Origin of the sequence: Rhizobium sophoriradicis (assembly GCF_003939025.1) — a bacterium.
GTDB lineage: Bacteria > Pseudomonadota > Alphaproteobacteria > Rhizobiales > Rhizobiaceae > Rhizobium > Rhizobium sophoriradicis.
In genome coordinates, this window is record NZ_RQIH01000010.1 from 1 (window position 1) to 56627 (window position 56627).

49 protein-coding genes, 2 pseudogenes and 1 riboswitch (1 of these 52 running past the window's edge) are annotated in these 56627 nt (G+C 63.2%); of the genes and pseudogenes, 19 read left to right on the top strand and 32 right to left on the bottom strand.

The window, feature by feature from the left end; all coding sequences use genetic code 11:
* Positions 1-991 precede the first annotated feature (991 nt).
* The 3 genes from EFR00_RS17640 (at position 992) to EFR00_RS17650 (ending at position 3948) form a co-directional block, all read left to right on the top strand.
* Positions 992-1930 carry a sialate O-acetylesterase gene (locus EFR00_RS17640; RefSeq protein ID WP_077992823.1) on the top strand — a complete coding sequence of 313 codons (939 nt, stop codon included), beginning with the start codon at positions 992-994 and terminating at the stop codon, positions 1928-1930.
* Between the two features lie 153 nt (positions 1931-2083).
* Positions 2084-2833 carry a cysteine hydrolase family protein gene (locus EFR00_RS17645; protein WP_077992825.1) on the top strand — a complete coding sequence of 250 codons (750 nt, stop codon included), beginning with the start codon at positions 2084-2086 and terminating at the stop codon, positions 2831-2833.
* A 482-nt stretch (positions 2834-3315) separates the two neighbouring features.
* A complete protein-coding gene (locus EFR00_RS17650) occupies positions 3316-3948 on the top strand; it encodes a hypothetical protein (RefSeq protein ID WP_077992827.1) in 633 nt (210 codons plus the stop codon).
* Positions 3949-4520: 572 nt separating this feature from the next.
* On the opposite strand, the gene EFR00_RS17660 is transcribed toward EFR00_RS17650, so the two are convergent.
* From EFR00_RS17660 to EFR00_RS17670, 3 genes are all read right to left on the bottom strand, one after another.
* Positions 4521-7304, bottom strand: a complete 2784-nt coding sequence (locus EFR00_RS17660) for an EAL domain-containing protein (protein ID WP_077992832.1) — start codon at positions 7302-7304, stop codon at positions 4521-4523.
* 390 nt (positions 7305-7694) lie between these two features.
* Positions 7695-8069, bottom strand: coding sequence for a response regulator (locus tag EFR00_RS17665; protein WP_009993071.1), 375 nt, complete (start codon positions 8067-8069; stop codon positions 7695-7697).
* Positions 8062-10254 (bottom strand): PAS domain-containing sensor histidine kinase, encoded by a 2193-nt coding sequence (locus EFR00_RS17670; RefSeq protein ID WP_077992834.1) that lies wholly within the window; start codon positions 10252-10254, stop codon positions 8062-8064. The genes EFR00_RS17665 and EFR00_RS17670 overlap by 8 nt, the downstream gene beginning before the upstream one ends.
* A 785-nt stretch (positions 10255-11039) precedes the next feature.
* Here EFR00_RS17670 and EFR00_RS17675 point away from each other — a divergent pair.
* A complete protein-coding gene (locus EFR00_RS17675) occupies positions 11040-11642 on the top strand; it encodes a hypothetical protein (RefSeq protein WP_077992837.1) in 603 nt (200 codons plus the stop codon).
* Between the two features lie 320 nt (positions 11643-11962).
* On the opposite strand, the gene EFR00_RS17680 is transcribed toward EFR00_RS17675, so the two are convergent.
* From EFR00_RS17680 to EFR00_RS17700, 5 genes are all read right to left on the bottom strand, one after another.
* A complete protein-coding gene (locus EFR00_RS17680) occupies positions 11963-14095 on the bottom strand; it encodes a beta-galactosidase (RefSeq protein WP_077992839.1) in 2133 nt (710 codons plus the stop codon).
* 17 nt (positions 14096-14112) lie between these two features.
* The gene (locus EFR00_RS17685) at positions 14113-15258 is read right to left on the bottom strand and encodes an ABC transporter ATP-binding protein (protein ID WP_077992842.1); all 1146 of its coding nucleotides are present in this window, start codon (positions 15256-15258) and stop codon (positions 14113-14115) included.
* Between the two features lie 37 nt (positions 15259-15295).
* Positions 15296-16147: a carbohydrate ABC transporter permease gene (locus tag EFR00_RS17690; protein WP_077992844.1), complete on the bottom strand. Its 852-nt coding sequence runs from the start codon at positions 16145-16147 to the stop codon at positions 15296-15298.
* Entirely contained in the window at positions 16147-17031 is an 885-nt protein-coding gene (locus EFR00_RS17695; RefSeq protein WP_077992847.1) for a carbohydrate ABC transporter permease, read from the bottom strand. Before EFR00_RS17695 ends, EFR00_RS17690 begins: the two co-directional genes overlap by 1 nt.
* Before the next feature lie 206 nt (positions 17032-17237).
* On the bottom strand, positions 17238-18512 hold the full coding sequence (locus tag EFR00_RS17700; protein ID WP_077992849.1) for an ABC transporter substrate-binding protein: 1275 nt from the start codon (positions 18510-18512) through the stop codon (positions 17238-17240).
* A gap of 203 nt (positions 18513-18715) precedes the next feature.
* On the opposite strand from EFR00_RS17700, the gene EFR00_RS17705 reads away from it, so the two are divergent.
* A complete protein-coding gene (locus EFR00_RS17705; RefSeq protein ID WP_077992851.1) occupies positions 18716-19924 on the top strand; it encodes an ROK family protein in 1209 nt (402 codons plus the stop codon).
* Between the two features lie 302 nt (positions 19925-20226).
* Entirely contained in the window at positions 20227-20613 is a 387-nt protein-coding gene (locus EFR00_RS17710; protein WP_009993065.1) for a cupin domain-containing protein, read from the top strand.
* Positions 20614-20715: 102 nt separating this feature from the next.
* Here the strand turns inward: EFR00_RS17710 and EFR00_RS17715 are convergent, their stop codons facing one another.
* Positions 20716-21171: a DUF4168 domain-containing protein gene (locus tag EFR00_RS17715; protein WP_009993066.1), complete on the bottom strand. Its 456-nt coding sequence runs from the start codon at positions 21169-21171 to the stop codon at positions 20716-20718.
* 182 nt (positions 21172-21353) lie between these two features.
* Positions 21354-22217, bottom strand: coding sequence for a DMT family transporter (locus EFR00_RS17720; RefSeq protein WP_077992853.1), 864 nt, complete (start codon positions 22215-22217; stop codon positions 21354-21356).
* 180 nt (positions 22218-22397) lie between these two features.
* On the opposite strand from EFR00_RS17720, the gene EFR00_RS17725 reads away from it, so the two are divergent.
* Complete coding sequence (locus EFR00_RS17725; protein ID WP_077992855.1) at positions 22398-23819, top strand: aminotransferase-like domain-containing protein; 1422 nt, start codon at positions 22398-22400, stop codon at positions 23817-23819.
* A 270-nt stretch (positions 23820-24089) separates the two neighbouring features.
* On the opposite strand, the gene EFR00_RS17730 is transcribed toward EFR00_RS17725, so the two are convergent.
* Both EFR00_RS17730 and EFR00_RS17735 read right to left on the bottom strand, forming a co-directional pair.
* On the bottom strand, positions 24090-24491 hold the full coding sequence (locus EFR00_RS17730) for a response regulator (RefSeq protein WP_039620654.1): 402 nt from the start codon (positions 24489-24491) through the stop codon (positions 24090-24092).
* A 10-nt stretch (positions 24492-24501) separates the two neighbouring features.
* Complete coding sequence (locus EFR00_RS17735) at positions 24502-26196, bottom strand: sensor histidine kinase (protein ID WP_077992856.1); 1695 nt, start codon at positions 26194-26196, stop codon at positions 24502-24504.
* Between the two features lie 346 nt (positions 26197-26542).
* Between EFR00_RS17735 and EFR00_RS17740 the strand changes: the two genes are divergently transcribed.
* Positions 26543-27076 carry a GNAT family N-acetyltransferase gene (locus tag EFR00_RS17740; protein WP_009994128.1) on the top strand — a complete coding sequence of 178 codons (534 nt, stop codon included), beginning with the start codon at positions 26543-26545 and terminating at the stop codon, positions 27074-27076.
* A 299-nt stretch (positions 27077-27375) separates the two neighbouring features.
* Here the strand turns inward: EFR00_RS17740 and EFR00_RS17745 are convergent, their stop codons facing one another.
* Both EFR00_RS17745 and EFR00_RS17750 read right to left on the bottom strand, forming a co-directional pair.
* Complete coding sequence (locus EFR00_RS17745) at positions 27376-28008, bottom strand: Vgb family protein (RefSeq protein WP_077993081.1); 633 nt, start codon at positions 28006-28008, stop codon at positions 27376-27378.
* A gap of 28 nt (positions 28009-28036) precedes the next feature.
* Positions 28037-29257, bottom strand: coding sequence for a hypothetical protein (locus EFR00_RS17750; protein ID WP_009994585.1), 1221 nt, complete (start codon positions 29255-29257; stop codon positions 28037-28039).
* Between the two features lie 117 nt (positions 29258-29374).
* Between EFR00_RS17750 and EFR00_RS17755 the strand changes: the two genes are divergently transcribed.
* Both EFR00_RS17755 and EFR00_RS17760 read left to right on the top strand, forming a co-directional pair.
* A complete protein-coding gene (locus EFR00_RS17755) occupies positions 29375-30172 on the top strand; it encodes a DUF899 domain-containing protein (protein WP_009994583.1) in 798 nt (265 codons plus the stop codon).
* 17 nt (positions 30173-30189) lie between these two features.
* Positions 30190-30396, top strand: a pseudogene (locus EFR00_RS17760) (hypothetical protein); the annotation flags it as partial.
* A gap of 65 nt (positions 30397-30461) precedes the next feature.
* On the opposite strand, the gene EFR00_RS17765 reads toward EFR00_RS17760, so the two are convergent.
* The 7 genes and pseudogenes from EFR00_RS17765 to EFR00_RS17795 form a co-directional block, all read right to left on the bottom strand.
* On the bottom strand, positions 30462-31466 hold the full coding sequence (locus tag EFR00_RS17765) for an SDR family oxidoreductase (protein WP_077992857.1): 1005 nt from the start codon (positions 31464-31466) through the stop codon (positions 30462-30464).
* 160 nt (positions 31467-31626) lie between these two features.
* Positions 31627-32493 (bottom strand): inositol monophosphatase family protein, encoded by an 867-nt coding sequence (locus tag EFR00_RS17770; protein WP_077993082.1) that lies wholly within the window; start codon positions 32491-32493, stop codon positions 31627-31629.
* Positions 32493-33323 carry a glycerophosphodiester phosphodiesterase family protein gene (locus tag EFR00_RS17775; protein ID WP_038689768.1) on the bottom strand — a complete coding sequence of 277 codons (831 nt, stop codon included), beginning with the start codon at positions 33321-33323 and terminating at the stop codon, positions 32493-32495. Before EFR00_RS17775 ends, EFR00_RS17770 begins: the two co-directional genes overlap by 1 nt.
* A gap of 10 nt (positions 33324-33333) precedes the next feature.
* Positions 33334-34440: an ABC transporter ATP-binding protein gene (locus tag EFR00_RS17780; RefSeq protein WP_077992858.1), complete on the bottom strand. Its 1107-nt coding sequence runs from the start codon at positions 34438-34440 to the stop codon at positions 33334-33336.
* 2 nt (positions 34441-34442) lie between these two features.
* Positions 34443-35359: pseudogene (locus tag EFR00_RS17785) on the bottom strand (ABC transporter permease subunit).
* A gap of 3 nt (positions 35360-35362) precedes the next feature.
* Complete coding sequence (locus EFR00_RS17790; RefSeq protein ID WP_077992861.1) at positions 35363-36253, bottom strand: carbohydrate ABC transporter permease; 891 nt, start codon at positions 36251-36253, stop codon at positions 35363-35365.
* A 72-nt stretch (positions 36254-36325) separates the two neighbouring features.
* Positions 36326-37633 carry an extracellular solute-binding protein gene (locus EFR00_RS17795; RefSeq protein ID WP_077992863.1) on the bottom strand — a complete coding sequence of 436 codons (1308 nt, stop codon included), beginning with the start codon at positions 37631-37633 and terminating at the stop codon, positions 36326-36328.
* 206 nt (positions 37634-37839) lie between these two features.
* Here EFR00_RS17795 and EFR00_RS17800 point away from each other — a divergent pair, with 206 nt between their 5' ends.
* The 4 genes from EFR00_RS17800 (at position 37840) to EFR00_RS17815 (ending at position 42506) form a co-directional block, all read left to right on the top strand.
* The gene (locus EFR00_RS17800) at positions 37840-38991 is read left to right on the top strand and encodes an ROK family transcriptional regulator (protein ID WP_077992864.1); all 1152 of its coding nucleotides are present in this window, start codon (positions 37840-37842) and stop codon (positions 38989-38991) included.
* A 263-nt stretch (positions 38992-39254) separates the two neighbouring features.
* A complete protein-coding gene (locus tag EFR00_RS17805; protein ID WP_009993805.1) occupies positions 39255-39968 on the top strand; it encodes a DNA helicase in 714 nt (237 codons plus the stop codon).
* A 364-nt stretch (positions 39969-40332) separates the two neighbouring features.
* On the top strand, positions 40333-41355 hold the full coding sequence (locus EFR00_RS17810) for an LLM class flavin-dependent oxidoreductase (RefSeq protein WP_077992866.1): 1023 nt from the start codon (positions 40333-40335) through the stop codon (positions 41353-41355).
* 245 nt (positions 41356-41600) lie between these two features.
* On the top strand, positions 41601-42506 hold the full coding sequence (locus EFR00_RS17815; RefSeq protein WP_077992868.1) for a LysR family transcriptional regulator: 906 nt from the start codon (positions 41601-41603) through the stop codon (positions 42504-42506).
* On the opposite strand, the gene EFR00_RS17820 is transcribed toward EFR00_RS17815, so the two are convergent.
* The gene (locus EFR00_RS17820) at positions 42469-43740 is read right to left on the bottom strand and encodes an MFS transporter (protein ID WP_077992871.1); all 1272 of its coding nucleotides are present in this window, start codon (positions 43738-43740) and stop codon (positions 42469-42471) included. The genes EFR00_RS17815 and EFR00_RS17820 overlap by 38 nt on opposite strands.
* A complete protein-coding gene (locus EFR00_RS17825) occupies positions 43737-44378 on the bottom strand; it encodes an ArsR/SmtB family transcription factor (RefSeq protein WP_077992873.1) in 642 nt (213 codons plus the stop codon). Before EFR00_RS17825 ends, EFR00_RS17820 begins: the two co-directional genes overlap by 4 nt.
* 159 nt (positions 44379-44537) lie before the next feature.
* Between EFR00_RS17825 and EFR00_RS17830 the strand changes: the two genes are divergently transcribed.
* Positions 44538-45221: a class I SAM-dependent methyltransferase gene (locus tag EFR00_RS17830; RefSeq protein ID WP_077992875.1), complete on the top strand. Its 684-nt coding sequence runs from the start codon at positions 44538-44540 to the stop codon at positions 45219-45221.
* Here the strand turns inward: EFR00_RS17830 and EFR00_RS17835 are convergent.
* The 5 genes from EFR00_RS17835 to EFR00_RS17855 all read right to left on the bottom strand — a co-directional run bounded on the left by EFR00_RS17835 (position 45218) and on the right by EFR00_RS17855 (position 50297).
* Complete coding sequence (locus EFR00_RS17835; RefSeq protein ID WP_077992877.1) at positions 45218-46018, bottom strand: ABC transporter ATP-binding protein; 801 nt, start codon at positions 46016-46018, stop codon at positions 45218-45220. The two genes, EFR00_RS17830 and EFR00_RS17835, sit on opposite strands and share 4 nt — an antisense overlap.
* Positions 46019-46025: 7 nt before the next feature.
* Positions 46026-47063, bottom strand: a complete 1038-nt coding sequence (locus EFR00_RS17840) for a FecCD family ABC transporter permease (RefSeq protein ID WP_077992879.1) — start codon at positions 47061-47063, stop codon at positions 46026-46028.
* On the bottom strand, positions 47060-48064 hold the full coding sequence (locus EFR00_RS17845; RefSeq protein ID WP_077992882.1) for a FecCD family ABC transporter permease: 1005 nt from the start codon (positions 48062-48064) through the stop codon (positions 47060-47062). The genes EFR00_RS17840 and EFR00_RS17845 overlap by 4 nt, the downstream gene beginning before the upstream one ends.
* A 19-nt stretch (positions 48065-48083) precedes the next feature.
* Positions 48084-49052 (bottom strand): ABC transporter substrate-binding protein, encoded by a 969-nt coding sequence (locus EFR00_RS17850; protein WP_038689793.1) that lies wholly within the window; start codon positions 49050-49052, stop codon positions 48084-48086.
* 150 nt (positions 49053-49202) lie between these two features.
* Positions 49203-50297, bottom strand: coding sequence for an adenylate/guanylate cyclase domain-containing protein (locus EFR00_RS17855; protein ID WP_077992884.1), 1095 nt, complete (start codon positions 50295-50297; stop codon positions 49203-49205).
* A 186-nt stretch (positions 50298-50483) separates the two neighbouring features.
* Here EFR00_RS17855 and EFR00_RS17860 point away from each other — a divergent pair, with 186 nt between their 5' ends.
* Positions 50484-50708 carry a hypothetical protein gene (locus EFR00_RS17860; protein ID WP_077992886.1) on the top strand — a complete coding sequence of 75 codons (225 nt, stop codon included), beginning with the start codon at positions 50484-50486 and terminating at the stop codon, positions 50706-50708.
* Positions 50709-50791: 83 nt separating this feature from the next.
* Here the strand turns inward: EFR00_RS17860 and EFR00_RS17865 are convergent, their stop codons facing one another.
* Together EFR00_RS17865 and EFR00_RS17870 are read right to left on the bottom strand one after the other, a co-directional pair.
* Entirely contained in the window at positions 50792-51127 is a 336-nt protein-coding gene (locus tag EFR00_RS17865) for a GCG_CRPN prefix-to-repeats domain-containing protein (protein WP_038692634.1), read from the bottom strand.
* A 184-nt stretch (positions 51128-51311) separates the two neighbouring features.
* The gene (locus tag EFR00_RS17870; RefSeq protein WP_009996549.1) at positions 51312-51758 is read right to left on the bottom strand and encodes an SRPBCC family protein; all 447 of its coding nucleotides are present in this window, start codon (positions 51756-51758) and stop codon (positions 51312-51314) included.
* 512 nt (positions 51759-52270) lie between these two features.
* Positions 52271-52414: riboswitch (FMN riboswitch) on the top strand.
* An 80-nt stretch (positions 52415-52494) separates the two neighbouring features.
* Between EFR00_RS17870 and EFR00_RS17875 the strand changes: the two genes are divergently transcribed.
* Both EFR00_RS17875 and EFR00_RS17880 read left to right on the top strand, forming a co-directional pair.
* Positions 52495-52929, top strand: a complete 435-nt coding sequence (locus tag EFR00_RS17875; protein ID WP_009996551.1) for a 6,7-dimethyl-8-ribityllumazine synthase — start codon at positions 52495-52497, stop codon at positions 52927-52929.
* A gap of 143 nt (positions 52930-53072) precedes the next feature.
* Positions 53073-53762, top strand: coding sequence for a VOC family protein (locus tag EFR00_RS17880; RefSeq protein ID WP_077992890.1), 690 nt, complete (start codon positions 53073-53075; stop codon positions 53760-53762).
* 231 nt (positions 53763-53993) lie between these two features.
* Here EFR00_RS17880 and EFR00_RS17885 read toward each other — a convergent pair whose 3' ends face one another.
* Both EFR00_RS17885 and EFR00_RS17890 read right to left on the bottom strand, forming a co-directional pair.
* Positions 53994-54770, bottom strand: a complete 777-nt coding sequence (locus EFR00_RS17885) for a DUF1194 domain-containing protein (RefSeq protein WP_009996554.1) — start codon at positions 54768-54770, stop codon at positions 53994-53996.
* A gap of 106 nt (positions 54771-54876) precedes the next feature.
* Positions 54877-55779 carry a LysR family transcriptional regulator gene (locus EFR00_RS17890; RefSeq protein ID WP_038689805.1) on the bottom strand — a complete coding sequence of 301 codons (903 nt, stop codon included), beginning with the start codon at positions 55777-55779 and terminating at the stop codon, positions 54877-54879.
* A gap of 188 nt (positions 55780-55967) precedes the next feature.
* On the opposite strand from EFR00_RS17890, the gene EFR00_RS17895 reads away from it, so the two are divergent.
* A protein-coding gene (locus tag EFR00_RS17895) for an SDR family NAD(P)-dependent oxidoreductase (protein ID WP_038692636.1) crosses the window boundary here: on the top strand, positions 55968-56627 show its 5' portion. The gene runs 66 nt beyond the window's last position; the window shows 660 of its 726 coding nt (coding positions 1-660); it begins with the start codon at positions 55968-55970; its stop codon lies beyond the right edge, outside the window.

Here is a 56627-nt window from a genome sequence, read left to right on the forward strand (position 1 = left end):
GACCATCAGGCCCATCGCCATCGACCAGCTGCTCCATCGGCTGCGCGAGCCTCCGCGAAGGCGATGCGCCATCGCACATCGACGGCTAAGTTAGCGCCTATGGGGTCAAGCCCGAGGACGACGGAGATTGGGGATGGCGTCTCGCCAAACTCAGCCGACTTACGAAGCGCACCGCCTCGCTGAGCTACATCATGCGGCTACCATCACGCTCATCTTGTCCTCCCGTCGTGACCCTGGGAATGCCGGGTGTGAGCTGACGACGATTCACTCCCACCTCCGTCATGTTCGGCCTTGCGCCGAGCATTCACACGGCGGCCGCCAATGCCTGCGGCATGGGTCCTCGGGCCAAGCCCTGGGATGACGGCGATTGGGGTTGGCGTCTCGCCAAACTCAGCCGACTTACGAAGCGCACCGCGTCGCGGAGCTACATCATGCGGCTACCACCACGCTCATCTTATCCTCGCGTCCTGTCCCTGGGAATGCCGGAGTGTGGGTGACGCTTCCCACTACCTCCGTCATGCTCAGCCTTGAGCCGAGCATCCACACACGGCCCACGCCAGCGGCACGGGTCCTAGGTTCAAACCCTGGGATGACGGAGATTGGGGTGGCGTCTCGCCAAACTCGGCAGCCTCACAAGGCATGCCGCATCTCGGATGGAAACGGGTGCGCCGCTCCCGGTTGTCTCGCCGCCCTAATCTGCGGCCGCGGTTCCATGAACGAGCAACGGGGTATCTCCATGGTACTGCATGCTGCATAGCAGGCACGATCTCTCACCCAACCGGATGATTGCAATCACTGGTTCGGACTATAGTTTAGAGCAGGTTTCCGGCGACTCAATGCGAGATGTCGTCGATTGGGCTTCGATCTTCGCGACGAACCCTTTTTAAGAGCACGCCCGAGCAAGCAGATGTGGCTGGTTTAAAGGAACCTTCACGGCTCGAGCAGCTTTGACGGGTCCGTAGACCCATCGGGATGTTGCAAAGGGAACGACATGCGCAAAACAATAGCAATAGGCCTGGCCGCCTTGGTCGCCATCTACTTTGTCGGCGGCATGAGCGCAAGACATGAGATTTTTCCTTGGCCGCAACTTTCCGCGCTGACGAAAATGGTTGGCGGCGAGAAGCCGGCGGCTCCAAGCCGTTATACTTTCGACGACAAGGAACGGCTCATCGGGGATGAATCAAAAACCGCTGTGACCTGCCCGACTCAAACCGATCGAACTGCTGTCTTACTCATTCTTGGCCAATCGAACGCTGCCAACTACGGTGGACAACGGCACCGGTCAGATTATGGCGCGCGTGTTGTAAACGCCTTTGACAAACGGTGCTTCATCGCGGCGTCGCCACTTCTTGGATCGACCAACACCAAGGGAGAGTACTGGACGCTTCTCGCCAACAAATTGATCGCATCGGGACAAAACGACAACGTCATCCTCGCACCTCTCGCATATGGCGGATCAGAAGTCGCACGATGGGCGGCAGGCGGTGACTTCAATCCTCTGCTGGTCGATACAGTGAAACAGCTTCACGATTCCGGTTATCGGATAACGAGCGTCCTCTGGGTGCAAGGAGAGGCAGATCTCGTTTTTGGCACCACTGCGGAGACCTATCAGGAACGTTTCCTGTCGATGGTTGGCACATTGCGTCAGCACGGCGTCGAAGCACCCGTTTACATTTCGATCGCATCGAAATGCCTCGAACCAAGCAACGGCGGCTTCAAGGAGCATATTCCAGACAATGTGATAGTACAGGCGCAACTGGCCCTGTCGAAAAGCGGCCACGGCATCCGCGAAGGCGTAAATTCTGACGCGCTACTCGATGGAGACGACCGCTACGACGATTGTCATTTCGGGGGCTCAGCCGAAGAGAAAGTGTCGCAGGCCTGGCTGAACCTTTTGCGTGGCGATGGCCGCCTTGAAAGCTCCCGATAGTCTTGTCAGCAATTTCCCCCATATCTGCGTAACCGCTGTTCTCAGGCCACGACAGCAGGATGCATCTTCCCCCTTTGTTGACGCGATGCAGGTGGCCGATCATGATAGCCGAGGGCGCATGGAGCGACACCTCGTGCTGGTGGGAGGATAAGAATGCAGCCGCTTGTCATCGATGCAAAACCTCAACCTATTTCAATTGATCCTGCTCACACTGCAGTTCTCGTCGTGGACATGCAGAATGACTTCGGCTCCATGGGTGGAATGTTCGACAGGGCTGGGATCGATATCTCCGGGATTCAAGGGGCTGTCGCCCCTACTGCCAGGGTAATAGCTGCCGCTCGCAATTTGAGAATGCCCGTCGTCTATCTGAAGATGGGGTATTATTCCGACCTTTCGGACCTCGGGACTTCGGACGCCCCCAACAGGATCCGACATCTCCAAGTCTTTGGGGTCGGTGATAGCATGACAGCACCGGATGGCAGCAAGAGCCGGATTCTGATCCGCGACACCTGGGGAACAAATATCGTTGACGACCTTAGGCCAGAGGCAGGGGATGTTGTCCTCTACAAAACGCGGTTCAGCGGTTTCTACGAGACCGAACTCGATTCTGTTCTGAACAACGCAGGCATTAAACAACTCATCGTGACAGGATGCACGACCAGTGTCTGTGTGGAGTTGACAATTCGGGATGCCTTCTTCAGGGACTATCAATGCATACTACTGGCGGATTGCACTAGCGAGCCAATCGCCTCGGACGCCCCAAGGAGTAATCATGATGCCTCGATCACGCTCGTGCAGTTACTCTTTGGATGGACATCGACATCCGACCATTTCCTGAGGGCGATCGACCAGCGAGTTCAGGGGCGTCTTGAATCAGCTGCTCCAGTACCGGAGTCCCGATAAGCGAAATGCCCCGTCAGGACGGGGCATTTCGTACTAGCTGATACCGCCTTAATCAGCGATGCCGCACGAAGGGGAGCGGCAGGTTGAAGGATGACATAGTTCGGAAAATCGTCAATTTACCTGAATTTGCTAATCCTGCTGCGGAACCTGTTTTGCGTTGAGACCAACTCAACTTAAGACCTCAGCTCCAACCTTTCCGATATTGTTTATGCGGCGCGCAATTCGAATATTCCGATCGTCAATGTCAAGGTGACTGCGCGGCGATCGCCGCCTGGAAACCTCGCGGTAGTCTTCCCGGAACCGTTTTCGTGCGTTCGCGAACTTCGGCCATGACCGCCGGCACATCGTGTCGCGGACGCTTGCTCTAAGACCATAGCCGCTCCCCTGAACAGGACCTCAGTCCGATGTGCAGCGCGCGAGAGCGATCTATCTTTCGAGTCAGCCCACGTCGTGCAGTTGCACGGTCTCATTCGGAGGAAACCATGCGGATACCAACCTTAGCGTCCTTGGCCGTGCTTTCGCTGGCGATTGCGGCAAGCCCGGCAACGATTGTCGGCCTCGACATGGCTGCACTTGCAAAAGACGGCGGCGGCGGCAATGGTGGCGGAGGTGGCAACGGCGGCGGTCATGGCGGCGGCAACGGCAATGGCGGCGACCACAACAGCGGTTCCGATCATGGCAGCTCCAAATCACAATCCGTGAGAGGCAAATCGTCAGAGGCACAGGGCAAGTCGAAGTCCGGCAAGACAGACACCGCAGCAAAAAGCACGAAAGAGAAGAATCTGTCGGCGCAGCTTAAGGGCCTGAATTCCTTGAAACGGAATTACCGGGCGCTGATGAACACATCGGATCCGCGCATGGCTGCCATTTCGGCCTACGCCGTGGCTTACGCACAGTATGAGCTCGACAACGGGGTAGAGCCCGCGGCCGACGACCCTGTGCTGGGCGACGCGGCGCTGGAGGATGCCTTGGCCTCAGCAACGAAAACCGGCGAGGTCAGCCCGGCGGTTCTGGACGAAGCCAAGACCATTCTCGGAGTTGGCGACGCCGACGGCAAGATTGATCAGATCCGCACCTCGCTCGAGAACGCCGCGTCGACGACGTCAGATGAATAGCCACGAGTGAGTTGCGAGCGGTGCGAAGCCACCGGAATAGCTTCGCACGAACTATAAGAGCATTTCCGATTTTGTTTGAGTTCGGAAATGCTCTATTTTTTTGCCAACTCACTGGCAGGCCCTAAGGCTGGACCGCCATTTTCCGCATATTCTAATCCGCTTTCCCGGGCATGGGCCTCGCTGCCGCGCAAGGTCAGATCAGCCGGCGCCGACATTGTTTGGTTGAACTGGCGGATTGCAATGCCTGATGTGGCACATCGGCTGCAATGGCTCTCGTCGGTCCGCCTCACCCTCCGTCATGCTCGGCCTTGAGCCGACCATCCACACCGCCCCCATCGACACCAGTGGCATGGATGCTCGGCTCAAGGCCGATCATGACGGAGTAAGGGATTTGCATTCCCGCCTAACCCGCCGCCACCGCTTTGGGGACCGCCGTGCCGCCTTGGCAGCGTGGCTCGCATGACCGGCTCCTCGTCGGTCGCCTCGTCTTCACGCGCCTCATCGTCTCGCATCTAATCCCTATAACTCCCCCGCACACCGGATACAGATGGGCGCGATCCCGCCAAGCCGCTTCAAGCCGCCTTCCCAAGCACCGCCTCGCCCATCGCCTGCGGCTTTCCGAGCAGATAGCCCTGCGCCTCGTCGCATTGCTCCTCGCAGAGTGTATCGAGCTGCGCCTGCGTCTCCACGCCTTCAGCCAGCACCGGCACCTCCAGGCTCCGGCCGAGCGCCAGGATGGCGCGGACGATCGCCTTGGACTGCGGGCTGGTCTCGACCTCGGCCATAAAGCTCTTGTCGAGCTTGATTTTGTCGAAGGGGAAGGAGCGCAGCGTTTCGAGCGAGGAATAGCCAGTGCCGAAATCGTCGATGGCAATCGACACGCCGAGCGCCTTGATCGCGCGCATCGTCCGCAGCGCCTTCTCCTTGTCGACGATGATCGAGCTTTCGGTGATCTCGATTTCGAGGCGGCGGGGGTTCAGCCCGGTTTCGGAAAGGATGCCCGCGATCACTGTCGCCATGTCGGCATGGCCAAGCTGGACCGGCGAGAGGTTGACGGCGATCTTGTGGTTGTTGTTCCACCTTGCTGCCTCCCGACAAGCTTCGCGCAGCACCCATTCGCCGATCGGCAGGATCGCGCCGCATTCCTCAGCAAGGCCGATGAAATCCATTGGCGGGATGTTGCCGCGTGCGTGATGTCGCCAGCGCAGCAGCACCTCGTAGCCGGTGATCTCGCCGGTGCGCACCGATTTCTGCACCTGATAGTGCAGATGCAGCTCATTGCGGTGGATCGAGGCCCAGAGGTCGTTGGCAAGCGCGCGGCGGTGACGCGCGGTCTCGTCCATCGCGGCCTCGTAGAAGCAGACCTTCTCCAGCAGGGATTGCTTGGCGCGGTACATGGCAAGGTCGGCATTGGCGAGAAGCCCGTCCACGCTCTCGGCGTCACCAGGGTAGATCGCAACACCGAGGCTGGCACCGGTCTTGATCTCGAAGCCGTCGACGGAGACGGATCCACCGAGCGCGCCTTCCAGACGGGTGATGAAATCATGGAGCACGCTCAATTCGTCGAAGCGCTTGATCGCGGCGAACTCGTCGCCGCCGAAGCGGGCGACGAACTCGCCCTCCTGCTGCACCTCGGCGAGACGGCGCGTCAGCTCGACGAGCACCATGTCGCCGGTGCCGTGCCCGTGTTGGTCATTGACCTCCTTGAACTTGTCGAGGTCGATGCCGACGACCGCCACCTTGCCCCTCACCCGCTCCGCGACCATCAGTTCCTCAGAGACGCGCTCGCCAAAATGCAGCCGGTTCGGAAGGCCCGTCAGCGCATCATGCTTGGCTAGGAAGGCGACCTGCTCCTCGGATTTCAGCCGATCGGTGATGTCTTCGAAGGTGATGACCCAGCCGCCATTGGGCAGCATGTTGACATTCTGCTGGAGCGATTTGCCGCTCGGATATTTGTGAACCGCGCTGCCGGCCCCGCCCCTGATCAGCGCCATGTTCCTGGTATAGTGCGCCTCGGCCCGCGCGGCCGCTTCCGCCGCGTCCTCGGTGTTGGCAGCATAGCCAATTTCGACCATCTGCCGGTAGCCCATTCCGGGGCGCACCGATCCCTCGGGGAAGCGGAAGATTTCGAGATAGCGCTTGTTGCAAAGCACTAGGCGCTCATCCCCGTCGAACAGGCAGATGCCCTGCCCCATATTCTGCAGCGCGACGTCGAGATTGTGGGTTACCTCCTTGATCCTGTCGGCATCCGCCTTCTGCTTGCTGTTGTCCTTGGTGATCTTCGCAAAGCCGATCAGCGCGCCGCTCTCGTCGTGAATTGCATCGATGACGACATGGGCCCAGAAGGAGGATCCGTCCTTGCGATAGCGCCAGCCCTGGGTTTCGAATCTGCCTTCCCTGCGGGCGGTCTTTAGCGCCCGCTGCGGCAGGCCGTTCCGGCGGTCTTCCTCGGAATAGAACAGTGAAAAATCCTTGCCGACGATATCATCGGCGCTATAGCCTTTGGCGCGCTCGGCGCCGGCATTCCAGTTGCTGACCTTGCCGTTAGGGTCGAGCGTGCAGATGGCGTAGTCGGTCACGCCCTGGACGAGGAGCTTGAAGTTGCGCTCCGCCCTTGCGGCCTTGGCCTCGGAACGCACGGCGAATATGGCGGCCGCAAAACCCGCGGCCAGCAACGAAAAGGTGACGGCGGCGATCGTCACCACCATGACATCAGGCGAAAGCAGCGTCGCCGGATCGAGCGCGGCAAAGCCTGGCGTTACGGTGACACCGGCCATCGCGGTGAAATGCAGGGCGACAACGCCGAGCGTCAACAGAAGCGCTGGTGCGAACCTGGCCAGAAGCGAACGCCTGCCCCTGCTCGCAAATCGAAAAGCGGCAATCGAAAAGGCGATGCCGAGAACGATCGACGCCGCCACGAAGCGCCGGTCCCAGGCAATCTCTCCCGGAGATTCTATAGCCAGCATGCCGGTGAAATGCATCGAGCCGATGCCGGCGCCGAAGAGCACGCCCGCGCCGATATTCGCCGCCCACCTGCCGTAGGCGATCTTCGCCGCAACGGCGCCCGTCGTCGCCACGATCGCGACCAGCAGCGAAACCAACGTCAGGCCGGGATGATATCCGACGACGACACCGGGGTCATAAGCAAGCATCGCGACAAAATGGGTTGCCCAGATCCCGAAACCACCCGCCGCCCCCGCCGTCAGCATCCATATCCACCGCGCAGCGCCACCCGACGGCATCGCACGATCAAGCAGAACCATCGCGCAATGGCTGGCGAGAAAGCAGATCAACCCCGCAAGACCGACCAGCGAAAGATTATGCTGCTCGGTGATGCATGTCAGAACGGTGAACATTGAATGGGCCCCCTCAATTCGAGGGGTTACGCTATGCGGCGGGTGTTTAAGGAAGGTTGAAGTACGTGGGGTGGTCAGCGGGAATGGGGGCAAAATTGGGTCGCTGGGGCGGGTTGTTCAATGGGTTGTGGGATTAGGGTTTACGGTGGGTGTGTTGGTATGGTGAACGGATTTGTGTCGTCATCAATTGCCGACCGGAATGCCGCTTGAACTTCCTGGCTTTGTCCGACAAGTGAATTCTACTCGAGTAGCCGTCGCACGCCGGCCTAACTGTTCGCCATTGGGCCGATGCTTTTCGAACCAGGGAACCGGCTAGAGGAATTTAAAACGCATTGGGTGCAGCCGGCCGATCAGGAACGCGCCGGTCTGGATTGCCACCGCATTGTCTGCCTACGGCAGTATCCTCGCCCGGATCGCTACCGTCATCTCCTGTTTCAGATCTTCTGCAGAGAACGGCTTGGATATGACAGGGCAGCCGGCATATTCCTGAGGCAGGCTGGCACTTCCGTAACCTGTGCTGAACATGAAGGGGATCCCCCGCTTGCGCAGGATCTCGGCGACCGGGAAGCTCGGCTGGCCGGCCAGGTTGACATCGAGAACGGCCAGATCGAACTCGCCGCCGGCGGCGGCGGCGCATGCTTCGGGCAGCCGCGCGACCGATGCCGCGATTCTGCAGCCGAGGTCTTCGAGCATGTCTTCGATCAGCAGTGCCACGACGCCCTCATCCTCAACGACAAGCACCTTGAGGTCGGAAAATTCACCCATCTGTCGATCCGCGCAACGGGATCGAGATCCTGCAGCTGACGCCGGCGGGTTCATAGGCGAGGTCGATTGCGCCGCCGAGATCCCGTTCGATGCAGCGCTCCATCAGGCGGCTGCCGACGCCGCGTCGTGTCGGTGCCTCCACCCTCGGGCCTCCCTGCTCCTGCCAATCGAGAAGCAACTCCCGTCCGGACCGGGTTTCATCAGCCAGGTGCCAGTTCAGCGAAAGCGTGCCTGTATTGGATGACAGGGCTCCGTGTTTGATGGCGTTCGTCGCGAGTTCGTTGAGAACCACCGTCAGGCTGAGCGCCGTCCGAGGATCGAGATCGGCCGAAGGGCCGGCGATCGTCACGCGGCTTGCCGCCCCTTCCACAAGCGGCATCAGCACCTCGCCGGCAAGGCCATCCAGCGGCGTGTCCTTCCAGTGCCGCTTCGTCAGCAAATCATGGGCCCGCGACAGAGCAAGAACGCGCGTTTCGAACCGATGCAGGAAATCTTCCAGATTATCCGCATGCCGCGCCGTCTGCCCCGCCAGCGACTGCACTGTCACAAGCGTATTTTTGACCCGGTGATTGAGTTCGTCGATCAGCAGCTTCTGCCGGCTCTCGGCCTGCTTGCGCTCGGAAATGTCGACGAGCATGTTGATCGCGCCGACCAGCTTGCCGTCGGCATCGTGGAGCGGCGTCGGATAGGGTGTGAACGGCACCCGGCTACCGTCGGGTCGTTCGGCGATCGCTTCGGCCCCGCGGACCGGGCGGTCTTCTTTCAGCGCGATGGCCATCGGGCACTGGTCATGCGGTAGAGGCGTTCCATCCGTGTTGTACAGACGCCAGGTGACGCACCACATATCGCCGGGTTGAGGCAAGCGGCCTGACATTTCGACTGCCGCCTTGTTGTAGAAGGTGATGCGGCCTTCGGCGTCGGTTGTATAAACGGCCGCTGGCAAAGCTTCCAGAAGGTCGCGCATGCGTTGTTCGCTGGCGCGGATTTGGTCTTCCATCTGCTTTGCCGCGGTGACGTCCTGGATTACCCGCACGCCATAACGGAAATGACCGGTTTGATCGCGCACAGACGAGCTATGAACGTCAAGGTAAATCGTCTGCCCATCCGGCGTCGTCGAGCGTTTTCGGAAGGAATAGCTGTCCAAGTCGCCACGCACCTGGCGCTCGTAAAGCGCGCCATCCTCGTCCCTATCGCTTTCGTGGGTATAATCGAAGAAGCTCATGCTGAGCAGTTCCTCGCGCGACCGCTTCAACATCTTGCAGAGGGCGTCGTTCACCCGCAGAAGCCGGCCGGCGGCATCCGCTTCCGCAATCCCGATCGTCGCCGCATTATATGTTGCCGCCAGCCGCTCCTCGCTTTCGCGCCGAGCACTTTCGGCCTCGTAAAGATCGGTCACATCGGTCGTGAAGCAGCGGGTACTGACGAATTTGCCGTCCTGGAGGCGGCTGTTCGAAGTAATCAGCACATGCTTGACCGACCCGTCCTTTGCCCGCAGCCGCGCGGGATAGCGGTCCAGCTTCTCGCCGCATGACAATCTCTGAAGGATATCTCCGATGACAGGCGCATCGGCGTGAAACTCGGCTATGTGGCGGCCGACATATTCGTCGGCGCTGTAGCCGAGCAGAGCAAGCTCAGCCTTGTTGGCGCGGCGGATGATGCCGTCACCGCTGACGATATGAAGGCCAACCGCGCTGTTTTCGAAGAAGTCCTCGAGCTCCACGATCTTGCGGCGCACCTCTTCCTCGGCCGCTTTATGCGCCGAGATGTCCTGGAAGCAATTGATCGCGCCCTGGATATTTCCCTGGTGATCTCTGAGCGCGCGAATGTTCACCAGTGCGGGAAAACGAAAACCATCCGGCCGCTCGATGATGACTTCGGCATTGTGCGCGGACGTGCCCAGCGAAACGGCGGCCGCCATCGGGCAATCGCCATGTGGCAAGGGCGCGCCGTCGGGCAGAAAAAGGCGGTAAGATCCGCAGAAACGGTCGTGCTTCCCATCGAGCGCCGGCGCGCGCCCCCAAAGCTCGGCAGCCTCCGAGTTGTAGCGCACCAGCCAGCCTTCATGGTCGCAGACGTAGACGGCGCCAGGCATGGCATCAAGCACGCTCGGCGCCAGGCTGAGAAGGACCTCGAATTCACTCAGCTTTCGTGAGGCGGCGGCAGGGAATTCTTCTACATTCGACATCAAACGTCCTAACTCAATGCCTCCGCCAGCCTTCAGCTATCGCAGACAGGAACAGCAGCGGGATATTGAGAGTCCGCCCTGCATGACTCCACAACGGGTCAACAGCCATAAACGCGTGACTCGGGGATTGGTTGCAACGACTGGCGAAGATTTATTCGGTCTTGCGCCAACGATCCAGGGCAGCCAGACCGCGCCTGATCGGCCTCCTACCAGCCGAAGCCGCCGCCGGACTGGCTATCTAGCCGCGCTATGATCCTGAGCCGCGAACCCGCTCGGGATCAACTTTCCACTTTCACCCGCTATCATTGGTAATCGGGAAGGCTGACTTTCCCTTCATCCGGTGTATCAAGCCAAGTCCGAAAGACTTCGTAAGTCACCGCGCCCGAAGCGATCCCCTGACCATCCCTGCGGCAAAGATCTCTGGCCCTTTCGATTTGTAGCAGTTCATCTTGTGCTTGGTGGGCGGCTTGGCGCTCACAGCTGGTATTGGTACGTCAGGTCGATCAAACGGCTTCGACTTTCAGCGGAGATTTAGGGCCCAAATTCTACTGGGCCGATCGAGGAGCTGATGATGATTGCGTATTGATGAAGCCGAGAGAAGTTCTCGTTCGCCTTGCCTCTTTCGTGTTGGTGACCTCTGCTTTGTTGATCTTCTTGGTTTTAGGTTTGACGCGAGTTATTTAGCCTCACTTCGGTTGCAGACTGTAGCGCTTGAGAATTGTTCCAGGTCATAAACCATTGCGTTATCCTGCCCGCGCAGCCCCTGGATGAGGGGAATCACTGGGATGTCGATCTTGCTAAGAAGTTTGTCGCTACTGGTTGGAATAACATTGGCTGTACCAGCCTTTGGCGATTGCTTAACCGCTAAACAAACCAATCAGGGCGTGCTGCTGACCAGAGAAACGCCTTTTTATTCCGTATTCTATAAGCCGGAGGGCGTGGCTCTCACCGAACAACGGCTGATGGAGCGCGACGGTTCACTGCAGCCGGTCTCGGCTGTATATTTGCACCCATTGCTCGTCGAAAAGAGAGTGAGCGCCAGCGGCACGCATGTGCTGAAATACGCGAATGCGATTGCGTTAGACGATCTCCCACAGAAGAAGAACTGGCAATCCGCCACCACGCTTTTCATCAATGGCAAAAAATATGTTTCGGGCACGACTTTTATCCGGTTCGACGGCTTGGGAGAGGAAACTATTGCATCTTGTTCCTACAAAGTTTGGGCCATCAACAGCCGTCTGAAACTGACGAAATTGCCTCCGATTATTTTCGAACACTACTATTCCCCCGAGCTTCATCTCGTTCTTCGTTCGGTAAGGCTAAGCCCCTCCAACCGGCCGTTGAGCGAGGTTCGATTTGATCGGTTCCAAGTTGGCTGGGGCAACTAGGGCTTTGGCTGAGGCAACTAGGGCTATTGTGTCCCTCTATCAACCGGAGCCTAGTTAGCATGAGACCCGCAACCCATTAAATGGCGGCTTTCGGGCTTGACCAACGGCTCGTCGGACGGCCGGAATGGAGACGCAAAGCAGCCTTGTCTCTCAATAATGAGATAGCTCGGAGCCATCAGTTGCTGCCGGTTGATATCGGCGAATTGCATCCGATCCCAATGCCACTTAGATTTGAACCACCACCGGAGCTATAACTCTCCACAGACGTCCGCGCGCCAAGAACGCGCGCAACACCTTTCTTCATGGTTGGCGCCTTCCCCTCACCCCTCCAACTCCACAATCGCACACCCATACCCCCCAAGCTCCAGCCTCCCCGCCACCTTCTTCTCCCCATCCAGCAGATCCCGCCCGGCAGGCACCCCACCCACCGTCACAGCCTGATCCATATAATTCTGCACGAACAGCAGCCGCCGCTCGTCGTTCATCCGCATCGTGACCTCCACGCCCTCGGGCAGCTCGCCAACCAGCGGTTCGATGCCCGCCGGCGCAAACAGCCGCTCCGTCAGCGCCTCGGTCAGCTTAGGCGTCAGATACGTCCCGAGATAGACCACCTGCCCCTTGCCCACCTTGCGGGAGGTCGCCATCGGCTGGCCCTCGGCGTAGCGGTTGGACCAGGCGGCGATCACTTCGACGTCGGGCGCGATGGTGAGGTTTTCGTAGAAATGGCCGGCGGCCAGTTCGCGGTTGCCGATCTTGAAGCGGCGGACGCGGCGGTGGCTTTCAGCCGGTTTGTTCGGCGGGATGACCAGGCCGCCGGAGCGCTCCATCACCTCGAAGAGGCCGTTGGCGCCGGGGGCTGCGAGACGGCCGAAATCTTCGACGCGCACGCCGGTCAGCCTGGAAAGCGCGGTGCCGGGCGCGGTTTCGCGAATGACGTGGTTGTCCTCGTTACGGGTGCCTGTGCGCGCGCCGATGACGACGGTGCCGCCTGCTTCGGCGAAAGCTTCGAGCCTGGCCGTCCATTCGTCCTTCCACATCACCCAATGCGGCACGTAGAAGAGCTTCAGTTTGGAAAGATCGTCCTCCGGATGGATGAAGCCGCAGGCGATGCCGCGGTCGTAACAATGCTGATGCAGCAGGATCGCATCGTCCTGCGGGCTCGGCAGGCCGATCGGATAGGTCTTGTGGGCTTCCTGATTGTCGAAATCGGAGCCGGCTATGCCGACATCCATGCGCACATAGGTGCCGAGGATCTTATCGTTCAGCGCCGTCATCTCGGTCGCGAAGCGCGTAGCCTCCTCATAGCGATGGCGGCCGATATCGTCATGGTCGATGATGCCCATCCAATAGATCTCGGCGCCGAAATGGGCGGGCCGCCAGCGGAAGAACATCAGGCCGTCAGCGCCGTGCGCGACCGAGGAGAGCGCCATGCGGCGCAGCTCGCCCGGCTCCGGCGTCAGCGTGCAGAAGCCCGGCTGGCTGCCGAAGCCCGATTGCTGCTCGGGCACGATATAATTGCCGGAAAAGCCGCGGCAGATATCGAGGTGCAGCGCCTGCACCTTGGCGTGGTTGCCGAGCCGCATGAACTCGTCATAGAGCATCGGATAGATGTCGTAGCCGACGAAATCGAGATCCTTGCTGAACTGGCCGCGGAAATCGATATCCCTCAAGCCGCCGAGATTGTGGAAGACGAACCAGGAGGATTTCACATCGCGCAGGATCTCGACCTGATCGTGCTGGAAGCGCCCGGTGGAGAAGGCGAGGAAGCGGTGGTAATCCTGCAGATGGCCGGGGCTCGGGAAGGTCGGGCCGAATTCGATCGGCAGCACCACCTGATCGAAACTGTCATAAGCCGTCGCCCAGAAATCGCCGCCCCAGGCGGCGTTGAGCTTTGATATCTGGCGGTATTTATCGGCGAGGAAGGCCTGGAACTCCGTGAGCGTCGCCTGGGAAAAGCTCTCTGGCATGCTGGTATTCAGCTCATTGTCCGTCTGCCAGCCGACGACATGCGGATTGCCGCGATAATGCTCGGCCATCGCCCGGGTGATGCGCTTGCTGTGCTCGCGGAAGACCGGGCTTGCCGTATCGCAATGCTGGCGCGAGCCGTGGCTCATCGGCCGGCCCTTGCCGTCGACCCTTAGAATTTCAGGGTGCGCCGCCGTCAGCCAGCGCGGCGGTGTCGCCGTCGGCGTGCACATGATCGTATCGATGCCGTGGCGCCCGAGAATTGATATGGCGCGGTCGAAGAGATCGAAATCATAGGTGCCGAGCTTCGGCTCCAGAATGTGCCAGGCGAATTCGGCCATGCGCACGACATTGAAGCCGGCTTTCGCCATGCGCTCGGCATCGCGCTCCCAATAGCTTTCGTCGACATGTTCGGGATAATGCGGCACACCGACGAGGAAGCGGTCGGTCTGGACGGTGTTCCATGCGGAGAGGGTCTTGTCGGACACGGGCGGTTCTTTCCTGATTACTTGTCGAGGATGGTCTTGCGGGCGCTGATCGTGCGGCCGCCATCGGGGGAGAAGAGATAGAGCTCGTTCGCATCGAGCTTCAGCGCCACCTTCTGCCCGGCGGCAAAGGGCGCGACATAGGAGAGCTGCGCGGTGATGTTGCCGGTGCCGCTTTCCGACGCGATGGTGCGGAGATTGCCGGCATCGATATACAGAATGGTCTCGCGGCCGAGATGCTCGACGAGGCGGACTTCGCCATGCACCGCGCCGCTTTCGCTGTCCTCGGCCACCACGGAGATCGCTTCCGGGCGCACGCCGAGCGTCAGGCCCGCACCCTTGGTGAGTGTCGTGGGCTGCGAAAGCTCCACCGTCAGCGGCGACAGGCCGGGCGCCGAAACGGTGACATCCAGGCCGGAGACGGCATCGACGGTGACGCCGAGGAAATTCATCCTTGGCGCGCCGAGGAAGCCGGCGACGAACAGGTTCTCGGGGTTGCGGTAAAGCTCCAGCGGCGAGCCGACCTGCTCGATGATGCCCTGATTGAGGACGACGATGCGGCTTGCCATGGTCATCGCCTCCACCTGGTCGTGGGTGACGTAGATCATGGTGGCGCCGAGTTCGGCATGCAGGCTGCTGAGTTCGACGCGCATCTGTGTTCTGAGCGCCGCATCGAGGTTCGACAGCGGTTCGTCGAACAGGAAAACCTCGGGCGAGCGGGTGATCGCCCGGCCGATCGCCACGCGCTGCCGCTGGCCGCCTGATAGTTGCTTCGGCCGCTTGTCGAGCTGGTCGGTGATCCGGAGGATCTTGGCGGCGCGCGCCACGGCGGCGTCGATCTCGGCCTTCGGGCGCTTGGCCATGCGGAGGCCAAAGCCCATATTTTCGGCCACCGTCATATGCGGATAGAGCGCATAGGACTGGAAGACCATGGCGATGCCGCGATCGCCCGGCTCCTGCCGCGTCACATCGCGGCCGTTGATCACGATCTGGCCCGAGGAAATCGTCTCCAGGCCGGCGATGGATTTGAGCAGCGTGGACTTGCCGCAGCCGGACGGGCCGACCATGACGATGAACTCGCCTTGCGCGACCGTGAGATCGATGCCGCGCAGCGCATGATAGGCGCCGTAATTCTTGTTGATCTCTCGGAGTTCGAGACTGGTCATATCCTGGCCCTCTCTTGTTGAAACGGAAGACGCCGGCTCATCCCTTCACCGCGCCCATGGTGAGGCCAGCAATGAAGTGCCGCTGCATCAGGAAGAACATGATGACGGGCGGCACGGCGACGATGATCGTGCCTGCCGAAACCAAGTTCCAGGCCGAGACCCATTCGCCGCGCAGATTGGCAAGGCCCGCCGTCACAGGCTTGACGCTGTCGCTGACGGTCAGCACCACGGCCCAGAAATAATCGTTCCAGACGAAGGTGAAGATCAGGATGGCGAGAGCCGCGAGCGCCGGCCTGACCAGCGGGATCACCACATGGACGAGCGTCTGGAAGGGCGAAGCGCCTTCGGCGCGCGCCGCCTGGAACAGCTCATCCGGCAGGGCCGCAATGAAATTGCGCATGAAGAGTGTCGCAAAACCCGTCTGGAAGGCGACGTGGAAGATGATCAGCGCCACCGTCGTATCGATGAGGTCGAGGCGCACCATCAGGTCGCGCACCGGGATCATCATGATCTGGTGCGGCAGGAAATTGCCGCCGACGAAGAGCGCGAAGATCAGCATGTTGCCGGGGAAGCGGTAGCGCGACAGCACGAAGCCCGCGAGGGTCGAGAGCGTCAGCACGCCGATCACCGAGGGGATGGTGATGATCAGGCTGTTCAGGAAATAGCGCGCCATCGGCGTGTCGGTGAAGACCGCCCTGTAATTGTCGATGAGGCCGATCTCGGTCGGCCAGCCCCAGAGATTGCCGCCCATCACATCCGCCGTCGAGCGGAAGGAGGTGAGGATGATCGCAAAGAGCGGGCAGAGCCAGAGGATAAGCACGAGGACGACGGCCGAGACATAGAGCCGGCGCTGCCAGGTCGCGCTTTCGGGAATGGGACGAGGATACATCAGCCTCCCCTCTCTTCGCTGCGGATGATGTGGGTGAGATACCAGGCGATGAAGACGGCCATGATCACGAAGAGCACCGAAGCGATCGCCGCGCCGTAGCCGAAGCGATAGGAGAAGATCGACTGCTCGTACATCTGGTAGGCGAGCACCGAGGAGGAGCCGAACGGTCCGCCCGATGTCATTACCGAGATCATGTCGAAGGAGCGAAGCGCCCCAACGACGGTGACGGCAATGGCGATGAAGGTGACCTGCGTCAGCTGCGGCAGCACGATGTGGCGCAGCATGTTCCAGCCCCTCGCCCCATCGACGCGCCCTGCCCCGATCAGCTCTTCGCTGAGATTATTGAGACCGGCGAGATAAAGCACCATGCAGAAGGTGATCTGCGGCCAGAGTGCGGCGATGACGATGGCGAAAGTGACGAGATGCTCGTCGGAAAGCACGGCCGGCGCCACCGCGCCGAAAGCCCTGAAGATCAGCGCCAGCAGCCCGAACTCCGGCGTATAGACCCAGGTGAAGACGACGCCTGTTGTGACCGACGCCAGCACCAGCGGAATGAAGAACAGCGACTTCAGGAAGCGCATGCCTGCAATCTTCTGGTTGACCAGGAGCGCAATGGCGAGCCCGATCGGCGGCGCGGCCATGAACATCACCAGCCAGATCAGATTGTTCTTCAGCGATACGTAGAATTGCGGATCGCTGTAGAGCTCGACGTAATTGCCGAGCCCGATCCACACCATCGGCCCGAACCCGTCCCATTCGTGAAAGCTGATCCAGACGCTCCGGACCGCTGAGAGCAGGATGACGGTGAAGAACAGCGCGATACCGGGCGCAATGAGCAAAGTCGGGGTAAGCCACCAACGCTGGCGGCGCCATAATGTCTGCATGTCGAGAACCTTGTTTAAGGATAAGAGCGAGCGGCCCTCGTGGGGCAGCCCCTCATCCGGCTGCCGCCACCTTCTCCCCGTAAACGGGGCGAAGGGAACAAGCCGCAACCTCTCGGTCCCCCGCTCACCTCTCGCAGGGCACGTCCCCTCTCCCCGTCAGAACGAGGAGAGGGTTAGGGTGAGGGGCAACATAACGCGCTTGCGGCTCAAATCTTATAAATCCGCTTCCGCGTCCCCTCGAGGCGCGTCAGGATCGCCTTGCGCCGGTCCGGCTTGGCCATGAACTCCTGGAAGCCGACGAGCCCGGCCTGGGCCATGTCGGGGTCGCTGTCGCGGTCGTAATATTGCGAGGCGCCCTGAACCGTCTTCATCGTCTCGACGGCGACGTTGACGAGCGGATCCTTGCTCGGCGGCAGGTCGTGGCGCGGCGGCACGTTGCCGCCCGGCTCGAGATAGGCGGCGAGGTTTTCCGGCTTGTAGAAATAGGCGAGGAAATCGCGCGCGCCCTGCTTGTTCTTGGCCTTGGCGGGAATATGGACAGAGTTGACCGAGAATTCCTCGAAATGGCCGACCTTGGGATCGAGAACCGGGAAGGTCGCGTAGGCGAGCTGCGGCAGGTCGGCTTCGGTGAAGGCCGAGCGCAGGAAGGCGCCGAGGTTCATCATGCCGGCCTTCTTCTGCGCCAGCAGCGCTGCGGCCTCCTGCCAGCCGAAGGAGGTGTGGTTGGGGGTGAAGAAGCCCTTTCCGATCATCGCCTCCCACTGGTCGAAGACCGGGGTCAGCGCCGGATCGAGATAGCTCATCTCGCCGTTCATCAGCGCCATGTGCTTATCGAGCCCGTTGATGCGCAGGTTCATCTGGTCGAACCAGCCGGCCGCCGGCCACAATTCCTTGGTGCCGATCGCGATCGGCGTAATGCCGGCCGCCTTGCACTTGTCGCCATAGGCCATGAAGTCCTCGGCGGTCTTCGGCACCGTCAAGCCGTATTGCTCGAACACATCCTTGCGGTAGAACATGCCCCAGAGCGTGCCGCCGGTGGGAAGGCCGTATTGCTTACCGTCCTCGGTGACGGCGCCGGCCGTCGCACCGAGCACGTCGTTGTATTTTTCCTTCTCGAACAGGTCGGAAATATCGTCGAACAGGCCGCGCTTGACGAAGGCGCGCATGCGGTTGCCGGAGAACCAGAAGCAGATATCGGGCGCGCCGGCGACGAGATAATTGCGGATCGCCGTCTTATGCGCCTCGTGGTCCATATTGTTGACGACCACGTTGACGCCGGCTTCCTTGCTGAAGCCCGCAGCGATCGACTTCAGCGCATCGAGCGCCGCACCGTTGTTTTCCGACGAGATGATCGTCACTTCCTGCGCCTGCGCGATCGCAGGCATCGGAAAGCTGCCGGTGACGGCCGCCGCGGAGACGAGGCCCGCCCCCTTGAGAAAGGTTCTGCGCGTGGCTGCAGGAAATTGCTTCGAATATGCCATTGAATTCCTCCCGGTGATCGATCAACACCGCCCGCTTCCAGCGGCCTCCTCCTTGAAGCCCGCTCGATCAGGCGCTCGACATGCCGACCCTCCACGATGCAACGCCCCTAACCCGTTTGGCTCGTTCTGTTGATCGGCGGGCAGACTTATGCATAAATTAACCCGACCCGCAATAATTAATTTACAAAATTAAGGAATGCCAAGTGAAGCTCAAAGGCGACCAGACCACGGCCAGAGCCATGAACCGACGCCTCATCCTCAACCTTCTCAGACGCGAAGGGCCGAGGAGCCGCGCCGATATTGCCACGGTGATCGGCCTCTCCCCGGCCGCCGTCACCTTCGTCGTCGCCGATCTGCTGGAGGAAGGCATCGTCGTAGAGGGACAGGCGGTGCCGGGGCCTGCCGGCCGCCGGCCGATCCCGGTCGAAATCAATTACCAGCATGCGCTCGCCGTCGGCTTCAAGCTGATGGTGGATTCGGTGGAATGCGTGGCGACCGACCTTGCCACCAACCCCGTTGCCGCCATGCGCGTCGGCCTTGCCGGCCATGATCCCGACGACGTCGCCGATCTCCTGGCGGGCACCGTGCCCGAGCTGGTCAAGCTCGCCGGCCGGCCAAAGGCCAAGCTCGCCGGCATCGGCATCTCCATGCCCGGCGTCATCAATCACGAGCAGACCGCCTGCGTGCGAAGCCACCGCTTCAAATGGGACAACGTTCCGCTGGCCTCGCTGGTCGCCGCCCGCGTCCACGTGCCGGTCTGGCTGGAGGACGATACCAACGCCTATGCCATCGCCCAGCAGCTCTTCGGCCTCGGCCGCCAGCACCGCAACATGGCGGTTCTCGCCGTCGGTGTCGGCATCAGCTGCGCGCTTGTCATCGACGGCAAGCTCTATCGCGGCGCCAATGGCGCGGCCGGCAAATTCGGCCACACACTGTTCGAGGAAGGCGGCCGGCTCTGCGAATGCGGCAAACGCGGCTGCCTGATGGCCTACCACTCGGAACTGTCGATGCTGCGCCGCTGGCGCGAGGCGACCGGCCGCGAGGACCTCGGCCTGGCCGAACTGCGCACCGCCCTCGCCTCCGGCGATGCCACCGCCACCGACCTCGTCGCCCATTCCGGCCGCAGCATCGGCACCGCCCTTGCCAACCTCGTCAACATCACCGACCCCGAAGTCATCGTCGCCGGCGGCGAAGCCGTCTCCCTCGGCGACCACTTCCTCACGCCCCTCCGCGAAGCCCTCACCGCCCGCACCTTCCGCACCGCCCCGCCGCTGCTGCCCGACTGGGAGGACAATTCCTGGGCCCGAGGCGCTGCGGCGCTGGTGACGCAGAAGATCTTCGACTTCGAGTCCTCCGGCGGGGTGACGGATATTGCGACGCTGGGTGTGAGAAGCTCGACGTCGGCGGCTTGAGGTGCGGGAGAACGGCGGATCGATCCATCGGACGGAGCGTGTTCGCACCCCCTCTGCCCTGCCGGGCATCACCCCCACAAGGGCAGAGATCGGCTGGGCGCGATGGCCGGCAGGCCAGAGGGGGGCTTGCACGGCACGACAGAGGATAAAATCCTCCCAACACCCGGAGCCACCCGCCGCAGCCAGAGATACACGCGCTTACAAAAATGGGGGGTTCCCGACACATCCCTGGTTCAATCATCGACTGAAATGCCGGTGCGGCCGAATGGGCCGAGAAACGTCAATTCAGGAAGGATGACAACATGAAAATGATCCAGGCTATCGCACTCTCCTTTGTGCTCGGCGCCGCGGCGACCGCGCATGCGGAACAGCCGGTGCAGCGCACCGATCTCATCAAGAACGATATCGACGTGCCCGGTCACGAGGTCGTTCAGGTGCGCGTCGATCTGGCTCCGGGCGTTCTCGCCCCCAATCACTCGCATCCCGGCGAGGAGGTCGCCTTCGTGCTTGAGGGAACACTGGAATACCAGCTCGAAGGCAGGCAACCGGTTACCCTCAAAGCCGGCCAATCCCTGTTCATTCCATCAGGCGTCGTCCATTCGGCGAAGAACGTCGGCAGCGGCAAGGCATCGGAGCTGGCAACCTACATCGTGCGCAAGGGCGAGGCACTGGTCGTGCCCGCCAAGTGAGGCCGTGTCGGGATCGGGGCGGGCGCAGGAAGCGCTCGCCGCGTGGACTTCCAGCCCGACCGCCCCTCACCCGACTTTAAGGATGATGCAGGAGCGGGCTGTCTATTGCTGCTGCTGCGACTGTCCCGGCGGCGGTGTGCCGATCTTTTCCAGAACCTTCTTGGCCAAAGCCGGATCGCTCTGCGCCGCCGTCAGGATAGAGGAATATTCCTCGACCGAGATATCGTTGGAGGCTTCGACGGTATCGACCATCTGCTTCTTGGCCTCTTCCTGCAGCTTTTGCTTTCCGGCCTCATCCTTCGTCGCGTCGATCTTGGCCGAATATTCCTGCCTGACCTTATCGACCTGCAGGTAGGCAACGGCAAAGGCCTCGAGTTTCTGATCGCTGACGGGGGCCGTCGCAGCCGTACCGCCGCTCTGGCCCTGCATTGGCGCCTGGCTCTGCGCGGCAGGCTGCTGTTGCGCTTGGGCCATTTCCACGGCGGAAGCCGGGCTAAACGCCAGCAGGCTGAAAACCGCAGCGGTCATCGTTGCGACAGGTGTGTAACGAGTGATCATATTCGTTCCTTTTTCACGTGCGTTTTTGACGGCAGCAAGACCGCCCGGTCGATCGCGCGGCCGCTGAAAAGGCCGGCGAGGTCGCGACGATGAAGCCTGAAATGGGCACGATGCGGCGGTAACGGGGCCATTTGCTGACGATTGAGCGGCGGCTTTGTGACCGGTGGAGGCCGGCGCACGCCCTACCGCGCAAACCTTCTCGCCCCCGCCACGCAGAGAATAACGGCGACCGTCACCCCAAGCATTGCCCAAGTCACCGGCTCGTGCAGCAGGGTGGCGGCGAGCGCCAGGCCGAAGAAGGGCTGGAGCAGCTGTAGCTGGCCGACGGCGGCGATGCCGCCCTGCGAAAGGCCGCGATACCAGAAGATGAAGCCGATCAGCATGGAAAACAGCGAGACATAGGCAAGGCCGAGAAGCGCCGGTGTTTCGATGCCGGCAAAACTCGCCGGTCGGTATAGAAACGCGACCGTCACCATCAGCGGCAGCGACAGCACCAGCGCCCAGGAAATCACCTGCCAGCCGCCAAGTGTGCGCGACAGCCTGCCGCCTTCGGCATAGCCGAGGCCGCAGACGAGGACGGCCGCCAGCATCAGGAAATCGCCGGCCAGCGAAGCGCTCAGGCCCTGCGTCAGGGCAAAGCCCGCCACCAGCGTACTGCCGAAAATGGAAAAGAGCCAGAAGGCCGGCCTTGGCCGTTCGCCGCCGCGGATGACACCGAAGGTCGCCGTGGCCAGCGGCAGGAGACCGATGAAGACGATGGAATGGGCCGAGGTGACATGCTGCAGCGCCAGCGCCGTCAGTAGCGGAAAGCCCACGACGACGCCGAGCGCGACGACGATAAGCGAGACGATGTCGCGCCCCGACGGCCGCTTTTCACGAAAGGCAATCAGCAGGCAGAGCGCCAACACCCCGGCGATCGCCGCGCGCGCGACGGTCAGGAACACGGGATCGAACTGCGCCACCGCGACACGCGTCGCCGGCAGCGAGCCACTGAAGATCACCACGCCGATCAAGCCGTTGATCCATCCCGCCGCCATGCGTTCCATTCTGCACTCTTCCTACCGGACCCTGCCGTTCAATCCCTGCTCGGCCTTGGACGGCGGGCATGAAAACAATGACTTGAGGCGGCCAATTGAATCAAATTCGAAGGCCGCGCGCTGCCGCCTTTATCGCTCAGCACGGATGGCCAGAACAGTAACAGTCTGATACGATTTAGACAAACTGTTATGGTGCGGAAAGCAATACAGATGAACGAAGAACTGGCAGGACGCACACGCGTGGAGATGGTGGTCGCCACGATCCGCCAACGCATTGCCGGACGGAGCCTGACGCCGGGCGCAAGGCTGCCTTCGGTTCGCGGCTTGGCGGCGACGTTGAAACTGTCGACATCGACCGTGGTCGATGCCTATGAGCGCCTGGTCGCCGAAGGCGCGATCCTGGCGAGACCGGGCTCCGGCTTCTATGTCGCCAATCAGGCAGTGCCCTTTGCGCTTGCCGAGGCCGGGCCGAAACTCGACCGTGCCGTCGATCCGTTCTGGATATCGCGGCAATCGCTGGAGGCCGGCGAGAGTGACCTGAAGCCCGGATGCGGCTGGCTGCCGCCTGCCTGGCTGCCCGGCGAAGCCATGCGCCGCGGGCTCAGAACGCTTTCCCGCGCCGACGCGCCGGCGCTCGCCGATTACGGCCAGCCGCTCGGCCTGCCGCCATTGCGCCAGCTGATTTCCCGGCGCATGGGCGAACGCGGCATCGAGGCCTCGCCGGATCAGATCATGCTGGCCGAATCCGGCACCCAGGCAATCGATCTGCTCTGCCGTTTCCTGCTGGAACCGGGCGACACGGTGCTGGTCGACGACCCCTGCTACTTCAACTTCCATGCGCTGCTGCGCGCCCATCGGGCGAAGATCGTCGGCGTGCCCTACACCCCGTCCGGCCCCGATATCGAGCTGTTTGCCCAGGTCGTCGCCCATGAGCGGCCGCGGCTCTACATCACCAATTCCGCCATCCACAACCCCACCGGCGCGGTTCTTTCCCCGGTCACCGCCCACCGGGTGCTGAAACTCGCCGATCAGTTCGATCTCACCATCATCGAGGACGATATCTTCGCCGATTTCGAATACACGCCGGCGCCTCGTCTGGCTGCTTTCGACGGGCTCGAGCGGGTCATCCACATCGGCAGCTTTTCGAAGACGCTGTCGGCCTCCGCCCGCTGCGGCTTCGTCACCGCAAAACCGGAATGGATCGACGGCTTGACCGACCTCAAGATTGCCACCTCCTTCGGCGGCGGCCGGCTAACGGCGGAACTGGTGCTGAACGTCCTCAGCGACGGCAGCTATCGCAAACACATGGAGACGCTGAGATACCGGCTTTCCCGGGCGATGGGCGAGGTCTCGGCCCGGCTGAAAGGCCTTGATATAACGCCCTGGCTGGAGCCGCCGGCCGGGATGTTCCTCTGGTGCCGGCTGCCCGACGGCATCGATGCGGCCGACGTGGCGCGGGCCGCGCTGGAAAGGAAGATCGTGCTTGCCCCCGGCAATGCTTTCAGCCTGTCGCAGTCGGCGACGAATTTCATGCGGTTCAATGTGTCGCAGATGTTGGATCCGCGGGTATTCGAGGTGCTGGAGGAGGTATTGGGGAGGCAGAGGATGTGAGAATGTATACGCTCGCCGTTGCCCTTCGCTCACGCTCCGGGCATTCGCTCCTATCGTCGCTCACCCCCTCATCTGCCGGCCGGCATCTTCTCCCCGCTGGGGAGAAGGGGTGTGCGGCAGCGTCTCGCCTTCCTCCAAAAGCGCGGTCGGGAAACACGGACGTGGCCGCGCGTTCCCCTCTTCTCCACATCGGGGAGAAGGTGGCCCACAGGGTCGGATGAGGCGGCTGCACGGCACGCCCTTCATCCTCATCTCGTTCAACGCCACCCCTCAAAACGACCGATTGACCGCCTTGTCGTTCTCCAGCCGCGTCACGCAGCCCTCCAGCTTGGCGAGCAGCAGGTCGAAGTCGAGCGGCTTGGTCAAATAGTCTGCGGCACCGGCCCTCAGACCGGCGAGCGTGTTTTCACGGTCGGTCAGCGCCGTCAGCAGGATGAAGGGAATGTTGGAGAGCTCCGGGTGATTGATCTGGATTTCCGCCAGAAGCTGGTGCCCGTCCATAACAGGCATGGAAATATCGCTGATGACGATGTCGGGCCATTTCGACAGGATCATTTCCAGTCCTTCAGCGCCGTTGGAGGCCTGGAGCGTCTTGTAGCCGGCTTCGTTCAACTCTTCGACGAGGAGATTCCGGATCTCGACTTCGTCTTCTATGCACAGGACTGTAACCATGAGCTCTTCCTTAAGCTGCGACTTGTTGATCCGACAATAGAACCTCTATTGGCAGACGAATGGTAAATGTTGTGCCCTTGCCAAGCTCGCTCATCACCTCGACGCTGCCGCCATGCAGTTCGACGACCTGCTTGACGACGTTGAGTCCGATGCCGGTCCCGGCAATGCCCGTGGCACTGCGGGCCCGGTAATAGGGTTGGAACAGTTTCGGCAGATCATCCGCATCGATGCCGATGCCACCGTCGGCAATGGCGATTTCCACCGTTTTTTCATCAACCCGAGCGCGAACATAAATGCCAGACGCATCGGACGAATATTTGACGGCATTCGAAATCAGGTTGGTGAAGACCTGTTCCATCGCAATGCGATCGAAGGTCAAGAGGTCAGGTATCTCGAGATCGAGTTGGAAGACATGCGAGCGGCTGAGCTCGCGCTGTCTGTCGCAGCAGGCGACGAGCAGGGCTTTCAGATCGCCTTCGCTCCGCTTCAGTGTGATCTGTCCGGTTTCCAGCCGGCCGCTGGCGAGAATGCTCTCCATCAGATCGACCATGCGCACGACCGCGCTTCGGATTACTCCGGCTTTTTCGTGAACGTACTCGCCGCTGACATTGGTCGTCGAGCGGCAGAGCCGCTGGGCGGCGGCGTCGATGATTGCAAGCGGCGTTCGAAACTCGTGCGAGGCCATGGCGACGAACTGGCGCTGGAGCGCATTCACCTGGCGTTCGTGTGCCAGAAGCCGGTCCAGCTCCGCCCTTTGCCTTTCGATTTCGGCCGTCCGATCGGCCACCATCTCTTCCAGATGGTTGCGGTGGTGGGTGAGCTCGGCCTGGCTGTCGAGCAGGGTCATCGACGTCCGGTGCAGGCCGCGTCCGAGCCAGAACACGGCGGCGATCAGCAGCGCCAGGCAGCCGAGCCCTGCCGGCGCGATCTGCTGAAGCAACATGAAGCCCGGCCGGATCGGCTGCCATACGAGATAACCGATCGTGCCCCCGTCGTGGGACGATACGGGCACATGCGCCCGCTCGTCCGGGCCTTGCGAAAGCGTAAAACGCAGGCCTTCGAGCCTGGCATAATGGGCGATGTCTTCGGCGACTTTTACGTCGATGAACTTGATCGAGACGGCGATGAATTCCTGGCCTGCCTGGATCTGCATCCGCGTCGAACTGGGCAGCATGGGGCGCGCGCTTGCGATCGCCGGCCTGTCGCCGATCATGATCGTGCGGACGCTAGCCAACTGGCCAAGCGGTTCGGCTCCAGGCTTCGCAGCCCCCTCGACGAGCGCGGCCCGCATCTCGCTGGCCAGTGCATCCACCTGCTCGCCGTCGTCGCTGCCAAGCCGCGGCGGTATCGCATCCACGCCATCGCGGAAGGCAAACATCAGCCGGTTGGTATCATCGAAAATATAGGTCCTGTCGTGCCTGAAATACCGGCTCGTCCATTTGCCAATATTCTCCAGCAGCCATTCATGGTTCCGCTGCTTGGCGTACAGGAAAGCGTCGTCCCATTTGGTAACGCTTTCCTGCTCGCGCGGAAGCGCGTGGATTTGTTCTTCCAGCCCCTGGCCGACGAAATCCGCCTGCCGACGCAAGTAGAAATCATCAACTTTCACGGAGGCAAGCCAGGCAAAGCCGCAAAACAGCACCGCCGCCGCTGAGGTGAGCGCCACCAGGACGAGTGTGATGTGAGATGTGAGCCGGACCTTCAATTCCCGCGACCTTTTGACGGCTTTCGCTAGCCGAGAGGTTGACACGCAAAAGTTGACGGACGATGAATTGCTCCCGGAGAGGGGTTGTAGCCAACCCTGCGCCAGAAGATTGCAAGAAGCAACGCCGAGCGCGTGCTTCGAGGCTCAGCCCTACGGGCTGCGCACCTCAGCATGAGGGAAGGTTGGAGATTGCCGCTTGCCGTGCCCACGAGAGCCTCATCCTGAAGGTGCCCTGCAGGCCCCGAAGGACCAGGCGGGTGTGCTGAAGGAAATTCGACCATCTCTTCAGCAGATGCATGAATTTAGCTACAGATCAGTACCGCCAGTCGCCGTGAAAGGAGAAAATATGGACGCAGTCACCTCGCGCGATACATCTGGCATCAGGATCGAGCCGATCGCCGCCGCCCATAGCGACAGCTTTCACCGCGCCCTCGACACCGTCGCACGCGAGAAAAAGTTTTTGAGCATGTTCGAGGCGCCGCCGCTGCCGCAAACGCGTGATTTCGTCATGGACATGATCGCGAAGGGCAATCCGCAATTCGTCGCCGCCATTGGAGACGAGGTGGTCGGCTGGTGCGACATCCGCCGGCATGCCCACCCCTCTCACGCTCATCGCGGCAGCCTCGGAATGGGCATTCTTCCCGCCTATCGCGGCAAGGGTCTCGGTCGGCGGCTCATCGAGACGACGCTGAAGGGAGCGCAGGAAGCCGGTCTCTTGCGGGTGGAGCTCGATGTCCATGAAGACAATAGCCGCGCCATTGCTCTTTATGAGAAAGTGGGCTTCACACGCGAAGGCATAGCCCGGCGCGCCGTGCGCATCGACGGCCGGTTCATCGATGCGATCGGCATGGCTCTGTTATTCGACGAGGGCAGGCCATGAGCGACATGTCGAGAATGGAATTCGAGCAGGCAGTGGGCGAAGAATTCGGCAGTGCGGTCTGCCCGCCGGTGCCGTTCGAGGATGCCTCGGCGCATGAGTGTTACGAGGTGATCCTCGATGTTCTCGGGCATCGGGTGACGCCGGAGATGCTGTCCGCAATTCCGGACGATCGGATAACCACCTTGGCGGCGCGGTTCGGAGCTATTTCGAAGTCGATCCCCCGTCCGAGGAACAGGTCAGGTCCGCCATCGGGGGGATCTTGTACAGGTGGCCGGCCGGCTCGCTCTGATGCCGCAGCCTTATCCCGGCCGGCGCACTGCGCGGATTTTGCCGCTGCCGCCGCCGCCACAGAAAAAGCAGTCGCGCCCGTCTGATTCGAGGCCGGAGACGCCGGCTCCTTCCGGCATATCCAGCCGTTCCAGCACCTCTCCGGTCTCGGGATCGATGCGCCTGACGTCGCTGTCTTCGCCTTCCCAGGTGCCGTGCCAGAGCTGGCCGTCGACCCAGGTGACGCCGGTCACGACGCGGTTGGATTCGATGGTGCGCAGGATTTTGCCGGTTTCGGGATCGATCTGGTGGATCCTGCGGCCGCGATGCTGGCCGACCCAGAGCGTGCCCTCGGCCCAGGCAAGGCCGGAATCGCCGCCATTGCCGGGCGCCGGTATGGTGGTCAGAATCTGGCCGGTCTTCGGGTCGATCTTGTGGATGACATCCTCGGCGATCTGATAGAGGAATTCGCCGTCGAAGGCCGTTCCGGCATGGGAGGCGACCTCGATCGAACGCACCACCTGACCGCTGTCGGGATCGAGCGCGTTCAGCCTGTCGCCCGAGGCGAACCAGACGTGCCGGCCGTCAAAGGTGACGCCGTTGACTCGGTCAGCGCCGGGAAAAGGCCCATACTCACGCAGGATCTTTGCAGCCGATTTCTTCATCTCTTCCTCCTGATGGATTTGCCCCATCTTAGTCGCTCGGCAGCGGCCCGGGGAGTAACAAGATCGTCGGGAAAGTTGCGAGCAGCGGGCTCAGCCAGCGGCGCGCCCGCCCGCGCCCGAGCGATTGCGCCTTGCCCTCCCCGGCCAGCACGTCCAGAGCCCGCTGCACGGTGCGGGAGCTCGCGCCGAGCGCAATCGACAGCGCCGAAGTCGACCAGGCCTCGCCATCGGCCAGAAAGGCGAGCACCGCCGCATGCGGTCCATCGACGAGCGGCGCAAGCACGGCGATCTCGCCACCGCCGCGCGGCGAGAGGCGAAAGCCGCGTTGAGTCGCCGAAACCTCCGCCAGACTTTGCAGTGCGCCACGCAGCCGGCCGATCTCGACGCGCAGCCGGGCGCGATGCGATTCATCGGCATGCTTGCCGCGGAAGGCGCGCGCGATGAGCGCGCCGCGCGCGACATCGCCCGGCCAAGCCTCGGCAAGCGCGCGGGCAAGGGCGAAAAGCACCGGCCGCGTCGCCAGCGGCACGACGGTATCTCCCTGGCGCACGACATGGCGGCAGGCATCGACGACCAGCGTCTCCCCGGAAAACAGCGCCTCCACCTCTTGAAGCAGCAGCGGGCGCTCGCCGCCATGCGAAATCAGCCGCGCGGCCGGCATGTCGAGCACACGGGCGGCGGCTTCGACCTCCGCCGTCAGCACCGGGATATCGGCTTCGCGCGCCGAAAGCCTTGCCCGCTCGAGCGCCGCGCGCGCCGCCTCGGTCCGAAGTCGGCGCACGGCGATGCCTGATGCCACCAGCTCATGGGCGGTCCGCAAGGCCGGCGGCAGCGGCGTCGGGTCGAGCGCGCCGAGCACCTGCTCTGCCTCGTCGAGCCGACCGATCAGCACCAGCCGGCGAATAGCGATATTGCCGGCATGGGCGGCGTTGACCCGGTCGCCGCGGGCCTGAAGCGTTGCCCGCGCCGCCTCCAGCGCCTTGACCGGCCAGGTAAGGTCGCGAGAGGCGAGTGCGATCTCGGCCTCGGCGACGACGCAGCGGGCGCGGGCAACCGCCTCGCGCGGGCCGAAGGCGCGCGCCGCACTCTTCAACAGCGCCTTGGCGCGGACGAGGTCGCCGAGCTGCGCCATGGCAATGCCGCGCAGCGCCAGCGCCGGCGCATCGTCGCGCAGCGCCACCCGCTTCAGGGCGCCGAGAGCGTCCCCGGATGCCAGTGCCCGCGCGGCGGCGGTGATCAGCGAGTCCATTCAAATCCCGTCATACTTGTCACTCCCGCCATTTGCCTGACCGGCGGTAATCTTCTCGCAAGCGGCCGGCAAAGCCGCCGGATGCTACGACAATTGGCAAGCAAAGGAGAAGACCCCATGACCGGTGAACTGAACGCAACGCGCGAGCGCTGGCTGGCGGCGAGACTAGATCTGCTCGAAGAGGAGAAGGAACTGACGCGGCGTAGCGACGCGCTGGCCCTCAAGCGCCAGCAATTGCCGCGGGTAAGGATCGACAAGCAATATCGCTTCGACACGGAAAGCGGCGATGCCTCGCTTCAGGACCTCTTCGGCGGACGCTCGCAGCTGCTCGTCTATCACTTCATGTTCGGCCCGGATTACAGCGCCGGATGCCCCTCCTGCTCCTCGATCGCCGACGGCTTCAACGGCTTCTTCGTCCATCTCGAAAATCACGACGTCGCCTTCTGGGCGGTCTCGCGCGCACCGCTTGCAAAGCTTCAGGCCTTCAAGCGGCGCATGGACTGGAGTTTTCCCTGGGCCTCCTCCGCCAGCAGCGATTTCAACGGCGATTTCAGCGTCTGGTTCAGCGCCGAAGAGCAGCGCTCGGGCGGCATCGAATACAACTACCGCCGCGAGCCGCCCGCCCCCGAACCCGCGCCCGGCGCCGCCGTCCAGGAATGGCAGCTGCGCGGCAGCGAAGCGCCGATCGTCCAGATCGCGTCGATGACCGGCACCGACGTCGCCACCTACACCCGCGACCGCCCCGGCGTCAGCGCTTTCGAGCTGATCGACGGCGCCGTCTACCACAGTTATTCCAGCTATGCGCGCGGGCTGGACGGGCTCTGGGGCGTATACCAATGGCTCGACCGCGCGCCGAAGGGCCGCAACGAAACCGGCATCTGGTGGCGCCACCACGACCGCTACGGCAAGGAGTGACGCCGATGCCGCTCGCCGCCGATTACCTCTCGCTCGCCGCCGCCCCGACCTTCGCGATCATGGCCCTGCTGACGGCCGCAACCGGCAGTCACGACATGATCTGCATGACGACGCCGGATGCCTTCCCGATCGGCGGAATGGCGCCGATGTACCTGCTGATGAGCGGCTTTCATCTGGCTCCTTGGCTGAGGCTTGCTGGCGGGCGGGGTGTGGGCCGGCAGTGATTTCTTCCGCCAACTCGGCTTGAGTGCCGCGCACCGTACAGAAATCCAGCACACCACGCAGCCCCCTACCAAATCCGATGCCGGCTGCCCAGAGCCAGCCGCCGGCGGGGCGGCGTTCTCGCCGCGGCACCGAATGCCAGCACGGCAACCGCGGCAAGGCCGAGGAGCAGCGGCGCCGAATATCGGTGCGGCGATCGGAGCCCGCCGTCGATGTGAGCCGCGTCCGTGGAGGGCCGATAGAGATTGCCGTCGCTTTCGACGGCGCGCGGCGCCCGCTTGAAATAGCCGGCCATCAGCCGAGCGAGCGTTCTGGCGGCGAGATTGGGCGCCAGCAGATGGGCGAGTCTCGTTGCACTGGTGACCACGCCGACAGTCGTGGTGGCGCGCGGCGATCTGGCGACGCTGACGATCGCCTCGGCCACACGGCGCGCATCGAGGACCGGCGGCGGCGCGGAAACCTGCCGCCCGACGAAATTTGCTCCGTGCCGAAGGCCCGGCGTATCGGCGAAGGCAGGATAGATGTCGCAGACGTGAATGCGGGGCTTGTCGGCGAGCTCCGCCCTCAGCGCCTCGGAGAAGCCGCGAAGACCGAACTTGCTGGCGCTGTAGGCGGTCGCAAACGGCGCCGCCGCAAAGCCGCCGAGCGAGATCATGTTGATGAAGACGCCCCTGCCCTGCTCCAGGAAGATCGGCACGGCCGCATGGGCATCGTTGATGTGGCCGATCAGATTGGTGCGGATAACCTGCTCATGAGCCTCGATCGGAGTTTCCTCGAACCGGCCGACCGCGCCGACGCCGACATTGCTGACCCAGACATCGATCCCGCCCAGGTCCTTCGCCTTGTCGGCAAGCGCCTTGACGGCGGCAGGCTCGGTCACGTCGGTCACGACGGAGATCGCCTCCGCCCCGAGCCCTCTGCACGTCTCAGCAACCTTTTCCAGCGCCTCGCCGTTGCGCGCCGCCAGCACCAGCCTGCTGCCGCGCCGGGCGAAAGCCTCGGCAGCGGCCTGGCCAATGCCGCTCGATGCTCCCGTGATAACCACGACTGCATTTTCGAGGTTGATAGACATCGTTGATCCCTTCTATCCGACTTGGGAAAGCACCCGCCTACACGGGCACAGGGACCGAACACATCCGCGCAACCGGAGTTCCCGGTTCTATCGGCGCGACGTTCGTGCGGCCGCGCGGGCGGCGTCCCGCCTCCCGCACGGCAAGCCGGCTCGCCGGTCGCTATCCCTCCGACAACACCCGGCGGATCGCTTCCCAGCTTTCCGCGTCCGGCGCCAGCAGGAGCCGCCCGACGGACATGGCCGGCCGGTAGGCTTCGCCGGTGAGGAGTGCGCCGTAGCCGCCGGCCTCCCGGTGAATGAGGACGCCGGCGGCGTGGTCCCACGGTTTGAGTTCGGCATTGAGCGAGAAGCTCATCGCGCCTGTCGCCACCATCCGGTATTCATGCGCCGAGCAGCGCCATGTGGTGGTGCGGGCAAAGCGCAGCAGGCGCTGCGCATAGACCGGCTGATCCTCGGCGGGGAACATCTGCAGCGGCACGAAGCCATGCATTTCGCCGAGCGGCGATGGCGGCGCGACGGAAAGCCGGGTCTCTATGCCGTTGCGGGCGATGTGCCATGCGCCCTCGCCCTGCCGGGCGGCAAGAAAATCGCCCGTGACGGGATAGTGGATCAGCCCGGCCACCGTTTGCCCACCGGAGACGATCGCGACGATCATGCCGAAGAGCGGCACGCCATGAGCGAAATTCCAGGTGCCGTCGACGGGATCGATGATGACGGCGAGATCGGCATCGGCGAGCCGCGAAAGGATTGAAGGGTCGGCCGACACCGCCTCTTCGCCGACGAGCAGCGCCTTGGGAAAGCGCGCCGAAAACGCCTCGGTGAGCCGCCGCTCGGCGCCGATATCCGCATCGGTCACCAGATCGTCCGGGGCCGTCTTGGTACGGATGCCCTTGGCGGTGACGCCGAGGAAGCGGGGCAAGATTTCCGCCTCCGCCGCCTCACGCATATTCTGCATCAGCGCAGCGAAAAGGCTGTCGGAAATTCCGCTGAAGCCTCGTGCCGGCTCGGCGGCCTTGACTGCTCTCATCATGCCCGGCGCGCCTCGATGTAGGCCTTCAGCGCTGCCGGCTGGTCGGTCTGGATGACGCTGATGCCCGATGCCATCATCCGGCCCCAGACCGCATCGGGATCGGCAAGGGCTGCGCTGTCGGTCAGGCCGCAGCAGGAGACCGGATCGAGCGTATTGACCCAGAGCGAGATGCCGGCCTCGCGCAGGCGCGGATGCTGGCCGGCGAGCGTTTCCAGCCGGTCGAACTTGGCTTCGCACATGAAGGGCTTGATCGAGAGGATGGTTTCTGCCGTCCGCTCGGCGGTTCCCTCCTTGAAGAAGGCCTGGCCCATGAAAGGTATGCCGTCGATCCCGCTCCGTCCGGAAAGCCAGGCGAGCGCTTCCGGCGTGCCGGCCGGCGCTTTGAGGTCGACCTGGTCGGCCATGCCCATTTCCTTGACCTTGGCTGCCACGACTTCCATCATTTCGAGATGCTTTATGTCGAGATCGACGAAGATGCGGCCGCGCACGGTTTCGAGCACCTGTTCGAGCGTCGGAACGGTTTCGGTCGTGAAGGGCTGGCCGGGGCCGCCATCGGCCATGCGCAGCCTGAGGCTGGTGATTTCGGCAATCGTCATTTCCTCGGGAATGCGGTCGACGCCCGCCATGCGCATCAGCGTATCGTCATGCAGGATGAACAGCACGCCGTCGGCGCTCTGGCGGATATCGAGTTCGACGATGTCGTAGCCGCCGGCAATGGCGGCCTCGATCGCCGCCAGGCTGTTTTCGGGCGCATGGAGCCAGGCGCCGCGATGGGCGACGATGGCGCAGGGACGCGACGGATCGGCAATATGATCGATATATTTCATGGGGCTTCCTTCAATGGGCGGCGAATGCGCCGGGTATGGCCCTGCCGCTCTCCGCATCGAAGAGATGCAGGCGGGAGGCAGGGAAAGTGAGAGAGAGCTCGCCGCGGTCCAGAACCTCCGCGCCGAAAGGTGTCGCAATCCGGACGACCGAGCCGCCGAGCTCGGCCGCCAGGATCGCGTGCGAGCCGAGATCCTCGCGAAAACGCAGCGCGGCGGTGACGGCGCGGCCGCCGGCCTTGCTGTCGAGAAGAATATCCTCCGGCCGGATGCCGAGCTGGTAGCTGCCGGTCAGCGGCGCTTGCGCCGCAACCTGCCCGTCGGCGAGCCTCAGCACCGTGCCGTCGCCGATGACCGGCAGGATGTTCATCGGCGGTGCGCCGATGAATTTCGCCACGAAGACTGAGGCCGGATGGTGATAGATCGCCTTCGGCGTGTCGAACTGCTCGATGCGCCCCTTGTTCAGGATCAGGATGCGGTCGGCGAGCGTCATCGCCTCCACCTGATCGTGGGTGACAAAGACGGTGGTGGCACCGATGCGCCGGTGGAGCTCAGCGAGTTCGACGCGCATGTCGTGACGCAGCTGCGCATCGAGGTTGGACAGCGGCTCGTCGAAGAGCAGCACGCCGGGTTCGCGCACGATGGCCCGGCCGATCGCCACGCGCTGGCGCTGGCCGCCCGACAATTGCGCCGGCTTGCGGGCGAGATAGTCGGAAAGCCCGAGCATCTTCGCCACCGCCCCGACCCGGTCGATGCGCTCGGCCTTCGCCATGCCCGAGATCTTCAGGCTGTAGGCGATGTTGTCGAACACGCTCATATGCGGATAGAGGGCGTAGTTCTGGAACACCATGGCGCAGCCGCGGTGCTTCGGTTCCAGATCCTGCACCTCGCGCCCGCCGATCGCGATCTGCCCGGCGCTTACCCGCTCCAGCCCCGCGATCATCTGCAGGAGCGTGGACTTGCCGCAGCCGGACGGGCCGAGAATGACGGTGAATTCGCCGGCCCTGAGTTCGACGTCGAGCGGGGGGATGACGACGGTCTGGGCGTCATAAGCCTTGGTGACGCCTGTCAGCTTGATGTTGGCGGCGGCGGCGCGGATCGCCATGTCGATCGCGTTCATGGCTATTTCTCCGTGAGAACGAGGCCCTGGACGAGATAGCGCTGCAGAAGCGCGATCATCGCCAGCGGGATGATTGAGACGACGATGGTGGCGGCCATGATCATCGGAAAATCCGGCACCGTCCCATCGGCATCGGGAACGAGCCGCGCCAGTCCGACGACGGCTGTCTGCATGTCCGATGTCGAGGCGGCGACGAGCGGCCAGAGATATTGCGTCCAGCCGCTGAGGAAGGTCAGCACGAAGAGTGCGGCGAAGCTGGTGCGCGACAGCGGCAGCAGGATGTCGAACAGGAAACGGATCGGCCCCGTCCCATCCATGCGCGCCGCCTTGAACAGATCCATCGGCAGGGTGAGGAAGAACTGGCGGAACAGGAAGGTGCCGGTGCCGTGGGCGACAAGCGGCGCGACGAGACCGAGATGCGTGTCGAGCAGGTTCCATTCGAGCTTCACGGGCGCACCGAAATAATTGGCGATCAGCCCGTTCAGTCCTGTCATGTCGAGCAAGGCATTTACCGGCGAAAACACGTTCGACGCCACCTGATAGGTGGTGATGACGCGGATCTCGATCGGCAGCATGATGGTCGCGAGGATCAGCGCAAACACCACGCCCGCCCAGCGGACACGGAAATAGACGATGGCATAGGCCGACAGGAACGACAGCACGCAGGTGGCGATCGCATCGCCGAGGGCGACCGCCAGGCTGTTGAGCATCTGGATCGGGATGTGCGTTTCGGAAAAAACCCGCGCCATGTTGGAGAACAGCTGGTCGCCCGGGATCCACGCCAGCCCGTTGCGCAACATATATTGATGGATTGCGAGGCCGTGACGAGCGTCAGGTAGAGCGGCCCGAGAATATAGAGGATGCCGACGACGAGGATGAGGCTGGCGGCGATGTTGAGGGAACGCGCGTTTTCGATCATGGGTCACCGCTCGTAGTTGATGCGCCGGCCGAGGAAGAGGAACTGGGCGGCGGTGAGGAGAACGACGAAGACCATCAGGATCGCCGTCTGCGTCGAGGCGCCGGACAGGTCGTAGCCGGAAAAGCCGTCGGTATAGATCTTGTAGACGAGCAGCGTCGTCGAGCCGCCCGGCCCGCCCTTGGTGATCGTGTCGATCAGGGCGAAGGCCGAGGTAACACTTTCGGTGAATTCCAGCACCAGCGTCAGGAAGAGCTGCGGCGCGATCAGCGGCAGCTGCACGTCGAGGATGCGCCGCCACGGCCCTGCCCCATCCATGGCGGCCGCCTGGTGCATGGTGCGCGGGATCGATTGCAGCCCGGCGAGCAGGATGACGAAATTGAACGGAATGCCGCCCCAGACATGGGCTGCTATCAGCGTGATGAAGGCGTCCGTGCCATCGATGCCAGGCGCCCAGATGCCGGGAACGATGGAATTGAGCGGCGCAAGCACGCCGACGAACGGATTGAAAAGGAAGGCGAAGACGACGCCGATCGAGGCGCCCGCCACGCCCTTCGGCCAGACGAGAACGTTGCGGGCCGGCAGCGAGAGGCGGATCTTGCGATCGGCCGCGACTGCCAGGATCAGCGGGATCAGCACCGCCAGCGAGGAGCCGGTGATCATGAAGACGATGGTGCGCCAGCCGGCCTCCCAGAATTCCGGATCGGAGAGCACACGGACGAAATTCTCTGATCCGACGAACATCGAGCCGCCGCCGAAGGGGCGTTCGAGAAAGAACGACCAGTAGAAGGCCTGGAAGATCGGCGCATAGAAGAACAAGACGATCAGCAGCATGAACGGCGCCACCAGAAAAAGCGGCAGCCAGCGATGGCTGAAAAGCGAAGATTCCGACGTCATGGGAGGAGGCCCTGCATGGAAAGAACCGTGCGGGGCGCGCGGCTCCGCGCGTCCGTACGGGGGAGTGTCCGGTCAGTGCAGCTTTGCGCCCTTGTAGGTCTGCCCGAAGCGGCGCAGCAGTTCGTCGCCGCGCTTCTTGGCGCTGTCGAGTGCTGCCTGCATGGTCTTCTCCCCAGCAAAGGCCTTCTGGGTCTCCTCCATGAAGATCTGTCGGAACTGGACATAGAAACCGAGGCGGATGCCGCGCGTATCCGGCGTGCGCGGCTCGTTCATCGAACCGATGCCGAGGGCCGCGGTGGCATATTTCGGCGAACTGGCCTCGCCGCTCTTTTCGATCGCCTCCATCACATCATTGGTGACGGGCACGTAGCCGGTGGCCGCGGTAAAGGCCATCTGCTGCTCGGGACGGCGCAGGAAATCGAGAAAAGCCTTGGCGCCTTCGATTTCAGCCTTGTCATGACCCTTCATGATATAGATCGAGGCGCCGCCGACGAAGGTGTTGTGACGCTCGTGGCCCTGATACATCGGCGCCAGGGAGACGGTCAGTTCAAACTTGCCTTCGAAGGCCTTGGCGGAGGCCGTATAGGAGCCCGAGGAATTTTCCATCATGGCGCATTCGCCGGCATTGAAGGCGGCGGTGAAATTGCCGGCCTTGGTATCGCTTCCGAGCTTCACCAGGCCTTCCTTGCGCCAGTCCACCAGGTTCTGCAGATGCTTGGCGGCGAAGGTGGTGTTGAAGACATATTCGGCGTCGAGGCCATCATAGCCGTTGTGCTTCGAGGCGATCGGCAGGCCGTGGCGGGCCGAGAACTGTTCGAGCACACGCCATGTGTCGCCATCGGTGGTGAAGGGGCAGGCATGGCCCGCGGCCTTCAGCTTGCGGGCGGCCTCGATGATCCCCTCCCACGTCTCAGGCGTCTTGGTGATGCCGGCTTTCTCCAGCTCGGTTCTGTTGGTGTAGAAGAGCAGCGTCGAGGCATTGTAGGGCTGGGCAAACAGCTTGCCGCCGGAGGTTTCGTAATAGGCGCGGGCGCCGGTTATGTAATTGTCCCATTTGACGTCGGGCAGTTCGTCCTGGACCGGCACGACGGCGTCCGACAGCATCAGGTCGAGCGTACCGGCGTCGAAGAACTGGATGAGGACGGGATGGTTCTTGGCGCGGAAGGCGGCAATCGCCTTCTGCATCGACACCTCGTAGCTGCCCTGCCCGACGCAGGTGATGTGATGCTCGGACTGCGCTGCATTGAAAGCAGCGCACTGATCCTGAATCGCCGTTTCGACGACACCGGTATTGCCGTACCAGAATTCGATATTGGCGGCCTGCGCAGAACATGCGCCCGCCGTCAGCGCGGCCGCAGCCGCCAGAATGGAAATCTTCATCTTGCCCTCGCCTGTTTGATCGGCCGGCTCACTGCCCGCCTTCGGTGATGGCGTATTACTACACACAGTGTGTAACAATTTGGTGACGGATCCTGGCTTGCGGCGACAACAGGCTGTTGCTATAGGCTGAAAGCACGAAATCACCGCTGGAGACGGGCCTGATTACTACACGCATATGGTAATTATCGACAACCGAGGTGTTGGATATGACCTATTTCCCGGAGCCGCTGATCGCCCCGCACTTCCTGCGCGAAGGCGGCGGCTGCGTCTCGCCGAACGAGCGCGACATTCTCAAGCTGATCTGGCGCCATCCGAGCCTCTCGCGCTCCGAAGTCACCGGCCACACCGACCTCACCCAGCAATCGGTCTACCGGATCATCGACCAGCTGGAGGAGCGCGGCATCGTCGCCTTCGGTTCGCCCAAGCCCGGCGCCGGTCGCGGCCAGCCGAGCCCGACGCTGCGGCTCGACGGCCGCTACGCCTATTCCTGCGGCATCTCCGTCAACACCGACGTGATCGGCATCTGCCTGATGGATATTTCAGGCAAGGTGCTGGCCGAAAGCAGCGTCACCTTGCGCGAACGCTCGATGGCCCAGTCGCTCGATCTCGTGCGCGGGCAGCTGATCCAGCACCAGCGGGAAAACGGCCTCTCCGAAGAGAGCTTCTTCGGCATCGGCTTCGGCATTGCCGGCTTCCACGTCAGCGGCACCCGCTACAACGCGCCGCTGCCGCTGCACGAGTGGTCACTGATCGAGCTCGGGCCGCTGCTGTCGGAATTCTTCGGCAAACCGGTCTGGGTGCACAACGGCGCCAAGGCGGGAACGGTCGCCGAATCCATGTTCGGCGCCGGCCGCTACATCAGGCATTTCGCCTACCTCAGCTTCAACTACGGCTTCGGCGGCGGCCTCGTCAGCAACAACGAGTTGCTGCACAACGGCGTCGGCAATGCCGGCGAATTCTCAGGCATATACGATGCCGAGGAAAACAAGCGCCGGCCGGCCTTGCAGTATCTGATCGAACGGCTCAACGACAACGGCCTCGATATCCCCTCCATCACTTATATGCGCAAGCATTTCGATCCGAAATGGCCAGGCGTCATGGATTGGGTGGACGACGTCACGCCCGCCTACAGTCGCCTCATCAACGCCATCTGGGCAATCTTCGACCCGCAGGGCATCGTCTTCGGCGGCCAGATTCCGCCGGCGCTGGCGCAGATGTTGATCGACCGCACCGAGATCTTCGACCGCCCCCGCTACGGTGTTCCACGCCCCCGGCCGAAGCTGATCATCTCCGAGATCTCAAGCGATGCCTCGGCCATGGGGGCGGCGATCGCCCCCTTCAAATCCGCCTACTATTGATCTCGGCAGCTTATCGACGCGAGCAGGAACCGACTCCCGTAATTCCCTGCGCTCCCGCTTGCGGGGTTATACATTTTTTGCTCCGAGGCGGCGCAGGCAATTTTCGGCCGAATGGACCTGCGCTATGATCTGATTCCGGCGCAGCCCACGCCCCCCCATCGGGAAAGCAGACGTCATGCGGGGCTACCTGACACCGAACCGACTGTTCGAGCACCTGGCATAAGGAGGGATTGCGAAAGCCGCTCGCAATAGGAGGTTTATGCATGAAGACGACTCAGCCCATTTATCACCTTAAGCGTAAGGCCAAGGCGCTGTCGCGCGCCGAGGATATACCGCTGCATCAGGCGCTCGACCGCATAGCCAAGGACGAGGGTTATAGCCGCTGGAGCCTGCTCGCAGCAAAGGCATTGGAGACCTTGCCCGCCAGCGAGCTGTTTGCACACTTGCGGCCCGGCGACCTCCTGCTCGTCGGCGCCCGGCCCGGCCACGGCAAGACCCTGATGGGGCTTAAACTCGCGGTCGAGGCGATGAAATCAGGCCATCCCGGCGTGTTCTTCTCGCTGGAGTACACACGAGAGAATGTGGATGATGGCTTTCGCGCTATTGGTATCGACCGGGCCCAGTTCGATCACCTGTTTGAATTCGACGGCTCCGACGCTATCAGCGCCGACTACATGACCGCGAGACTGGCCTCCGCCCCGCGTGGCACTCTTGTGGTCGTCGATTACCTCCAGCTGCTCGACCAGAAGCGGGAAAACCCGGAACTCTCGGCCCAGGTCGGCACTCTGAAGGTCTTCGCGCGCCGACACGGCATGATCATGGTCTTCATCGCTCAGATCGACCGATCCTTCGAGGTGGCGCGAAAGCCCCTGCCCGACATAGGCGACATTAGGCTGCCAAACCCGCTTGACCTGCAGCTGTTTGACAAGGCGTGTTTTCTGAACAACGGAAAGATGGTCTTCGGCGCGGCGGTTTAGGGCACTGCGCTGCCCCGGTCGCAGGTCTCACGCCTGACCCGCGACCGGTTTTTGCGAGCGGACCAATTTGCGCATCTGGCGTGAGCGCCAGAGACGGACCTTGCTCCGCTGCACCCGTTTAACTTAGGGCAGGCATGAGCGGACACGATAACCCTTTCGAGTATTGTGGTCGATGTCGGCCAGCCGTAGCGCTTCCGCCGGGCGACGCCCCGACGATGAACCGGAGCGACCGAGGGAAAGGCTCGGAAACGGGCAGACGACAGCACCGATGCGCCGAGACTATCCGGTTCCGATTGTCTTCCCGCCTAAAACTGTGCCATGACCTGTCAACCCTAGACCCAACAGATCAAGGTGCGGCATCGACATGAAGAAGATCGGTTTCCTCTCGTTCGGGCACTGGACGCCCTCGCCGCAATCGCAGACGCGCTCGGCCGAAGATGCGCTGCTGCAGTCGATCGACCTTGCGGTTGCGGCCGAGGAGCTCGGCGCCGACGGGGCGTATTTTCGCGTGCACCACTTCGCCCGGCAGCTGGCTTCGCCCTTCCCGCTGCTGGCCGCCGTCGGTGCCAAGACCAACCGGATCGAGATCGGCACCGCCGTCATCGACATGCGCTACGAGAACCCGCTCTATATGGCCGAGGATGCCGGCGCCGCCGACCTCATCGCCGGCGGCCGGCTGCAGCTCGGCATCAGCCGCGGCTCGCCCGAGCAGGTGATCGATGGCTGGCGCCATTTCGGCTATGCGCCGCCGGAAGGCCAGGACGAGACCGAGATGGCGCGGCGCCACGCGGAAGTCTTTCTTGAAGTGCTGCGCGGTGAAGGTTTTGCCAAGCCGAACCCGCGGCCGATGTTTCCGAACCCGCCCGGTCTTTTGCGTCTCGAGCCGCATTCAGAGGGCCTTCGCGAGCGGATCTGGTGGGGCGCAAGCTCAAACGCCACCGCCGTCTGGGCCGCCAAGCTCGGCATGAACCTGCAGAGCTCGACGCTGAAGGACGATGAAACGGGAGAGCCCTTCCATGTTCAGCAAGCCGATCAGATCCGCGCCTATCGCGAGGCCTGGAAGGCAGCCGGCCATACGCGCCAGCCGCGCGTCTCCGTCAGCCGCAGCATCTTCGCGCTGGTGGATGAGCGCGACCGCGCCTATTTCGGCTATGGCGGTGACGAAGGCGACAAGATTGGCTTCATCGACGAGAAGACCCGGGCAATCTTCGGCCGCAGCTACGCGGCCGAACCAGACGTCCTGATCAAGCAGCTCGCCGAAGACGAGGCGATCGCCGAGGCCGACACGCTGCTGCTCACCGTGCCCAACCAGCTCGGCGTCGAATATAATGCCCATGTCATCGAAGCGATCCTGACCCACGTCGCACCGGCGCTCGGCTGGCGGTGAGGTTACGGTTGCTGTGATAGTGGCTTGGTGGACATGAGCAGCGAAGATGAGAGGGTGTGCAACCCGGCACACCCTCTCCTCGTCGCCTATGCACGACGATCCGGCCCGCAACGCACATCTCCCATCCGCCCCATAAACCAAGCCTCGGGACCTTACTGCCGCTATAGGCGTTGATGGTGCAAACCTTGAATCGGCCGCAGGACTGACCGAATTAAGGCCTTAGCCCGAACCGGTCGAGTTGCCTCATGCCGCGCACGAACCTGAACGACATCCTGATCTTCATGGCCGTCGTCGATGCCGGGAGCTTCGTCGGCGGGGGGCAGACGATGGGGCTGTCGCGCTCGGCGGCGGGAAAGGCCGTTATTCGTCTGGAAGACCGGCTCGGCGCGCGCCTGCTCAATCGCACGACGAGAAGCCTGAGCCTGACCGAGGAAGGACGGCTGTTCTACGAGCGCGGGCTGCAGATCCTCGCCTCGGTCGACGAGGCCGAAGCGAGTGTCTCGGGCAAGAGCGGCGCGCCGCGCGGCGTGCTCCGCCTCACCGCTCCCGATGCCTTCGGCCGCCTCGTCGTGCTGCCGCTGCTCGAAAAATATCTCCGGGCCTGGCCGGACCTGCAGGCGGAAGTGAGCTTCACCGACCGCCTTGCCGACATCGTCGAGGAAGGCTTCGACCTGGCGATCCGGATCGGCGCGATCCCCTCGGCGTCAGACAGCCGGCTGGCTTCACGCGTGATCGCCAGCGAAACGGCGCGGCTCTGCGCCTCTCCCGCCTATCTCGCCGAGCACAGCGAACCGCATGATCTCGACGATCTCGCCGTCCATGACTGCCTGTTCTTTGCGAGCCGCAATCAAAGGCAGGGCTGGCGCTTTCGCGGCGAAGGCGGCGCCTGGGTCAAGGCGCAGGGCCGCAGCCGCCTGAGGCTCGACAGCGGCGAGGCGATCCGCGACGCGGCTCTCGCCGGCCTCGGCATCGCCCTCCTCCCCGACTTCCTCATCGCCGACGACCTCACCGCCGGCCGCCTCCGCCACATCCTGCCCCAACTCGAAACCGACGACGCCAGGATCGTGGCGCTCTATCCCGACAAGCGCCTGCTCGAACCCCGCGTGCGCGGCTTCATCGACCTGATGGTTGAGGAGCTCGGCCGCGGCTAGGAACTCCTTCAGGCAAGGTCCTGTCAAAGCCGCGAAAACTCTTCAGCGCCAGCGGCGCAAGCGTTGTCGCGAAATAGCCAACCCCCATCAGGAACAGTGCGGCGGCAAGGCCGAGCGTGCTGATCAGCGCACCGCCGGCGAGGCCGCCGAAGGGGATGAGGGCGAAGCAGAGGGCGGTGTTCAATGCGGTGACGCGGCCGGTCAGCGGCTTGGGGATGCGCTCGAAGATGACCGCCGACAGGATCGGGTTGAGGAAGCCCGACGCGAAGCCTGCGATGGCGAGCGTCGCAAAGACGAGGCCGATGGGCGCATCCAGCGCCGGAACGAGGAAGCGCGGAAAGCCGGTTAGGAGGAAGGCCACCGTATAGACCGTCAGGCGCGGCATGCGCTCGCCGATCGCCGCGGCAATCGCAGCACCTGCGATCGAGGCGCCGGCGAAGGCGGCAAACATCGCCCCGAGCAGTTCCGGACCATGGCCGGCATCCCGTGTCCAGACCGGCAGCAGCACGGCATGATAGGCCTGGTCGAAGAGATTAGTGACCGCCACCATGGCGACAATGCTGACGAGCACGGCATCGCCCCGCAGAAATCGCCAGCCCTCGCGGAGATCGTCGAAATAGGAGGCCGGTTCGGCCGGTGGAGTTTCAAGCGCGGGCGCGCGGCGCGTTCCGGGTATGCCCACAGCAACGATTAGTGCTGCGGCGGCGAAGGTGGCGGCATTAACGAGCAGCGCCTGGCCCGGGCCGATCAGCCCGATCAAAGCGCCGGCGCCGGCCGCGCCCGCCGTCGAGGCCAGCCGCTCGATGGCGCTTGCGACGCCGGTCACCCTTTCGAGCGGCACGCCGGCGAGCGTGGCGATATCGGGAACCATTGCCTGCTTGGCCGCATCGGAGGGTCCGCGCAGCACGCCCATGGCAAAGACGAGCGGTAGCAGCACCGGCATGGCGAGCAGGCCGAAGATATCCAGAAGCGGCACCAGAGCGACCACGAGCACCGAAGCGGTGTCTGAGATGATGGCGATGCGCTTGGCGCCGGCGCGGTCGATCAGCGGTCCGCCGAGCGCCTTGGCGACGACATAGGGCAGCATTTCTATCATCGCCGTCAGCCCCGTCAGCACGGGGCTGCCCGTCGTGCTCAGCACCAGCCAGGGAATGGCGATGGTCGAAAGCCGCGTGCCGGAGAGCGAGAATGTCTCGGCAGCCGCGAGCGCCAGGAACGGCCGGCCCGGTCTCACGGCTCGCCCTCGCCTTCACGATGCGGCAAGCGGCCGGGGTAGGGAAAGGCGTGCAGCATGACATAGAAGGGAACCATGCCGGCTTCCTGCGACGCCGCCTCCCCCAGCCGTGGGGCCGCCTGCATCGCTTCCAGGATGACATCCCTCAGCCGTTTCGTCAGAGCCTCGGCCTGTGCCGCCGTCATCGGGATGATGATGTCGTCGGCAGCCGTCGCCTTGCGCCATTCGGGCGGCAGCTCGGCATATTCCTCCAGCGCCTGTTGCATCTGGCCGACTTGCAGCGAGAGTGCGGCCTGATTGAAGGCGATGTCGAGATCGAGCGCCTCCCCTTCGGATTCGCTCGCCGGCACCGAGGTCAGCTCGTGGCTGGCGCGCCACCAGCGGTCGCGCCGCGAGGCATGCGGCGCCTCCTCGATGAAGCCGTATTGGGCGAGCTGGCGCAGATGATAGCTCGTCGCGCCGCTGTTCAGGCCGAGCCGCGCGGCAAGCTGCGTCGCCGTGGCGGGACCATCGATCCGGAGCATGCCGAGCATGCGCAGCCGCACAGGATGCGCCAGCGCCTTCAGCGCGGTGGGCTCGGGCACGACCCGGCTGACGGTGCGGGCATCTGCGGCAGGTTTAGGGTGCGGATGTTTCATCCCCAAAGCATACAATCGCAAACATATCTTTGCAAAGTTTTCTTTGCAAAATACCTGACGGCTGTGGAAGGCGCTCGAAAACCGCCTTCCGATCTAGCCAAGCATGACAACGCATCCTAAGACCATCACCGTGATCGGCATGATGCGAGGCGCAAGAGGATGGCTGAGGAAGCGCAGAAAAACATCGGCACGTGGTATATCGATCCAGATGCCGAAGACAGGATGGCCGATGGACATGCGCCCATCTGGCGCCACCTGATCGACCTCATCCTCGAGCGGGACCTGACCGACAAGAGCGTGCTCGATTTCGGCTGCAATCAGGGCGGCCTGCTGCGCCATCTCTATGCGATCCGCCCCTTCCGCAAGGCGCTCGGCATCGACATCGCCGAAACCTCAATCGCCAAGGCCGAGACGCTGAAGGGCAATCTGCCGATCCAGCATCAGGTCGGCGGCAGGCTCGACGGCTGGAGCGAAGAATTCGATCTGGCCCTTAGCCATGAGGTCATCTATCTCGTTTCCGATATCGACGCACACGCCGCCGACATCTGGCGGGCGCTGAAGTCCGGCGGCGTCTATTATGCGGTGACAGGATGCCATACGGATAACCCGCTCTGGCCCAAATGGCGCGAACTCGTCGCCAACCGCACCAACACCGTCGTCCAGGACCGGTCGATCACGGATTATGGCCGCGCCTTCGAAAGGGCGGGCTTCGACGTCTCCGCCCGCAAGCTCGAATATGACGGCTTCATTCCCTTCGTCGCCGACGGCTGGACGCCTGATTTCGCCGACGCGCTGAATTATTACACTCAGACGAAGATCGTCTTCAGGCTGGTAAAGCGCTAGGTCGTGTCGGCTCGCTGAAGTTTCATCAGCTCGACATCGAAATGCGGCGGACTGTCGGGCGCGACCTGGACGAAGCGGCCCCTGACGCGGAAGATTTCCTGGATCAGCCCGCGTTCGGCAAGCTCGCGTGGGGCGCCGTCGAATCTGAGCTCGCCTTTTTCAAGCAGCGAGATGCGGTCGCTGACGGCGACGGCCTGGTTGATGTCGTGGATCGCCATGACGACGGTCACGCCCTTTTCCCGGCTCAGCCGATGCACGAGGTCGAGCACCTCGACCTGGTAGCCGATATCGAGGAAGGAGGTCGGCTCGTCGAGCAGCAGGATCTCCGCCTCCTGGGCGAGAGCGGCCGATATCCAGGCCCTTTGCCGCTCGCCGCCGGACAATTCCCGGAGGCTGCGGTCGGCGAGCCCGGACAGGCCGGTGCTTTCAAGCGCCCATTCGATCGCGTCTTCGTCACGGCTGTCATAGGATCGGAACAGGCCGACATGCGGATAGCGGCCCTGGCGCACCAGCTGGGCGACGGTCATTTCATCGGGCGCGGTCGGCTGCTGCGGCAGGAAGGCGAGCCTCTTCGCCAACATGCGGCGCGACATGGAGGCGACGGCAACGCCGCCGAGCGACGCTCGGCCCCCGGCCGGCCGGATCAGCCCGGCCAGCGCATGCAGCGCCGTGCTCTTGCCCGAGCCGTTCGGGCCGATCAGCGCGCGGATCTCGCCTTTCTCAAGCGAAAGACTGAAGCCGTTAAGGGCCTTTCGCTGGCCGTACATTACCGAGAGGTCGGAACAGGACAATGGCATTTCGGCCTCACATGGTTTTGCGCAGCAGCGCGAGCAGGAACGGAACGCCGAAGACGGCCGTGACCACGCCGATCGGGATTTCCTCGGCTTGGCCCAGCAGCCGGCCGATGAGATCGCCGAGCGTGACGATGACGGCGCCGAGCACGATCGTCAGAACAAGCGACAACATGAAATTCCGGCCCGCCAGGAAACGGGCGAGATGCGGCACGACGAGACCGATGAAAACAACAGGGCCGACCGCGCCGACCGCACTCGCCGCAAGCGCAGAAGATACGATCAGCACGATTGAGAACTGTCTCTTATAGCCGAGCCCGAAAGAGCGGGCGACGGATGCATCGAACTGCAGCAGCGTCAAGGGGCGGTAGATGACCGGCAGCATGGCGAGCCCGGCGATGGTGAAGGGCAGCAGGAAGAGTGCATGATCCCAGCTGCGGGCGTAAAGGCTGCCCGACAGCCATTCGAGAATGATCTCGATGCGGGCCGATCCCCAACCGGCGATGAGGCCGATCGCCACCGCATGCAGAACCGCCCCGACCGCCACGCCGCAGAGCGTGATGCGCAGCGCGCTGAGGCCGAGGCGGAAGGCCAGGAGATAGATGACGCCGCCGGCCAGCAGACCGCCGGCAAGCCCGGCCGCCGGCAGCCAGGCGACCGGCAGTTCGGCCAGCGTGTTCGAGCCGGGCTCGAAGATATAGACGGTGAAAAGCAGGAAGATCGTCACCGACAGCGTCGCACCCTGCGAAACGCCCATCAGCGACGGATCGGCCAGCGGATTGCGGGTGATGGTCTGCAGCAGATATCCTGCCAGCGAAAAATGGATGCCAGCCAAAATGCCGGTGGCGATGCGCGGCAGCCGGATATCGAGAATGATCAGCCGTGCTTCAGCCGAGCCGCCGCCGGTCAAGACGGCCGCGACATCGGCCATCGGAATATCGGCAACGCCGAGGAAGATCGCCGCCGCCAGCGACAGGACCGTCAGGATGGCCAGTGCGGCGGACATGCCGAGGCCTGGCGAAGCAGCCGTCGTCGATGCCGGGGCGCTCATCGTGCTTCACCTGCTAGGCTCAGCCGCCCGCGCTGGACGAGATAGATGAAGACAGGCCCGCCAAGCAGCGCGGTCACGATGCCGACCGGCAGTTCGCGCGGGATGGCGATGCTGCGCGCCAAAACGTCGGCGACGGTGACGATCAGCGCGCCGAGGGCAGCGCTGAGCCCGATCTCCCACCCCGTGCCGCGCGGCTTGAGCAGCCGGGCGATGTGAGGAGCGGCCAGCCCCACGAAGGCGACCGGTCCCGCGACCGGCGCGACGCCCGCAACCGGAAGGACGGCGAGAATGAGGATGAGCGGCTTCCACAGCCCTAGCTGCAAGCCCATGCCGGCCGCGGCATGATCGCTCAGCATGAACATGGCGATGACGCGCCGCAGCAGCAGCGCGCCGGCGACGCCGGCGATCGTCCAGGGCAGCATGTAGAGGAGATGGGACCAGGTGCGCCCCTGGAAGCCGCCGGCAAGCCAGAAGAGCAGCGATGCCGATTGCGGCCCGGTCAAAAGCAGCACGTAGGTGGTGATCGCACCCAGGAAGAGCGAGACGCTGACACCGCCGAGCGCCAGCTGCAGCGGCCGCCCCTGCCCGCCATGCGACACCCAGAACGTCACTGAAGCTGCCGCAAGCCCGCCGGCAAGGCCGATGAAGGGATAATAGGCGGGCGAAAGCCAAGGCAGGAAGACGAAACAGCAGACGATCGGCGCGACCGCCCCGGATGTGACACCGGTGATGCCGGGATCGGCCAGCGGATTGCGGGTCAGCGTCTGCAGCACATAGCCGGAAACGGCAAGACCCGCGCCGCCGGCAGCCGCGGTCAGGCTGCGCGGCAGCCGCAGCGTCCAGACGAGGATGGATTCGATCTTGCCATCGGGCGCCAACAGCACGCGGATGGCGGTCTCAGCCGACAGCGTCTTGGCGCCGATCAGCAAGCCAAACATCGCCGCCAGGATGGCGGCGATGACGATGAGCCCGATGGCCAGGAATGATTGCCGGGGGCTCATCGCCGGTCTTGTCCCTGGCTTAGTTCTGCAGTTCGGCCGGGATCAGCTTGGCGGCTTCCGCCTTGACGTCGACGGCCGGGAACGTGTCGGGATAGAGGTAGTGCGCGGCCTCGCGCAGCACGATTTCGCGGGCGATCGGACCGTTGGTCTCGACCCACTGGTCGCCGACATAGAAGACCCGGTTGTTCTTGACCGCCGACAGCTGCGACCAGATCGGATTGCTCTCATGCGGACGATCCGGGCCGGAATCGTAGACGAAGATCACTTCCGGGTCCTTCTCCAGCATGGTCTCCAGGCTGAGATCGATGCCGAACTCGCCGCCCGGGGTCTTCGGGCCGGGAACATTGTCGCCGCCGATCGCAGCGACGATAGAGGCCGAGGTGTTTTCCGTGTGGAAGGCGAAAGGTGTCGCGCCGCCCCACATGATCAGGAAGCGCGGATGCTTGTCCTTCGGCGCTTTGGCGGCGAACTCCGCCAGATGCTTGCGGAAATCGGCGTTCAGCTGCTCGCCGCGCTCGGGCTTGCCGAGCAGCTTGGAAAGTGCTGCGGTCTCGCTGTAGCTCTCTTCGAGCAGTTCCATATTATAGGCAACGTAAGGCGCGATGTTCTGCAGCTGCGCTGCATTGCCGACCGTATAGCGGCGGATCGCAATGATCAGATCCGGCTTGGCTTCGGAAAGAAGCTCGAGATTGGGCTTGGCGCGCTGGCCGATCTGCTTCATCCCTGAGGTCAGGCCGAGCAGGAAAGCGGGCTCGCGGCCAGCCGTCATATAGGTGCTGGCGACCGGCTTGATGCCGAGCGCGAGCGCAACGTCATCGGCGAAATAAGAAATCGAGGCAATACGTTTCGGCTGCGCCGGGACTTCGACAGTCACGCCGCGATCATCGACGATCGAGACTTTCTTGCCGTCTTCGGCCTGAGCGCCACCGGCCATCAGCATTGCTGACAGTCCCAGGACGGAGAAAAATTTGCGTGCGTATTGATCCATGTTTGAACCCCCTCATTCGATGTGCGGACAGGCTTTAGCCAAAAAAGATGAGCTTCACAATCATGATTCTTGTCTGCGCTTCGCGAACGATAAAAGTCGCGGTCGGAAGCCCCGCGTCTGCGGCGCCTTCTGGCAGCACCGCCCTCGGGCTCAATCCTCCGGCAGGGTGAAGACCGCACAAGGATCGGCGATCCCGCGCAAGGCGTGCTCTCCGAGGGGCACGAGCGGCGCCGACGTATTCGCCGCCACCGCGCCCGAGATCAGCACGCTGCGGCCGAGCGGCTTGCAGAGCCCTTCGAGCCGGCTGACAAGATTGACGGCGGGGCCGATGGCGGTGAAATCCAGCCGGTCCGCCGCGCCGATATTACCCCACAGGATTTCGCCGAAATGCAGCGCGGCCCCGAAGGGCAGCGGCGCTAGGCCCTGCGCCCGGCGTACCTGGTCGAGATGGGCCATGCCGGCGCGGCTGGCGGCGATCGCCCTCAGCGCCGCCTCGCAGGCGTCACGGTCTCCCTGGGCCTTGCCTGGCGCAGCCGCGACCGGGAAGATCGCCAGCACGCCGTCGCCGATGAATTTCAGCACCTCGCCGCCGAAGGCGTGTACGGCGCCGGCGACGCGGTCGAACCAGGCATCGAGCGTCGCGATCATCGCGTGCGGCTCCGTCACCTCCGAGAGTGCGGTGAAGTCGCGCAGGTCGGCGCAGAGAAGCGCCGCGCGAATGGTCTCCCCGGTGCCCCGGGCAAGCGCCCCGGCCTGCACCCGCGCGGCACTGCGCCGGCCGAGATAGGCTTCGAGCAGAGCAGCCCGCGCCTCCCGCGCCGCGAGTGCCGCAAGCGGCGCAGCGGCAAAGCGCGCCACCTCGCGCAGACGATCCGCCCCGGCCGGGTCAAAGGCGTCCCTCCCGGCCCCATTGGCGATACCCGCCCAGCCGAGCACCGGGCTCTCCGGCGAGGCTCCGATCCCTTCCTCCCATACCGGCCCGAGCCCGGCCAGCCACTCGCGCCCGGCCTCGACCGGCGGGGCCGCCGCGAAGGCCAGCGCCTCGATAACGGCCCCGCTCTCCGCCCGCCAGAGCCAAGTGCGCCGCGCGATGATCGGATGCGGCACTGAAAGTGTCAGCGCGCCGCCGGCAAGCGGCAGACCGTCGCAAAGCAGCCGGCGCCCGAGTTCGGCGAGGAACCGTTCGGGACCGGGCGAGGCAGCGGCCTCGTCAACCAGCCAGGCAAGGGAGGAAGGCAGATCCATGACTTAGGATGACATCGCCGGCAGACCTCCGCAAGCCGACGCTTCCGCGCCCGCTCTCCCCTCGGGCTTCAGGCAACAACAACACTGTCAAACATCACACCGGTGGAAAACAGAAAAATAACACTTTAAACTTGCGCGGCTCTGATTCCATTGTAATGTCGGGTCATCCGCGATTGAGGGGTTGCGATGGGCACGACATTCTGGCCGAAAGATCCGCTGGACGGAAACGACATGACGTTGTTGACGTCGATCCTGCGGCGCTGGTGCGCGCGCTATGGAATCGACTTTACGGCGGACGAAAGCCGGCTGAAGGCGAAGGAACTCGTCGAATGGTTTGAGTTCGGCGTCAAGGATCCAGCCGAACTCGAAGAGCTGATCGACGGCAAGTACTGGCTCGTCAGCCGGATCTAATCTGAGCGCAATGACAGTTTCCAAAAGAAAAGGCCGGGCGAAACATCGCGCCGGCCTCGTCCGTCAGCCTCATGCCGAGGTTTTTAGTAGTCGTCCCGCCAGCGACGTTCGCGATCCCAGCGGCGTTCATGGCGCCAGCGCGGGCCATCCCAGTCGCGGTGGCGGCGCTCCCAACCCCAGCGGGGTGGACCACCATAGAAGGCCACCGGCGGCGGGCGTCGCCAGTTGCGGCGGCATTCGCCCCAGCGGGTCAGGTGCCAGCCGCGGCCGCAGGCGTAGTCCACCTTCGTGACATCGCCCTTTGTGACATCGCTTGTGACCTTGCTCTCGACATTGATTGTCCCCATCGGCATCGCCTGCGCAGAGCCGATCGAAAGGCTGCCAGCGAGCAAGGCAGCCGCGATAGATAGTGCCTTCATCGAAAACTCCATTTCATCCAGCCGTACCCACCTTAGGGCCGCCAAATTGAACTGGAGATGAACCGGGCATTCATGTTTGCAGGTGAAAAAACCTTGTTTTTTGACGGCCGGTCGGAGCGCCGGCCGGGCGTTTTTCCCGCAGCGGCAAGCGCTTGAGAAGCGCCCCACGCCCACGAAAAATCGTTCATGTCCTGCCGTAAAAAGGATCCGGCCCCGGATCGCCCCCGGCGGCGACCGCGGTGAGCCGCCCGAGATAATGCTCCCAGCCCTCGGCATGGCCGGCGCACTGCTCCTCGCTCGGCAGGCCGCTATGGGTGAGTCGCAGTAACGTCCCATCCGGCTGCTCGATCAGGTCGATCTCGACCAGGCTGGAGCCCGGCGGCACGACCTCGCTGCCATCCCATCCGAAGCTATAGGCAAGCCGATGCACCGGCACGACCTCGCGAAACGAGCCTCGCGCAAAGCGGGCGCCGGTGACGTTGACGAGATAAAGCCCGCCCGGCTCCGGCTCGATCTCGGCCTCCGTTCCCATCCATCGCAAAATCTTCTCCGGATCCGTCATCAGCGCAAACACCGCAGCCGGCGGCGCCGCTATATGCGCCTCACGGCGCACGACAAAAGACTCTGGCATGCCTCCCTCCCATGATGGTCACGGCCCGCCCCGCCTCATGCGGGACGGCGCGTCATGCTGCTTCGGCGTGAATGTGCTCGTGGGAGCATGTAGGCGCGAGGAGCATCAAAGAGCGAGGCGTCGCCGACGGTTGTTGAATGCAGCAGCAGAAGCCCTTGCTGCACCACCTCTCGGCCCTCATTCCTGTGCCTGTCACAGGAATCCAGCCACGGCGCGTCCGCGCCGTGAATGACTCCATTGGCAGGAAGAGAGTCTCTCGCGCCAAGGACTTGGGCGCGCTGGATCCCTGTGACGAGCACAGGGATGAGGGAGCTTGGAGAGGCGTCACCGCTCAAACCTCCCCTCTCTCGGCGCCTCTCGGCGCGGCATTCTCCAACGCTCTCATATTGAGATGCGCAGCCCGAGGGACGGAGCCTGCCCCTGCGGGGCGTCTCAGCATGCGCCCCTGAGATTGCGGCCTACCACCAAACCAATTCCCTATTGCCAGCCCCTCGCCTTGCCCCTATTGTCCGCGCCGTTCTCAGGGCGGGGTGAAAGTCCCTACCGGCGGTATGCAGTTTCGATTGCGAGCCCGCGAGCGCCTTCTTAACGAAGGGTCAGCAGATCAGGTGAGATGCCTGAGCCGACGGTCATAGTCCGGATGAAAGAGAACGCGCGTTCCTGCTGCCCTCGCCGGCAGCCGGTCAACGTTCGTGATCGCCTTGGGTGACGTGTCTGTACGCCAAAGGAGATTACCATGACACCCACCCGTTATGCCTTCGTCAAAGCCGGCTGGCACGCCGATATCGTCGACCGTGCGCTCGAAGGTTTCCAGCAGCTCATTCCGGCTGAGCAGATCGACGTGTTCGATGTTCCCGGCGCATTCGAAATGCCGTTGCTGTCGCGCGATCTTGCGGCGACCGGGCGCTATGCCGCCGTCATCGCCGCCGCCTTCGTCGTCGATGGCGGGATCTATCGTCACGAATTCGTCGCCCAGGCCGTCGTCGATGGGCTGATGCGCGCCGGCATGGACACCGGCGTGCCGGTGCTGTCTGTTTCGCTGACGCCGCATCAGTATCAGGAAACCGAGCATCACACGCAGATCTACCGCGCGCACTTCGTCGAGAAGGGCCGCGAGGCGGCCCGCGCTGCCCTGATGATCGGCAAGACGCGCGCCGCTCTTGCGGCGTAGGAGACTGCGCTGACGGCGGGGCTGGCCCGCCGTCTTCTCCTTGCCGACAGAAGAATTGATTCGACGCCCTGCCCGCGCTGTGGTCCACTCGCGCACGACATGTATCGCCATTCTTAATGCGTCCAAACGTCGAGGAGCTGAAGATGAGCAATGCAATGCGCAGTGAAACCCCCACAGAATCCATCAGAACACGGCCCGCCGACACCAAACTCGAAGTGGTGGTCATCCCCGTTTCCGACGTCGACCGCGCCAAACGCTTTTATGACGGCCTCGGCTGGCGGCTCGATGCCGATTTCGCCAATGATGCCGATTTCCGCGTGATCCAGTTCACCCCGCCCGGCTCCGGCTGCGCCATCATCTTCGGCAGGAACGTGACCGCCGCCGCGCCCGGCTCCGCTCAAGGCCTCTACCTCATCGTCTCCGACATCGAGGCCGCCCGCCGCGATCTCATCGCCCGCGGCGTCGAGGTGAGCGAGGTCTTCCACGACGCATCGGGCGTCTATGCCGGCAAGGACGAACCCTATCTCTTCGGGCGCCTGCGCATCGCCGGCCGCGATCCCGAGCACCGCAGCTACCGCTCCTTCGCCTCCTTCAAGGATCCTGACGGCAACGGCTGGCTGTTCCAGGAAGTCACCACCCGCCTGCCCGGCCGCATCGACGCCGACGAGACCGTCTTCTCCACCTCGAGCGACCTGGCCTCCGCGCTCCGCCGCGCTGCCGCCGCCCACGGCGAACACGAGAAACGCAACGGCGGCAAATACGACGAGAACTGGCCGGACTGGTACGCCAAATATATGGTCAGCGAACAAGCCGGCAGAGAGCTGCCGCTATAGGCAGTGAAGAGCCCCATCCCGAGGCGCGAGACGGGTGCTCCGAACAGCAATAAATGCAGGGAACACCGTTGCAGCGCGTCCTTCGGGCTTCCGGCCGTTAGGCTGCGCCTCGAAGGACGCGCTTCAGCATCGCTCTCGCGGGGCTCACCGCCTGGCTGCCTTCGCTGCCGCCACCATGCCGTCGAGCCAGTCCCGATAGCCATTGATCATCGGGTTGGGCCAGCAGCCCTCTCACCGGTCAAACATATCCCGCCACTGCTTCTCCCCGATCAAGCAGTCCGTTGCCGGCTCCGTGCCGGCGATCGGCTGCACCGTCGCCGGAAGAGACAGGCCGCTGATCTCCATCACCAGCTTGCGGCGCACGGCGACGGCGAAGTCCTCGATCTTGCGGACCGGCAGCACGAAGGCGCCGGGGCCGCCGATGACGCAGTCGGCATAATATTTGTCGAGCCCGTCAGGCGCATCGGAAGGCCGCAGCATGAGGGCGAGGCCGTTGATGACCATGCCTGATGCCACCGCCTTGTCGCGGACGGGCGTGACGGGATTGCCGGAATTGTTCGGGCCGTCGCCGGAGACATCGATCACCTCCCGCCTGCCCCGGAAGGGGCTGGCGATGATCATGCTGACGCCCTGGGCAATCGCGGTGGAGATCGAGGTGCGCCGCTGCGTGCCGATCGGCCGGGCGTCGAGTTTGTCGGCAAAGGCAATCGCATCCTGCTCCGTCTCGATCACCTGCCAGTCGATCACCGAACCCTGGACGACATAGCCCGCCCATTCGAAATAACTGATGGCGATGCGCCCGGTAAGCCCGCCCTTCACCGCGTCGATAAATTCCTTGTGTTTCAGCGCCGCGACATAACCGTCGCGCTGGATGCCGATCTCTTCGAAATCCATCGAGCGCGAGGTGTCGACGGCAAGCACCAGCGTCACGTCGACATCGTTTGCCGCAGCCTGCGCCGTCGGCACGACACCGGAAAGCCCCATGAGCACCGCAAGTGACGTCAGCATCGGCAGATCCCCGCGCCATTCCCAAAGCCGGGCGACTCTAGCACAGCTTCGCCTGGGAAGGACGCACCGCCACGCGCACGGCTTCAATTTTCGGTGATGGCACCCCTCAATGCAACGGCAGCCACAAAGGACTTTTCCATGCCTTCAGCGCGTCGAGGAAGACCTGCAGGCGCAGGGGCAGGAAGCGGCGCGTGGGATAGACGGCGTGCACGAAGATTTCCGGCGACGACCAGTCCGGCAGCAGGCGGATGAGCGCGCCTCTTCGGATCTGCTCGTCGCAATAGGTCGAAGGCAGGAGCCCAATGCCGTGGCCACGATAGGTGAAGGCGCTGACCGCATCGAAATCGCGGCTCGATGCCGGCCCCGACACGCGCACGTCGGCCGATTTGCGGCCGCTGACGAGATGCCATTCCGCTTCGCCGTTGCGCCCGTTCAGGAGCACGCACCGATGGTCCTTGAGATCTTCGGGCTTTGCGGGAAGCGCCTTCTCCTTCAGATAATCTGGGGCGGCGACCAGATAACGCACGCTCTTGCCGAGCCGCTGCGCGACGATGGTGGAATCCTTGAGTTCGCCGAAGCGGATGCCGAGATCGATATTCTCCGCGACCAGATCAAGGAACAGGTTAGTGACGAAAAGATCGACTTGGATCTCGGGATAGGCCTTCAGGAAATCGGAGATGAATTCGTAAAAGACCTCTTGGCCCAAGATGACCGGCACCGAGATCTTCAGCAGGCCTTCCGGCTTTCTCTGCGTTTCAGTCAGCGCCTGCTCGGCGTCGATGAGATGAGCAAGCGGCTCGCTGCATCTGTCGTAATAGGCCCGGCCCTGCGCGGTGAGGCTGAGCTTGCGGGTCGTGCGCTGGATCAGCATCACGCCGAGCTGCTCTTCGAGCGACGTCACCTTCCGACTGACGGTCGAGACAGGCATGCCGAGCGAATGGGCGGCGCGGCTGAAGCTGCCATATTGCGCCACCTTCACGAAGACGGCGATGTCGTTGAGATCGGCCATGCCGGCACTTTTGCACTGATGTAAAAGAGAATCCAGATATTTCCATCTAATCGAGCAATGACGTTTTCGCCATATTCACCTTGCGAAAACAAACCAACAACCCGATGGCGGCGCGATCGCAGCGGCCCCATCTCGAGCGACCCACCTAGCCAGGCCCGCGTTGCCCGAACCAGATTATGGAGTTCAACATGACCAAGCAAAGGACTGTCATCGTCACGGGCGCCTCCCAGGGCATCGGAGCGGGGCTCGTTAACGCCTTCGTCGAGCGCGGCTACAACGTTGTTGCCACCTCGCGTCAGGTCAGCGCTTCGGATGCCTTCCAGGCTTCCGACAGGCTGGCGCTGGTCGACGGCGACATCGGCGATCCCGAAACAGCGGCCCGCGTCGCCAAAACCTCAATCGACCGGTTCGGTTCGATCGACGCGCTCGTCAACAATGCCGGCATCTTCTTCACCAAGCCGTTCGTCGATTACACGATGACCGACTTCCGTAAGCTCTCGTCGACCAATCTCGAAGGTTTCCTGCACCTGACGCAGCGGGTCATCAGGCAGATGCTCGCCCAGAAGACGGGCGGCAGCGTCGTCAGCATCACCACGCCGCTGATCGATCATCCGATCGCCGGCATGCCCGCTTCCGTGGCAATGATGACCAAGGGCGGCATCGACGCGATTTCGAAGAACCTTGCGATGGAGTATGCAAGCGAGGGAATTCGCGTCAACACGGTCGCCCCCGGCGTCGTCGACACGCCCCTTCACAAGGACAATCCGAAGGAGTTCCTGAGGACGCTGTCGCCGATGACAGGCATTTCGAATGTCGCTGAAATCGTCGACGCGGTGGTCTTCCTCACT

What these genes read in the sequence shown, in the direction of transcription:
- EFR00_RS17805 (WP_009993805.1), top strand. Translation starts at nt 39,255, where the DNA reads ATGAAGACGACTCAGCCCATTTATCACCTTAAGCGTAAGGCCAAGGCG.
- EFR00_RS17740 (WP_009994128.1), top strand. Translation starts at nt 26,543, where the DNA reads ATGGACGCAGTCACCTCGCGCGATACATCTGGCATCAGGATCGAGCCG.
- EFR00_RS17825 (WP_077992873.1), bottom strand. Translation starts at nt 44,378, where the DNA reads ATGAAACATCCGCACCCTAAACCTGCCGCAGATGCCCGCACCGTCAGC.
- EFR00_RS17780 (WP_077992858.1), bottom strand. Translation starts at nt 34,440, where the DNA reads ATGAACGCGATCGACATGGCGATCCGCGCCGCCGCCGCCAACATCAAG.
- EFR00_RS17690 (WP_077992844.1), bottom strand. Translation starts at nt 16,147, where the DNA reads ATGTATCCTCGTCCCATTCCCGAAAGCGCGACCTGGCAGCGCCGGCTC.
- EFR00_RS17685 (WP_077992842.1), bottom strand. Translation starts at nt 15,258, where the DNA reads ATGACCAGTCTCGAACTCCGAGAGATCAACAAGAATTACGGCGCCTAT.
- EFR00_RS17810 (WP_077992866.1), top strand. Translation starts at nt 40,333, where the DNA reads ATGAAGAAGATCGGTTTCCTCTCGTTCGGGCACTGGACGCCCTCGCCG.
- EFR00_RS17660 (WP_077992832.1), bottom strand. Translation starts at nt 7,304, where the DNA reads ATGTTCACCGTTCTGACATGCATCACCGAGCAGCATAATCTTTCGCTG.
- EFR00_RS17695 (WP_077992847.1), bottom strand. Translation starts at nt 17,031, where the DNA reads ATGCAGACATTATGGCGCCGCCAGCGTTGGTGGCTTACCCCGACTTTG.
- EFR00_RS17795 (WP_077992863.1), bottom strand. Translation starts at nt 37,633, where the DNA reads ATGAAGATTTCCATTCTGGCGGCTGCGGCCGCGCTGACGGCGGGCGCA.
- EFR00_RS17720 (WP_077992853.1), bottom strand. Translation starts at nt 22,217, where the DNA reads ATGGAACGCATGGCGGCGGGATGGATCAACGGCTTGATCGGCGTGGTG.
- EFR00_RS17755 (WP_009994583.1), top strand. Translation starts at nt 29,375, where the DNA reads ATGACCGGTGAACTGAACGCAACGCGCGAGCGCTGGCTGGCGGCGAGA.
- EFR00_RS17700 (WP_077992849.1), bottom strand. Translation starts at nt 18,512, where the DNA reads ATGGCATATTCGAAGCAATTTCCTGCAGCCACGCGCAGAACCTTTCTC.
- EFR00_RS17880 (WP_077992890.1), top strand. Translation starts at nt 53,073, where the DNA reads ATGAGCAATGCAATGCGCAGTGAAACCCCCACAGAATCCATCAGAACA.
- EFR00_RS17845 (WP_077992882.1), bottom strand. Translation starts at nt 48,064, where the DNA reads ATGAGCCCCCGGCAATCATTCCTGGCCATCGGGCTCATCGTCATCGCC.
- EFR00_RS17715 (WP_009993066.1), bottom strand. Translation starts at nt 21,171, where the DNA reads ATGATCACTCGTTACACACCTGTCGCAACGATGACCGCTGCGGTTTTC.
- EFR00_RS17745 (WP_077993081.1), bottom strand. Translation starts at nt 28,008, where the DNA reads ATGAAGAAATCGGCTGCAAAGATCCTGCGTGAGTATGGGCCTTTTCCC.
- EFR00_RS17875 (WP_009996551.1), top strand. Translation starts at nt 52,495, where the DNA reads ATGACACCCACCCGTTATGCCTTCGTCAAAGCCGGCTGGCACGCCGAT.
- EFR00_RS17730 (WP_039620654.1), bottom strand. Translation starts at nt 24,491, where the DNA reads ATGGTTACAGTCCTGTGCATAGAAGACGAAGTCGAGATCCGGAATCTC.
- EFR00_RS17855 (WP_077992884.1), bottom strand. Translation starts at nt 50,297, where the DNA reads ATGGATCTGCCTTCCTCCCTTGCCTGGCTGGTTGACGAGGCCGCTGCC.
- EFR00_RS17725 (WP_077992855.1), top strand. Translation starts at nt 22,398, where the DNA reads ATGGTGCGGAAAGCAATACAGATGAACGAAGAACTGGCAGGACGCACA.
- EFR00_RS17830 (WP_077992875.1), top strand. Translation starts at nt 44,538, where the DNA reads ATGGCTGAGGAAGCGCAGAAAAACATCGGCACGTGGTATATCGATCCA.
- EFR00_RS17640 (WP_077992823.1), top strand. Translation starts at nt 992, where the DNA reads ATGCGCAAAACAATAGCAATAGGCCTGGCCGCCTTGGTCGCCATCTAC.
- EFR00_RS17815 (WP_077992868.1), top strand. Translation starts at nt 41,601, where the DNA reads ATGCCGCGCACGAACCTGAACGACATCCTGATCTTCATGGCCGTCGTC.
- EFR00_RS17885 (WP_009996554.1), bottom strand. Translation starts at nt 54,770, where the DNA reads ATGCTGACGTCACTTGCGGTGCTCATGGGGCTTTCCGGTGTCGTGCCG.
- EFR00_RS17710 (WP_009993065.1), top strand. Translation starts at nt 20,227, where the DNA reads ATGAAAATGATCCAGGCTATCGCACTCTCCTTTGTGCTCGGCGCCGCG.
- EFR00_RS17750 (WP_009994585.1), bottom strand. Translation starts at nt 29,257, where the DNA reads ATGGACTCGCTGATCACCGCCGCCGCGCGGGCACTGGCATCCGGGGAC.
- EFR00_RS17765 (WP_077992857.1), bottom strand. Translation starts at nt 31,466, where the DNA reads ATGTCTATCAACCTCGAAAATGCAGTCGTGGTTATCACGGGAGCATCG.
- EFR00_RS17665 (WP_009993071.1), bottom strand. Translation starts at nt 8,069, where the DNA reads ATGGGTGAATTTTCCGACCTCAAGGTGCTTGTCGTTGAGGATGAGGGC.
- EFR00_RS17670 (WP_077992834.1), bottom strand. Translation starts at nt 10,254, where the DNA reads ATGTCGAATGTAGAAGAATTCCCTGCCGCCGCCTCACGAAAGCTGAGT.
- EFR00_RS17865 (WP_038692634.1), bottom strand. Translation starts at nt 51,127, where the DNA reads ATGAAGGCACTATCTATCGCGGCTGCCTTGCTCGCTGGCAGCCTTTCG.
- EFR00_RS17850 (WP_038689793.1), bottom strand. Translation starts at nt 49,052, where the DNA reads ATGGATCAATACGCACGCAAATTTTTCTCCGTCCTGGGACTGTCAGCA.
- EFR00_RS17790 (WP_077992861.1), bottom strand. Translation starts at nt 36,253, where the DNA reads ATGACGTCGGAATCTTCGCTTTTCAGCCATCGCTGGCTGCCGCTTTTT.
- EFR00_RS17770 (WP_077993082.1), bottom strand. Translation starts at nt 32,493, where the DNA reads ATGAGAGCAGTCAAGGCCGCCGAGCCGGCACGAGGCTTCAGCGGAATT.
- EFR00_RS17650 (WP_077992827.1), top strand. Translation starts at nt 3,316, where the DNA reads ATGCGGATACCAACCTTAGCGTCCTTGGCCGTGCTTTCGCTGGCGATT.
- EFR00_RS17835 (WP_077992877.1), bottom strand. Translation starts at nt 46,018, where the DNA reads ATGCCATTGTCCTGTTCCGACCTCTCGGTAATGTACGGCCAGCGAAAG.
- EFR00_RS17645 (WP_077992825.1), top strand. Translation starts at nt 2,084, where the DNA reads ATGCAGCCGCTTGTCATCGATGCAAAACCTCAACCTATTTCAATTGAT.
- EFR00_RS17860 (WP_077992886.1), top strand. Translation starts at nt 50,484, where the DNA reads ATGGGCACGACATTCTGGCCGAAAGATCCGCTGGACGGAAACGACATG.
- EFR00_RS17800 (WP_077992864.1), top strand. Translation starts at nt 37,840, where the DNA reads ATGACCTATTTCCCGGAGCCGCTGATCGCCCCGCACTTCCTGCGCGAA.
- EFR00_RS17675 (WP_077992837.1), top strand. Translation starts at nt 11,040, where the DNA reads ATGTCGATCTTGCTAAGAAGTTTGTCGCTACTGGTTGGAATAACATTG.
- EFR00_RS17775 (WP_038689768.1), bottom strand. Translation starts at nt 33,323, where the DNA reads ATGAAATATATCGATCATATTGCCGATCCGTCGCGTCCCTGCGCCATC.
- EFR00_RS17840 (WP_077992879.1), bottom strand. Translation starts at nt 47,063, where the DNA reads ATGAGCGCCCCGGCATCGACGACGGCTGCTTCGCCAGGCCTCGGCATG.
- EFR00_RS17870 (WP_009996549.1), bottom strand. Translation starts at nt 51,758, where the DNA reads ATGCCAGAGTCTTTTGTCGTGCGCCGTGAGGCGCATATAGCGGCGCCG.
- EFR00_RS17890 (WP_038689805.1), bottom strand. Translation starts at nt 55,779, where the DNA reads ATGGCCGATCTCAACGACATCGCCGTCTTCGTGAAGGTGGCGCAATAT.